Origin of the sequence: Leucobacter manosquensis (assembly GCF_018304845.1) — a bacterium.
GTDB classification, from domain to species: Bacteria; Actinomycetota; Actinomycetes; order Actinomycetales; family Microbacteriaceae; genus Leucobacter; species Leucobacter alluvii.
In genome coordinates this window covers 455,781-512,570 of record NZ_JAFEVO010000001.1, presented here as the reverse complement: position 1 = coordinate 512,570, position 56,790 = coordinate 455,781, and the positions used below count along the sequence as shown (strand labels likewise).

The following is a 56,790-nucleotide window of genomic DNA, read 5'->3' as shown; positions in this document are numbered from 1 at the left end:
ACGACCATCTTCGTCGTCGTCGTCTTCCCGTTGGTTCCGCTGACCGCCACGACCCCGTACGGCAGCCGGCCCAGGACACGGCCCAGAAAGCCGGGGTCGAGCTTCTCGATCACGAGGCCGGGCAGAGCCGACCCGCCGCCGCGGAGCCGGGCGACCTGCCGCACCGCCTTGCCGATACCGGCTGAAACCACATCACGCATGCTCCCAGCCTAGAGGCAGCGACGAATGCAGCCGAACGCGCGCGCCGCACGGGCGGCGCGGCGATCACTCGGCCGCGTGCCGCCCGGGAGGTCGGCCCAGCATCTCGCGCGACAGCAGTTCGGGTCTGACCCGTCCGGTGCGTTCGATGCGCTGTTCGCGACGCCACGCGTCGATCGCGGCATGATTGCCGCTCAACAGCACCTCTGGCACCGATCGGTCGCGCCAGTTCGCGGGTTTGGTGAAGCTCGGGTACTCGAGGAGCCCGTCCTCTTCGTGCGATTCCTCGACCAAGCTCTCGGGATTGCCGACGACGCCGGGAACGAGCCGGCCGATCGCCTCGATCATCGCGATCGCAGCGACCTCTCCCCCGTTCAGTACGTAGTCCCCGATGCTGACGAGCCGCACTCGCCCACGACTCGCATACTCGTCGAAAACGCGCTGGTCGATGCCCTCGTACCGGCCGCACCCGAAGACGAGGTGCGTTTCGTCGGCGAGCTCGCGGGCCATCGTCTGCGTGAAGACATCGCCGGCGGGCGATGGGAAGATCACGAGCGGGTCCGCGTCCGGCTCGGCCTCGCCGAGGATGCCGTCCAGGGCCTCGCCCCAGGGCTCCGGCTTCATCACCATGCCCGCACCGCCGCCAGCGGGGGTGTCATCGACACTCCGGTGCTTGTCGTGCGCGGAATCCCGCAGATCGTGCACGTGCACCTCGATGAGTCCCCGCTGTCTCGCCTTGCCGAGCAGCGAGAGCTCGAGCGCGTCGAAATAGCCGGGGAAGATCGAGACGACGTCGATCCTCATTCCGGACTCTCCTCCGAGCCGCCTGACCGCGAATCACCGGCGTCGCCGCGCTGCGGAGCATCAGTTCCGTCGGATTCCGCCTCGGACTCGTCGAAGAGCCCAGGCGGCGGCGTCACATGCACGACGCCTGCGGCGATGTCGACGCTCGGCACGATCGCGGTCACGAACGGCACGAGGACGGGACCGTCGGCGGTCGTGACCACCAACAGGTCCTGCGCGGGGAGATGCTGCACCTCCGCCACGACACCCAGCTTGACCGCCTCGCCGCCCGGCTCGGCTGCGTCGCGCACGACGTCGAGGCCGACGAGCTGGTGGTGGTACCAGGCGTCATCTTCCTCGCCCTCCGCAACGGCCTGCTCATCGATCCACAGAATCGCGCGGACGATGCTCTCGGCCGTCGTGCGGTCCGGAACCTCGGCGAAGAAGCCGACCGGAGACTCGTTGAACCAGCGCAGGTCGCGCATCGTGATGGTGCGACCGAACCAGGGCGAATCCGTGGGAACCTGCAGGTGGAATTTTGCGCCCGGCACGAAGCGGAGCTCCGGATTATCGGTGAAGAGCTCGACCTTGAGCCCGCCCTTGAGACCATGCGGTTTCGTGAGGCGACCAACGCGGAGGCTCCCCGCCCCGCTCGCGGGACGGGGAGCCTGCGCTCGCCCTTGCGGATCCGCCATCAGGCTTCGGTCTCCGCACTGTCGGCAGCGTCGGTGTCCACGACATCGACGCGCACACGTTCACCGCCGGCGAGCGAGAGCACGAGCGTGCGCAGCGACGAGGCAGTGCGACCGCCTCGACCGATGACACGACCGAGATCACTCGGGTGCACGTGCACCTCGAGAACGTCGCCGCGCCCACCGTCGCGCACGTCGACGCGCACCCGATCAGGGTGATCGACGATTCCGCGCACGAGGTGCGCGAGCGCCTCTCCGAGTGCCTGCTGAGCCAAAGGTGTCAGGCCTCGGTCGACTCGGCTGCAGCGTCTTCGGCCGGGGCTTCCTCGGCAGCGGCAGCGGGCTTCTCAGCCTTCGGGCGCAGTACGGGCTTCTTCGCAGCATCTGCCTCGAAGGGGACCTTCGCCTCGGGAGCGAGGATCTTGGACTCGGTCTCGCCGGTTCCGGTGTACTTGCCCCAGTCGCCCGAAAGCTTCAGGATCGCTGCGACCTGCTCGGTCGGCTGAGCGCCGACGCTCAGCCAGTACTGCGCACGATCCGAGTCGACCTCGATGAACGAGGGGTTCTCGGTCGGGTGGTACTTGCCGATCTCCTCGATGACGCGGCCATCGCGCTTGGTGCGCGAGTCAGCGACGACGATGCGGTAGTAGGGCGCGCGGATCTTGCCGAGGCGCTTGAGACGGATCTTGACAGCCATGATGACTCCTTGAATCGGTGAACGATGCCGCATCTCGTGCCAGACGGCCGGATCGCGGAAGCGTGGGCGCGCAAGATGCGCGAACCCGTTAATAGTGCCACACTCGGCGGCATATTGCAATTTTTGCTGCGAACAGGCTTTCTTACCGCAGACCCTTGCCGAGCATCTGCTGCAGCTTGGCCAGATCCTCCTCATTCGGCTGCGCAGCGCCGCCTCCGCCCAGGCCGAATCCGGAGCCGCCCTCGGACGCGCCGGCCGGCTTCGCGGCGATTCCGGCAGCCTCCTGAGCACGCTTCGCCGGGTTGCCAGAACGTCGCTTGCCCTTGCCCTTCGCGGGCTGCTGCTTCTTGCGGCCGCCGCCCATCCCTGGCACCGGCCCCATTCCGGGAATCTGCGGCACGCCGCCGCGGGCGACGGTCTTCATCATCTTCGCCGCCTGCTCGAAACGCTGCACGAGCTGGTTCACGTCGGTCACGGTCATGCCCGATCCCTTGGCGATGCGCAGCCGCCGGGAGCCGTTCAGCAGCTTCGGGTTCTCGCGCTCGGCCTTCGTCATCGACTGGATGATGGCCTCGGTGTGCACGATCTCCTGCTCGTCGAAGTTGTCGAGCTGAGACTGCATCTTGCCCATGCCGGGCAGCATGCCCATCATCTTCTTGAGCGAACCGGCTTTGCGCAGCTGCTGCATCTGACCGAGGAAGTCGTCGAGGGTGAAGGCGTCCTGCGAGATCTTCTCCGCGACCTTGCGGGCTTCGTCCTCGTTGAACGCGGACTGCGCCTGCTCGATGAGGGTCAGAATGTCGCCGAGGTCGAGAATGCGGCTCGCCATGCGGTCCGGGTGGAACGGCTCGAAGTCGTTCAGCCCCTCACCGGTGGAGGCGAAGAGGATCGGGCGGCCGGTCACACTGCGGATGGAGAGCGCCGCGCCGCCGCGCGCATCGCCGTCGAGTTTCGTGAGCACGACGCCGGTGAAGTCGACGCCCTCCTGGAAGGCCTGAGCCGTCGCGACGGCGTCCTGTCCGATCATCGCGTCGATGACGAAGAGCACCTCGTCGGGATCGGTCGCCTTGCGGATGTCCGACGCCTGCCGCATCAGCTCCGCATCGACGCCGAGTCGGCCTGCGGTATCGATGATGACGAAGTCGTAGTGCTTGGAACGGGCCTCGGCGACGCCGCGCTTCGCCACCTGCACGGGATCGCCGACTCCGTTGCCCGGCTCGGGCGCGAAGATCTCGGCTCCCGCCTGCTCGGCGACGACTCCCAGCTGGGTCACGGCGTTCGGTCGCTGCAAGTCGCAGGCGACGAGCAGCGGCGTGTGACCCTGATCGCGCAGCCATTTCGCGAGCTTCCCGGCGAGCGTGGTCTTACCGGCGCCCTGAAGCCCGGCGAGCATGATGATGGTCGGAGGGTTCTTCGCGAACTGCAGGCGCCGCTGCTCTCCGCCGAGAATCGCCACGAGCTCCTCGTTGACGATCTGGACCACCTGCTGCGCCGGGTTGAGCGCCTGGTTCACCTCATCGCCGAGCGCGCGTTCGCGCACCTTCGACGTGAATTCCTTGACGACGTCGAGCGCGACGTCGGCTTCGAGCAGGGCGCGGCGGATCTCGCGGACCGTGCTGTCGACGTCGGACGCGGAGAGCTTGCCCTTCGAACGAAGATTCTTGAGGGTGTCGGTCAGTCGCGCCGAGAGGTTTCCGAAAGTAGCCATAGCGGGTTCATTCTAGCTCGCATCGGTCGGGAAGTCGGCCCCGGTGAGCCGTTCTCCCGCACTGGGGGCTCACCGAGGTCGAATGTGTCACCGATGCCGATGGCTGGTCCCATCGCTGGGCCCGTCGCTGGACCCATCGCTGGGCCCATCGCTGGACCGGCGGCCCACCTATTCGTAGGTGTAGAAGCCGCGGCCGCTCCCCTTTCCGAGGTACCCCTTGTCGATGTACTCGCGCTTGAGGTACTCCGCGAATTCGCGAGCCCCGGGCTTGTCGCTGTCCTTGTTGAGCATGTACGGAGTCATCATGCCGATGACGTCGAAGATCTGGAACGGCCCCAGTGGCGCGCCCGTGCCGATGCGCCACGTGCGGTCGATGTCCTCCGGCGTCGCGACGCCTCCCATCAAGAGCCCGCTCGCTGCGTCGAGCAACGGGACGAGGAGCGAGTTCAGCACGTAGCCCGGCTGCTCTTTCAGCACGCGGATCGGCACCATCCCGATCTCGTCGGCGAACTGCGCGACGGCCTCGAATGCCGCAGGATCGGTGCCGGCATGGCCCATCACCTCGCCGGTGTTGTTCTTCCACACCTCGTTCGCGAAGTGCAGCGCGAGGAACCGCTCGGGGTGACCGGAGGCGGGCGCGATGTCGCTCGGCAAGAGCGTCGACGAATTCGTCGCGAAGATCGCGGTCTCGGGAGCCAGTTCGCCGACGCGGCGCCACGTGTCGCGCTTGATCTCGAGGTTCTCAGGCACGGCCTCGATCACGAGCTCCGCTTGCGCCAGCGCCTCGCCCAGATCGGTCGTGGCGCGAATGCGCGCGACGGCGGCGTCGAGCTTCTCGGGCGTCGCGTCGGGAAGGTCGCGGATATAGAGCGGCTTGAGGTACTCCCAGCGAGCGGGCAGCTTCTCCAACGCCTCATCGTTGATGTCGTACGCGACCACTTCTTTGCCGAAGTACGCCGCTTGGAAGATGATCTGAGAACCGAGCACTCCGGTGCCGAGTACGGTGAGACGCTGCATGATGACCCTTTCTCGATGGCTCCGGCCTGGTGAGCCAGAGCCTGCCTACACCCCCGGTCTACTCCTCATACGGCAGGTGCGCTGCACATTTCGCGCAGGGCGATCAGGGCGTCCGAGCGGCAGCGGAGGGACTCAGCCGATCAACTGCTGCGCGAACACGTGCGGCGTGAATCCGGTGAGGTCTCCGATGCCCTCGCCCTGACCGATCAGCTTGACCGGGAGGCCCGTCTTCTCCTGCACCGAGAGCACGAACCCGCCCTTCGCCGAGCCGTCGAGCTTCGTGAGCACGAGCCCGGTGACGCCGGCGTGCTGAATGAAAGCTTCCGCCTGCGCCAGACCGTTCTGACCGGTCGTCGCGTCGAGCACGAGGAGGACCTCGGAGACCGGAGCCTGCTTCTCGATGACGCGACGCACCTTGCCGAGCTCGTCCATGAGCCCGCCTTTGGTCTGCAAGCGGCCGGCGGTGTCGATGATGGCGATCTCGTAGTCGGCGTCGATGGCCCGTTGCACCGTCTGGAACGCGACGGAGGCCGGATCCTGCCCCGCCTGCTGCGGTTTCACGATGTCGACGCCGGCGCGATCCGCCCAGGTGGCGAGCTGCTCGACGGCGGCCGCGCGGAACGTGTCGGCCGCACCCACGAGCACGCGCTTGTCGAAGGCGGTCAGGTACTTGGCGAATTTGCCGATCGTCGTCGTCTTACCGACGCCGTTGACGCCGACGACGAGAATCACGGCCGGGCGTTCGGAGAGGCGCAGCGTCGGATCGTAGGCGGCGAGGCGCTCCTCGATCGCGTCGCGCAGCATGCGCCGCATCTCTGCCACCTCCGTGACGCGATGACGCTCCACGTCGGCGCGGAGCGCATCGAGGATGGAGTCGGTGACATCTGGACCGAAGTCCGCGGTGATCAAGGCCGTCTCGAGGTCGTCCCAGGTCTCGTCCGTGATGAGCTCGGGCCCGCTGAAGATGTTGCGGAATGCTTTCGAGAAAGACCAGGATCGCTCTGCCATGTCCCCAGACTACCGCCGACCGCAGACGCGCATTCGAGCCCCCGATGCTGGATGAATTTTTGTCCGGGACCCACAATGCGTACGTGCGGGCGATGTGTCGGTATATATTTGGGCGACACTGTTGTCAGGGCGCACTCGTCGTCTCGACCGTTCAACGACCAATGGAGGTCCGGTGAACCCCACTCTGCACCGCAGACGAATGCCCATCAGGGGAATCCTGATGCTGGTGCTCAGTACCGTTCTCGTCCTGTTCGGCGCCGCACTTTCGGCAGTTCCGGCTCATGCGGCCGACACCTGCGAGCCCGACCCCGCCACCGGCTGCGTGCAGGGCGTCATAAAGCTGAGCAGCGGCGAGCCGGCGGCCGGTATCGAAGTCACGCTCAGCGGAGCGGGGGCCGAATCGACGGCGACGACGGATGACGCCGGGCGGTGGGTGTTCAGCGCGACGGAGGCCGGCACCTACACCGTGGCGATCGACGAGACCACGCTGCCGGAGGGCCAGTTCTTCAAGTCGGCGGGCGAACGCGAGGTCGAAGTCTCCCTGCACAACACCGCGAGCGCGCTGTTCCCCCTGACGGACGACCCGGAAACCGCGAACACCACACCTGAGACCGGGGGCGATGATGCAGACGCGAAGCCCGCCTCCGCGGCCTCCTCGGCCGACGCGTTCTCGTGGCCGCGCTTCTGGCAGCAGTTCGTCTCTGGCATCCGCATGGGCCTGCTCATCGCCCTCGCGTCGCTCGGGCTCTCGCTCGTATTCGGCACGACGGGTCTCAGCAACTTCGCCCAGGGAGAGATGGTCACGATGGGCGGCTTGCTGGCCGCAGCGTTCATGGGCCTGACGGGGAACCTGTGGCTCGCCGGGCTGTTCGCGGTGATCGCCTGCGCGGGCTTCGGCTGGGTGCAAGACAAAGTGCTCTGGAAACCGCTGCGCAAGCGCCGTCTCAGCCTCATGCAGCTGATGATCGTCTCGATCGGACTCTCGATCACACTGCAGTACACCTTCCAGTTCTTCTTCGGCTCCGGCGTCGTGCGCATCGACAAGAGCACGGCGGAGACCATCACGATCGCCGGCGTCACGCTGACGACGCAGTCGTACGTCGCCATGGGCGTGTCTCTCCTCGCGATCATCGCGGTCGGGCTCGGTCTCATGTACACCCGGTTCGGTCGCGCGACGCGCGCGATCTCCGATAATCCGGCGCTCGCACGAGCCTCGGGCATCGACGTGGATCGCGTCATCAACATCGTGTGGGTGGTCGGGGGCGGCCTCGCCGGACTCGCAGGCGTGTTCTTCGGGCTCGTCTTCAACGGCCTCAACTGGTTCACGGGCGGCACGATGCTGCTCATGTTCTTCGCCGCCGTCACGCTCGGCGGGCTGGGCACCGCGTTCGGGGCGTTCGTCGGGTCGATGATCATCGGGATGATCGTCGAGCTCACGAACATCTGGCTTCCCGGCGACCTCAAGTACGCGAGCGCACTGCTCCTCCTCATCCTGATCCTGCTGGTCAGACCGCAGGGCATTTTCGGACGCAAAGAGCGGATCGGCTAGGACATCATGGAATTCTGGACTGGACTCCTGCAGAGCATCCTGCAGACCGCGCTCTCCCCCACCACCGCGGCGTTCGTACTCGCCGCCATCGGCCTCAATGTGCACTTCGGCTTCACCGGCCTCATGAACATGGGGCAGGCCGGCTTCATGCTCGTCGGCGCGTACGGCTTCGGCGTCTCCGTGGTGCTCGGAGCAGGCTTCTGGACGGCGATGCTCATCGCGATCCTCGCCGCTGTGCTGTTCGCACTCATCCTCGGCATCCCGACGCTCAAACTGCGCGGCGACTATCTCGCGATCGTCACCATCAGTGCGGCGGAGATCATCCGCATGGTCGTGAAACTGGCGGCGCTGCAGGACATCACCGGTGGGCCGACGGGAATCCCCGGCCAGAAGTACCGGCACGTCTTCACCGAGCTCTCGCCGCTTCCTGAGGGGAAGACGACGATCCTCGGACTCACCTACGCGAACACCGGGGTCGACGACTGGTGGACGAGGCTGGTGGCGTGGGGCCTCGTCGCACTCTTCATCCTCATCACCTGGGCGCTCGTGCGAAGCCCTTGGGGCCGTGTGCTCAAGGGCATCCGCGAAGACGAGGACGCGGTGCGCAGTCTCGGCAAGAGCTCCTTCGCCTACAAGTTGCAGGCCCTCATCCTCGGCGGCGTGATGGGCGCCTTCGGCGGAATCGTCATGGCCCTCCCCGCCGCGATGCAGCCCGATTCCATGGGGCGACCCACGACGTTCAACCTCTGGATGATCATGCTCCTCGGCGGCGCCGCGACCATCTTCGGCCCGCTGCTCGGCAGCATCCTGTTCTTCGTGATCAGGCTCGTGCTCACGAGCCTCGCCGGTGAGTTCGTGCCTGCGTCGGTGCTGAGCGCGCAGCAGACCGAACAGCTCGCCTGGATTCTGATCGGCATCTCGCTCATCCTGCTGGTGGTCTTCAGACCGCAAGGCATACTCGGCAATAAGAAGGAGCTGTCGTTCAATGTCTGACGCGCAGAACTACCCCAGCGACCGGGCCGCGCTGCGAGCGGAGCTCGCAACCCTCGATCAGGTACCGGGCGTTGCGAAGCCCGATCCGATTCTCTCGGTCGACAGCATCGTGCGCCGATTCGGCGGACTGCAGGCGGTGAAGGTCGATCATCTCGAGGTGCAGCGCGGCGCGATCACGGCGCTGATCGGCCCGAACGGCGCAGGCAAGACCACGTTCTTCAACCTCATCACCGGTTTCGACCGGCCGTCGAACGGCAAACGTCTCATCGGCGGCGGCGACGCGACCTGGACGTTCAACGGCAAGGCACTCAATCGCACCGGCGCTTCGCAAGTGGCGCGATCCGGAATGGTCCGCACCTTCCAGCTCACCAAGGCGCTGTCGCGCATGACCGTGCTCGAGAACATGCTCATCGGCGCGAACGACCAGCCGGGCGAGAACTTGTTCGTCGGGCTCATCAAACCGCTCTGGGCGAAGCGCGAGCGCGAGAACATCGCGCGCGCCGACGAACTCCTCGCCCGGTTCAAGCTGGACACGAAACGCGATGACATGGCCGGCGATCTCTCCGGAGGCCAGAAGAAGCTGCTCGAGATGGCGCGCGCGTTGATGTCGAACCCCGCGATGATCATGCTCGACGAACCGATGGCGGGAGTGAATCCCGCGCTCACTCAGAGCCTGCTCGATCACATCCAGGCGCTGCGCGACGAAGGCACCACCGTGCTCTTCGTCGAGCACGACATGCATATGGTGCGTCACATCTCCGACTGGGTCGTCGTCATGGCGCAGGGCACCATCATCGCCGAGGGCGAGCCGGAACAGGTGATGGCGAGCGAGGCCGTTGTCGACGCCTACCTCGGGGCGCACCACGATCGGGATCTCGGCGACGACGACGTGCTGACCACCGGAGTGATCCGAGCCATCGCCACCGAGGTCGAAGAGGAGACCCGATGAACACTGCTGCCCCTCTGGTGATCAAGGCCGACAATCTCACCGCCGGGTACCTCCCCGGCATCAACATTCTGAACGGGTGCACGCTCGAGGCGTACTCCGGCGAACTCATCGGCATCATCGGCCCCAACGGCGCCGGCAAGTCGACCCTGCTCAAGGCGCTCTTCGGGCTCGTGAACATTCGCGAGGGCGCAGTGACGCTCGACGGCGACGACATCACGCACACGTCCACGAATCATCTCGTGCGCAAAGGCATCGGGTTCGTCCCTCAGACCAACAACGTCTTCCCCTCGTTGAGCATCGAGGAGAACCTGCAGATGGGGCTCTTCCTCAAGCCGAAAGCGTTCGCGGCCCGCGCGGAAGAGATGTGGGAGCTCTTCCCGATGCTCGCGGATCGCCGCCGGCAGCGCGCCGGATCGTTGTCGGGCGGCGAGCGGCAATCGGTAGCCATGGCCCGAGCGCTCATGATGAACCCGAAGGTGCTGCTCCTCGACGAGCCGAGCGCGGGGCTCTCCCCCGTGCGGCAGGACGAGACGTTCATCCGCACCCGGCAGATCAACAAGACCGGCGTCACCATCATCATGGTGGAGCAGAACGCGCGCCGCTGTCTGCAGATCTGCGATCGCGCCTACGTGCTCGATCAGGGGCGCAACTCGTACGAGGGCCCCGGCCGCGAGCTCGCGAACGATCCGAAGGTGATCGAGCTGTACCTCGGCACGCTCGCCGCCGATGTCGAGAAGAAGTCGGCCCCCGGCGAGCGGTGAGGACATGAACGAGCCCCTGGCGCCCGCACGGCGCCAGGGGCTCTTCGCTTCCGCTGCGGTTACTCCGTCTGGCCCTCGACCGCCTTCTGGAACACCGGGTTGTTCGTTCCGTCGTACTTGTAGATGCCGATGAAGGCCGACGAAGGATCGTTGTTGTCGTTCAGCGGCCCCGTACCCGCCTTACCGACGTACTGGATGTCGGAACCGTCTGCGATCAGCTTCGCGCATTCCTCGAAGGTGGAGCACTCTTCGCCGCCCTCGCTGCCCGAAACGGCGTGCAGGTTCTCCTGGATCGACGCGGAATCGGTCGAGCCCGCCTTCTCCGCCGCCAGCGCGACCAGGGTGACCAGGTCGTACGCCTCCGGCGCGTAGGTGAAGCTCTCGAGCTCGCCGTCGTACTCGGCAGCGTAGATGTCCTTCAGCTGCGCCTGGAAGTCGTCGTTCGCCTGAGCGCCGGGAATCGACGCCTGGGCGTTCTCGAGCGTTCCTGCCTCGAAATCACTCTCGTACCCGTTCGCGTTGCCGTCGACGAGGTAGAACGTCGAGAGGTCGAGCCCCTGGTTCACGGCCTCCGGGACGATCTGCTTGAACTGGTCGTACGTCACGACGACGACGGCCTCGGCGCCCGAATCCTTCGCGGCGGTGATCTCGGAGGCGAACGAGGTCTGCTCGACCGGGAACTCGTTGCCGTCGCCCTTGCCGCCGTAGACGACCTCAGCTCCTGCCGCCTCGACCGTCTCCTGTATGACATCGCGCAGACCGAGGCCGTACGGGTCGTTGAAGGTGAGGAAGGCGACGCTGGTGACGCCGTCGGAGACGATCTGATTCCCGAGCGCATCGCCCTGCACCGTGTCGGGCGGTGCGGTGCGGAAGTAGTTGGGGCTGATCCCGCTGAGATCGGCCGAGGTGTTCGACGGCGAGCCCATCAGGATGCCGGCCTCCGCGACGCGATCGACGACGTGCTGGCTGCGCCCCGACCCCATCGCGCCGAGCACGAATGACGCACCGCTCGAGATGACGTCGTCAGCGCCCTTCTCGACGACCGTCAGGTCACTCGCGTCGCCCTCGTTCGCCTCGGCGACGATCTCGACGTCTTGGCCGAGCACGCCCCCGGCGCCGTTGATGTCGGAGAGCGCCTGGGCGATTCCGGCCTGGACCGGCGGCATGAGGAATCCGAGCGAACCGGTCTGGGGCAGCAGAGTGGCGATCTGCAGCGCCTCACTGCTGCCGCCACCGCCCTCACCGCTCGATTCGGTCGGCTCGGATTCGCCGCTCGACGAGCAGCCGGAGAGCACGAGCGCTGCGCTCGCGACCAGCGCGAGTACGCCAACGGATGTCTTGGAGTGAACCTTCATTGGTGCACCTTTCTGAAGCAGAAAATGACGCCCCGACGCTGGAGCGTTGATCCGAGCATAGTCTGCTGGGCGGCCCCCTTAGAACACGCGGTTCGAGGCGTCACCAAGTCGTAACAACGCGGGCCCACGCGTGCACGTTGACATGGGTCTCGGGTTCGGAGCGGGCCCAGCGCTCGGCGCCGTCACCGGGGCGTACGACGTCGCTCAACCAGTACGTCGCTCCCGGGCCCCAGCCGGCGATCACGCTCCCGCGTCCGTTCCCGCAGTCGATGGCGCGGCCGGCGCTGCTGAGGTAGCCGTCCACCCCCAGGTGCACCGCGTCCCATCGTTCGCCGACTCGCGCCCAGTCCGGCATCACCCACGCTCCGATGCGCCCGGTGGTCTCTCCCCAGACGTAGCGCATCTGCGCCGAGACAGCGAGCGGGTAGGCTGCGCAGAGCGCTGCCCAGTCCTCAGTGCCCGTGATCCGGAAGACGCGAGACGCCGGGTGCGGCTCGATCGGGACGACGGCCGCCGCCTCCCAGCCATGCGAGTCCTCTTTCAGATACAGGCCCGCAGGGCCGAACCCGGGAATGGAAGCCGTCGTATCGAGCGCGCCCGCGGGCGGGAACGACCACCACTCCCCGCTCGAACCTTCCGGGTCATCCTGCAGCTCGGCAACGCTCCGCGCCTCCACCGCTCGCCGCTCGGCTCGCCATGCGGTCAGCATGAGGCCGGCGTAGTACGAGCTGAGATCCTCGAGCGGCAGCTCGGTCGGCTCTGCGGCAGGCGCTGCGGATGTGGGCTCCAGCGGATCCCACACGACTGCGAACTGCGGGGTGTCGAGCACATCGCGCGACCACCACTCGCTGTGCGGGGAATCGGTCACGAGTGCGGCGAACCTGCGCAAGCCCGCCCTCGCATCCGGCATCGCCGCGAGCACGTCGTCTCCATTCGGAGCCTGCCAGTACATCGCCGCGTCCACGGCCTCCGTCACGGCCTCGAGCAGCATCGCCGCGGTGAGCTCGGGGAGCGGAACTCGCGCGATCGCGTCGAGCGCGTCGGAGACGACACCATCGCGCGACGGTTCGGGTGGCGGGGCTGACGCGTCTTCACCCGGTGACGTCGGCGCATACAGCATGACTCGAGGCGCGTCGGAGGGCGGGCTCAGCAGCACGCCCGCCCAGAACACTCCATTTCGCCAGCGCACCGCATCCGCGTGGCACTCGGGCAATGCGGAGATCGTGGCGCGCGCGAGTTCGAGGCACAGACGCCGCCCCCGAGGACCTGCGAGCAACTCGTCCGGTGTCATCGCTCCATCATGCCGTGAGCCGCACGGCTCAGGCCACCTCTTGCCCCACGCGCTGACCGACGACTGCGGAGATTCCGTCTTGCCGCATCGACACACCGTACAGAGCGTCGGCGATCTCCATCGTGCGCTTCTGATGGGTGATGATGATCAGCTGCGAGTTCTCCCGCAGGCGCTCGAAGACCTGCAGGAGGCGGCCGAGATTCGCATCGTCGAGGGCGGCTTCGACCTCGTCGACGATGTAGAACGGGCTCGGACGCGCCTGGAAGATCGCCATCAACCACGCCACCGCTGCGAGTGAGCGCTCGCCGCCGGAGAGGAGCGACATGCGCTCCACTTTCTTCCCGGCCGGCCGCACGGCGATGTCGATGCCGGTCTGCAACAGGTCGTCGGGATCGCTCAGCGTGATCTCTCCGGAGCCTCCCGGGAAGAGAATGGGAAAGACCTCGGCGAACGCGGCTCGGGTGTCCTCGAAGGCCGCCGCGAAGATGCCCTGCATCTTGTGGTCGAGTTCCTCGATGATCGCCATGAGATCGGCGCGCGTCCTGGAGAGGTCTTGGAGCTGCTCGCTGAGGAAGCTGTGCCGCTGCTCGAGCGCTGCGAACTCCTCGAGTGCGAGCGGATTGATGCGCCCGAGCTCGGCGAGCCGGCGCTCGGCCTGTGCGAGGCGGCGCTCCTGCTCGGCCCGCACGAACGGCCGCGTCGGCACGGGCGGGCTGGAAGCGGGTTCGCGTTCGGCCTGCGCATCGTTCGTCGCGGACCTCTCAGAGCTTGCGGAGCTTGCGAAGTCGGCCTCGGCACGGGCGTCCAACCCCAGTTCGGCGGCGAGCTGCGCTTCGAGATCGTTGGCGTACTGCGGGTGCTCAACGGCTGCGTCGGTGCGAGAAGGCTCCGCGGCGTCGACCGGGTGCGGCTCCGGAATCGGCACCTCCGGTCCGTACTCCGCGATCAGCACGTCCTCGACGAGACCGAGTTCGTTGCCCGATCGCTCGAGGAGCGATGAGAGCTGCAGCTTGCGCTCGTAGCTCTTCAGCTCGGCGCCGTGCACTCGCTCGGCGAGCGTTTGCAGTTTCTGGCGCAGGCCGGACTCCTCCGCCCGCAGCAGTGTGAGTTCCTGGCTGTGCCGCGCTCGTTCCCGCTCCGCGTGCTGCTGAGCGAGGCGCGCCTCTGCAAGCGAGCGGTCGCACGCGTCGAGGATCGCGGGAAGCAGCCCACCGACACGCTCTGCCTGGGCTACCTGCCGTGCGCGCAGCACCGACCGCCGTGCAGCTTCTTCCGCCGCTCGGCGCTCGGCTTCGAGTTGCTCGCCGAGCGTCTTGCGATGCACCGCGGCGGCTCTCGCGCGCTCGCGCGCGGTCTCGAGCGCCAGTCGCGCCTCGAGCTCGAGAGCGCGGGCCTGCTCGACCTCCTGCAACACCCCCTCGCGCTGACTCGCATCGAGCATCGGCCGCGGCTGAGACGCTGCCTCCTCCAACACGTGCGCCGCGCGCTCGGCTTCCGCCGCGGCGCCTCCGGCGGCTTCGGCAACGGCAGCGAGTGCTTGCCGCGCGCGCTCGGCTTCGGCCGCCGCAGATTCCGAACGCGCTGACAGCCGATTGCGCTCCTTCGAGATCTCAGCAAGACGCGCATCCGCCGCACGGAGCTCGGCGAACGCCCGCTGGGCGTCCGACTTCGCCTGCACCGACGCCGCGCGCAACTCGTCGAGTTCTGCCTCGTGTTCCGCGACGGCCGCCGCGACCGACGACCGGTTCAGGGCGGCCTGCTCGAGTTCAGCAGTCAGCTCGATACGAGAGGGCGCGAGGGTCGATCCACCGCTGAGGGTGTTCGCCGTGACGACGTCGCCCGCGGCCGTGACGACGGTGAAGCCGCCGTTCGGCCAGTGTCCGCCCAGCTCGGATGCTGCGGCGACTGCGGTCTCCAGGTTCGACGCGATGAAGCTTCGCTCGAGCAGCGCCCGCACGCCGGGCGGTGCATCGAGCAGCGCGTCGGATGCGCGCGTCGCGCCCGCGACCTCGGGCGCCGAGGCGTTCGCCTCAGGGGCGCGATCGCGCTTCTCGGCATCGGCGATCACGGCTCGCAGTCGTCCGAGATCCTGCTCGCGCGCCCGCTCCACGGCGCGGCCAGCGGCATCCAAGTGCTCCGCGAGCAGCGCATCGGCGAATGTGCCGAGCGCCGCGGCGATCGCCGATTCGAACCCCTCCGCCACGCGGACGTGATCGGCGACGCGACCGGTGATGCCGTCGGGGGCCTCTGCGAGGAGGGCCGCCGAGGCATCGCGCTGATCGAGCGAGCGGGTCAGCGCACTCACCCGAGCGTCGAGGCCCGCGAGTTCCTGCTCGAGACGATGCAGCTGATCCCGCACTTCGTCCCGTCGCAGCTCGGCGGCGGCCTGTCGTTCCTGCGCCGCGCGGTACGCCTCGTCCTGCTCTTCGCCCGAACCGTCGTTCTCCGCGTCGCTGCCGAGTTCCTCGCGCTCCTCGAACCCGGCGAGCTCGCGGCGGGCCTGCTCGGCGCGGGATTCGGCCTGGGCGACGGCGTGCTCGCGCCGTTCGACCTCCTGCGCCACCGTCGCGCGCTTCTGCTCCGCTGCCGCTGCACGGCCCCTCAGCTGAGACAGCTGCAGGTCGTGCCGTGAGACGAGCTCGCTCTGGGCTGCGATGTGCTCGTCGATTGCGTCGAGGGCCTGCTGCGCCGTGCGCGTCGCCGCCCCTGCGCGCTGCCACGCGGCCTCGGCCTCCGGGATGAGTGCTTCGAGTCGCTCGACCTCCTCGCCGGCTTCGTCGACCGATGCGCGAGTCACCCGATGCGTCTGCTCAGGCGCCTCGGCCTGTGTCGCGAGGAACGTGAGTCGCTGCTGGGTCTGCGCGTAGAGACCGCGAAGCTTCGACTGCACCGATTCGAGACCGATGGTGACGCGCCGTGCGGCATCGAGCTCGTCGCTCTGCTGGCTCTGCTCCAATCGCTGGATGCGCAGCTGCTTCTGCTCCACCTGCTCTTGCAGCACAATGCGCTCCGAGTGCTGCTCTGCCTCATCGCGGGTGAGCGCCTCGAGCTCCGTACGCAGGCGGTGCACGTCGTCGGCGAGCAGACGCGCCTTCGCGTCCCGCACCTCGGCTGCGATCCCCTGGGCCGCGCGCGCCACCTCCGCCTGTCTGCCGAGTGGTTTCAGCTGTCGCCGGATCTCCCCGGCGAGATCGTTGAGGCGGGTGAGATTCGTCTCCATCGCCTCGAGCTTGCGCAGCGTGCGCTCCTTGCGGCGCCGATGCTTCAGTATCCCGGCGGCTTCTTCGATGACCCCCCGCCGATCCTCCGCGGTCGCACGCAGCACGGCGTCGAGCTGGCCCTGCCCGACGATCACGTGCATCTCGCGGCCCAGACCGGAGTCGCTCAACAGTTCCTGCACGTCGAGCAATCGGCACGCGTCGCCGTTGATCGCGTACTCGCTCGACCCGTTGCGGAAGAGCGTGCGGCTGATCGTCACCTCGGTGTACTCGATGGGCAGCGCCCCGTCGGAGTTGTCGATGGTGAGCTTCACCTCGGCGCGTCCCAGCGGCCCGCGCGTCGAAGTCCCCGCGAAGATGACGTCTTCCATCTTCCCGCCCCGGAGCGTCTTCGCGCCTTGCTCCCCCATGACCCAGGCGAGCGCATCCACGACGTTCGACTTGCCCGAGCCGTTCGGCCCGACGATCGCGGTGACGCCGGGCTCGAACTGGAATGTGGTCGGCTGTGCGAAAGACTTGAAGCCTTTGAGCGTGAGGCTCTTCAGATGCACACCGTCTCCCTTCCGTTCACCCGCGCGGACGCTGGTGCCTACTGTATGGCACAGCTCGATCCTGACGAGCGTGGCACTCCTCCGACGGACGGATTCGCACCCGCGCGCTAGACGACGAAGCCGACCGGGATGATCGAGCCGTCGGAATCGCGAAAGCCGAACCCGAAGGCGCGGTCGGCTGCGATGTGCACGAACCAGGCAGCGCCGGCGAGCGCGATGTAGATGAAGCCACCGTCGATGCCGCCGGTGATGAAGAAGGTCACCGACCCGATCACGAGCAGCACGATCGGCAGCGTCATCGTGTGCAGCGTGTTGTACAGACGCACGCGCGTTGGCTTCAGCCTGCCGCGCTCGGCGAACGCGCCGATGAGCGCGACATCGGGTCCGAGCCCGAACGCCAGGGCTACGATCACGGCGGCGGGCCCGAGCGCGACGCACACGAGCACGATGACGGCGAACCAGACCGCGGCGCCCATTCCCCAACTCAGACGCATCAGATTCATGGCTCCCAGTCTACGAGCTCGCTCCCGCACGCCCGTTGCCCAGTACGCTGACCGTATGACCGAGCCCGATCGCCTCGCCGAGGTCCGCAGCCAGATCGATGCCATCGACCGCCGTATCGTCGCGCTCCTCGCCGAGCGTCAGCAGTGGGTGCTGCGCGCAGGATCGCTGAAGACCGACGAGGCCGCCGTGCGGGCGCCCGCACGGGTCGAGCAGGTGATCGCGAAGGTGCGCTCGCTCGCCTCGGAAGCCGGAGCATCGCCCGAGGTGGTCGAGTCCGCGTATCGTGCGCTCATCTCCGCATACGTCTCGCTGGAGCTCGACGCGCATCGCGGGGCGGCCAGTCGGTCGGAGAACCCCGAGCTGCTGCTGCAGCGCGCCCTGTCATCGGCCGATCAGGGCGACGCGCTGGTGGCGACCAGTGAGCTCAGCCAGCTGCTCGAGATCACGTCCGCCCTACCGCTCCGTCTGCGCGCCGCATCCGCTCTCGGCGAGCTGCTCATCGCGTCGGCCCGAGCCGCGGAGGCGGAGATCGTGCTCGCAGCCGCCGTCACCGCGGCCGATGGCGCGGAGGAACTGGACGACGTCGACCAGGCGGAGCTCGAACGCGTGATCGAACTCCTGAACCGCGTTCGCTGAGCGACGCGTTAGTGTGACCCCTGCGGGTTCGTGGACTCGTCTGGGTGCTCCAGCGGTTCGGACTGCACGGCGGATCCACCCTTCGGGCACTTCACGTAGGTCGGCTTTCCCGGCCCCCCGCGATCGAATTGGTGGTCGCTCATCGGGTGCCGACAGATCGGGCATTTCGGGTTCGCGGGCGGCACGTATGCCGGCTCATTGGGATCACCGAGCTGAGCGGTGCCCTCGAACTGATAGAAGAAGCGTCGCCAGGCGGCCCAGAAGCCCGGCTGACCATCCCAGGGAGTCGCATGCCACAGCCGCCGTTTTCGTTCACGCACGTGTGCAGCCTACCAGATTAGTTAGGGCACGAAGTAATCAGTCCGCACGTGCTGCAACGCAGGGCAGCCGGGCGCTCATCCCCTCCCTGCCCTACGCTGAACGGGTGCGGCTGCCGCATTCCCGAGCCCACTGGAGAGCAGGACGCCATGACCACACCGGCCCAACACCCCTACGCCGTGTTCAGCGGCGCCCTGGGAGACAATGCATCCGGTCAGTATGTGCCCGCGCGCGCGGAGGTGAGCGGTGGCGCCGTGACATTGTGGGTGGCGTCTCCCAGCGGTTGGACCCGGTATTTCAGCGTGCCGGCGCACGAGACCGTGGTGAAGTCGGCTGCGCAGCGCATCACCCTCGTGGTCGGCGGACAGAGCTACCCACTACTCGCGGACCCGAGTTCGGTGGACCGCGCCATCGAATTCGGAGCCGCCGGGGCGGTGGCGGGGATCATCGACGCCCCGAAGGTCGCGTTGAGCGCCGACGTCGGTCGGAGCATGAACATGGCTGGCGCAGCTCGCGCCTTCCACATCGGCGGCGGGCCTGCGTTCATCGCCGCGGCCCGTCAGTCGGGCGCGAAGTCGTCGCGTCTCGGCTACGGCCCCATCCTCGCGATCGGGTGCGGCGCGGGACTCGCCGTCGTCATCGCAGTGACCGCCATCACGGTTCTCGTACTCGGCGGGTAACGCCCGCGAAGAACCAGCCCGGCGCCGGCCGCGCCAACTGGCAGACTGGGGCCGAGCCCTCGGCCGGATGAGACTCTCAGGAGGAACGAATGACCGACGCGTCGAGGGACACGGATCGGGCCGCGGCCAACGCATCAGGCGTGCCGCCGCGAGTGTTGGCGGACATCGCGGCCCGCCGCTGGGATCTCCATTCAGACATCGCTGCGAACCCCAATGCGTACCCTGAACTGATCCAGTGGATGCGCACGGTGAACCCTGCGAGCGCAGCACCGCCAGCACCCGCGCGTCGCAGCAGCGCTGGTTGGTGGTTCGCCGGTTGCGGCTGTCTCGCGGTCGCCGCGCTCGCCATCGGCGGCGTGGTGACGTTCCTCGGACTCGGCGCGGCACTGGCGCCCTCTGGTGCTCAGAGCGATCGTGCACCTGTTCCGTCCGCCGCCCCGAACAGCCAGCCCGCCCCTGCCACACCGACGGACCCGGCGGTCGCAGAGCAGATCGCGCGCTTCACGTCAGACCGATCGAAGATCACCGAGCTCGCGGCTCAGCTCGAAGGCAACCCTGTCGCCCCGCTCGTCGCTGACCTCCGTACGTTCCGCCTGGATGCGACTCGCGCGGATGATCCGACGATCGGCATCTTCGAAGCACGACCGATCGCCGAGCGAGCCGCCGCCCTCCGCGCAGCACTCGAGCAGAGCATCGCGAGTGCCGAGTCACGACGAGCGAACGCTTCGGGCTCGCTCACCGAGAGCATTGTCGATGCCGCAGGGAATGGCTTCATCGACGTCCAATGGGATGCGGCGACGGCATGCGAGGTCTCATCCACGCCCGGCAAGGAGAACATCGGCTGCGTCCGATCAGCCGATCCCTTGACGGTCCACTTACTGCCGGAGACCGAGGTGGGCAGCGCCTGGATGAACGAGATGCTCGTGACACACGAACTCTCGCATGTCTACCAGCGAGCCGACGATGCCGGAGCCGACGACTACTCCGGAGCGTACAACGACCTTCTCGCGCAGGGCCTGTTCCAAGGCAGCGTTGAAGCCATGTCCGATTGCTTCGCGCTCACCTATTACGACCGGTGGTCACTGTCCAACGGCTCGGAAAGCCAAGGAACAGGCTACGTCTGCGATGCATCAGAGCGCCAGGCCATCCGCGACTGGGCCGCTGGCTTGAACGTCGCGATGCTCTGAGGGGTCACCCGCCCGGCCGCGTGCGTCACGCACAACAGACGGACGGCGCCGCTGGCACTTGGGGCAGAAGTGACTCGACCGCCCGCCGAATGGCACGCGCCTGATCGGCGTACCGCAGCGGTCGCACGGCCGCCCAGCCTGCCCGTAGGCGTGCAGCGAGTGCGCGAAGTAGCCGGCCTGCCCGTTCACGTTCACGTACTGCTCGTCGAAACTCGTACCGCCTTCGCTGAGCGCCTGCGCGAATACCGCCCGCAGTACCGCGAGCAGCTCGACGGCCTTCCGCGGGCCGATCGCGATTCCCGGGGTGTCCGGGTGCAGTCGAGCACGCCATAACGCTTCGTCGGCGTAAATGTTGCCCACACCGCTGATCAGCGTCTGGTCGAGCAGCAGCTTCTTCACTCCTGAGCTGCGATTGCGCAGCACAGCGATGAAACGCCCGTCGTCGAACGCCGGATCGAGGGGGTCACGAGCGATGTGCGCTGCCTGCGCGGGCACGAGCCCTGGACCATCGCTCGCCTCGCGCAGCGCGTCGAGCGCAAGCGAGCCGAACAACCGCTGGTCGGCGAAGTCGACGCGGAGCTCGCCGTGCTCCGGGTGCTCGATCCACATGCGGATCCGCACGTGCCGATCGTCGGCAGCGTCGTGCGCGCGCAGCAGCACCTGACCGCTCATGCCGAGGTGCGCCAGGAGCGCGAGCGGCTCACCATCGGCGCTCACACCGGATGTGGGAATCCACATGAACTTGCCCCGGCGTTCCGGTGCTTCGAGGCTGATCCCGGCGATGCGACGCTCGAAATCCGCGCTGCGGGCGGCGCTGGCAGCAGCACTGAGCGTGACGCCGTGGCCGCCGAGGCCGTCGTCTCCGGCCATGGGCACATGCCGCTTGAGTGCGCGAGGATCCCGCACCTCGGCGGCGACGACGCGCGCGCCGGTCACCGCCGGGGCCAGCCCAGCGCGTACGACTTCGACCTCGGGGAGCTCAGGCACGGCGCTGAGCGACCGGAAGACGCAGTCGGGTGACCGCATCTCGCGCGGCGGCGAGTTCTGCGGCCTTCTTACTCGTTCCCTCCCCCGTACCGGTCACACCGTCGAGGGTCACGCGCGACGCATATCGGCGTTCGTGATCCGGCCCCGTTCCGGTCGTCTCATAGGCGGGGTGCGGCACACCGCGGCGAGACGCCTCCTGCTGCAACGACGTCTTCGGGTCGAGCGCCTCGAGCGCATCGAGGAAGCGCTCCGCGTCGTCGAGCAGCGGCGCGACGAGATCGAGCACGAACGCGGTCGCCGTCACCGGATCCGTCGACAGGTACACCGCGCCGATGATCGCCTCGACCGCGTCGGCCAGCAGCGAATCCTTGTCGCGACCGCCCGTGAGCTCCTCGCCTTTGCCGAGGCGCAGCATGTCTCCGAGTCCGTGCTGACGGGCGACCGCCGCAAGTGCCACCGTCGACACCAGCGCGGCACGGCGCTTCGCGAGCTCGCCCTCACTCAGATCGGGAAAGGCCGTGAAGAGCTCGACTGTGACCGCTTGACCGAGCACGGAGTCGCCGAGAAACTCGAGTCGCTCGTTGTGCGGCGCACCGCCGTGCTCGTACGCCCACGAACGGTGCGTGAGCGCGAGCTGCACGAGTTCGGGATCAGCCTGAACTCCGAATGCATGGAGAAAGCCGCCGGGGTCCCCTTTCGAGGAGCCCGACGGCTTTGCAACGCTCTGAGTCAACTCAGGCGTCGGCGACCTTGCGACCCTTGTACTCGAGGAACAGGGCGTTGCCCTGCGAGTCCTCGACCACGCGGGCGCGGTGCGGCAGGCTGTACACGGTGCGACCGTTCTCTTCGGTCTTCACCAGGGTGGGTGCCGTAGCCTTCCACGCCGAACGACGGTGACGGGTGTTCGATCGCGACATCTTCCGCTTGGGAACAGCCATGATGCTCTCTTTCCTACTTGCTTGCGGACTCGGGAGTCTCACCCGAGCCGTGGTCTACTTCAGCCTCGACTGCATTGGTCGCTGCTCCTTCCGGAGCAAAGCCCGCCAGCGCTGCCCAGCGAGGATCGATCTCCACACTGTTATTCGCTGCAGCCTCGGTATCGCGCAACTCACCGGACTCGGGATCGAGACCCGGGCAGTCCGGACGACACACAGGCTGGAACGGAAGTGCAAGCACTACCGCGTCTCGGAGCGGAGGTTCAAGATCCACGTGATCACCGTGAACCTCATACTCGTCGGCCTCCGTAGGAGTATACGCGAAAAGTTCCTGGAACTCGACTTGAAACGGCGTGGTGAAATCTTTCAGGCATCGGCCGCACTGCGCATGCATCGTCGTGTCGACCTCGGCAGACACGAGAATCCCCTCGTGCACGGACTCGAGACGCACATCGAGGTCGAGTTCGACCCCCTCCGGAATCTCCGCCAGGCTTTCGCCCAGCTTCTCCGGTACCGTCACCGTGCGCGAGCGCTCTCGCATCTCCCCCGGACGGTTGATGATGTCGCGAACGTTCTCCTCGTAGACTCGGCTCTTACTCACCGATACATTCTACCGCGGCCTACGCCTTCGAACGTTCTCCTCCGCGGCGGGCGAAACACTGCCGTGCGCGCGTCACGCCGGACGGCGCTTGTCGAGGAAGCGCGCGACAGCGGGCGGAACATACGGGCTCACATCTCCGCCCATGCCAGAGACCTGGCGCACCAACGTGCTCGAGACGTGCGCGTGAGCGGGGTCGGGCAGCATGAACACCGTCTCGACTTCAGCGAGGCTCCGGTTCATGATCGCCATCGGCGTCTCATAGGAGACATCGATCTGAGAGCGGATGCCCTTCACCAGCACGGAAGCGCCGACTTCGGTGCAGTAGTCCACGAGCAGGCCGACCGACCACGACGCCACCGTGATGTTCTGGGGCGCCCCGGCTTCGTCGAGGGACTTCTGAATCAACGTCATCCGCTCAGAGATCGGCAGCATCGCGTGCTTGTTGGGATTGTGCACGACCAGTACGTGCAATTCGTCGAAGATGCCGGCGGCCCTGAGAATGACGTCGAGGTGCCCCATCGTCACCGGGTCGAAGGAGCCGGGAACCACAGCGATTTTCGTCATGCCATCAGCCTAGGGTTTACCGCCGCAGGATTCCTTGGGAATGCACCGATACGGAGGGCCGGCCGTCGATCAGTTCTCGGCACGCCCGCGACGCCAGTACCCCATGAAAGCCACGGATTGGCGGTCTATGCCGCGCTCGGCGACGAGGTGGCGCCGGATCAGTTTGATGGCGCCCGCCTCTCCGGCGAGCCACGCGTAGCCATCGGAGCGCCGCTCATCGATCGGGATCCGCGCTCCGGTGGCGGCGTCCATGCCCGGCACCTCCCAGAGGATCTCGCGATCCACATCGATCTCCTGCAGTTCGCGCCCGCGTGTTCCGCCGCCGTCGACGCGCTTCCCCAGCGCATCTGCTGGCAAACCGGGAAACACCGTGTCGAGCGCGCGCACCGCTGCCACGAGAGCGGCTCCGCGATCCGCATCATCGCGCTCGAGCACCACGAGCTCCAGTCGCCCCGCTGCCCGCATCGCACCGGCTTGGAGCAGCGACGCGTCGGAAGCATGGGCGACCTCGAGAATCACTCGGGCGCAGGCATCGTCGTCGAGCGATTCGAGGATGCCTGCGATTGCTGGGAGCGCAGTATCGTCGCCCACGATCAGGAAACGGCGCGCGTCGCGCGGAGGAATCCACCCGACCGCCGCACTCGGCGCCCCATGCTCGGCGTCGGGGCCGAGGATCACGAGCGCATCTCCGACGGCCGCCGCTTCCGCCCAGGCCGAGGCGGGCCCCGGGTTCTCCCCGTGGCGCGCGAAATCAATGGTCAGCCTCGCACCCGATTCGTCGTGCGAGAACGCTCTCGGGGTGTACGTGCGCATCGGCGGCCGCTCGTCGTCGTCGAGGGCGCACCAGGACTGGTACCACCCGTCGCCGTCTTCGAGCGGCGCAATTGCACCTCGCCGGTTCGGCAGCAGCAGCTTGACGCGCTGATCCGTGCCCACGTATCCGAAGCGTTCGAGACCCTCCCCGGTCAGCACCACGCGCACGAACCCGGGCGAAGGCCGCGTCGCCGAGGCTACGACGACATGGAAGAGGCGGTATGGGGACGTGCTCACGAGGGTCTCCCTGTGTGATCGGCGAGGGGCATCGGCGAGGCACGATGCTCCGAGTGGAATTCGGCGGCTGAGCGCGTTCAGAGCCCGTGCTGCTTGGCGAAGATCACTGCGTGCACGCGATCGCGCAACTGCAGTTTGGCGAGGACTCGGCCGACGTGGGTCTTCACCGTGGACTCCGAGAGGTACAGCTCGGCGCTGATCTCCGCGTTGTTCTTGCCCTCCGCGATGAGACGCAAGACGTCGAGCTCTCGATCCGTGAGCGCTTCGAGGGCCGTGTCGCGCGCCGGAAGGTCTGCGGTTTCTCCCGCACCGAGCCCGGCACCTCCGCCCGTGCGCAGTTGATCGAGCAGCCGACGGGTGACGCTCGGCGCCATCGCCGCGTCCCCCGCAGCGACCCTGCGGATCGCGTCGATCAGTTCCGTCGGGCGCGCGTCCTTCAATAGGAAACCGCTCGCCCCCGCCTGGATCGCACCGGTCGCGTACTCGTCGAGGTCGAACGTGGTGAGCACGACGACGCGGACATCGGGGAACCGGCGCACGATCTCAGCGGTCGCATCGATGCCGTTCATTCCCGGCATCCGCACATCCATGAGCACGAGGTCGCAGCCGTTCGTTCCGAGTGCCTCGAGCTGTTCGAGCGCAGCCGCTCCGTCTGCCGCCTCAGCGATCACGTCGATGCCCGGCTCCCCCAGCAGCACCAGCTTGAAGCCGGTGCGGATCAGTTCTTGATCGTCGACCAGCATGACTCGGATGTCCTCTGCGCTCATCGGCGCTCCTCTCGTGGCGGTGCGGGTGACGGGCCGGCCTGCATCGGCGGCGGGGGCCCTGCGGATCCGTCGGCTCCGCTGGCGGCGGCGCTCACCGGAAGGACGGCCCACAACCGCCATCCTCCGCCTTCGCTGCTCGCCACCGGGCCCGATTCGATCTTGCCACCGAATACTCTGGCTCGTTCGGCGAGCCCCGCGAGGCCGCGCCCCGACCCGAGGCCGGCCACCGGTTGCGGCTCACCGGGCGCCGGGCCGAAGTCGCGCACCAGCACGGTGGTGCGATCGGTGTCGCGCTGCACCTGCACGCGGACGCGCGCACCGGTTCCCGCATACCGCAGCACGTTGGTGAGCCCCTCCTGCACCACTCGGTAGACCGCGAGATCCTGCCCACGGTCGCCGGCCGCCTCGCCGGTGACCTGCAGCGTCACCGCGAGCCCGGCATCCACGAACCCGTCGACGAGCTGCGGAAGGTCTTCGACGCCGGGCTGCGGGAGGAGGTCGGCCTGCTCACCAGTGGAATGCAGCGCACCGAGCAGTCGTCGCATCTCGGCGAGCGCGGTGCGCCCGGTCTCGGCGCTGCGCCGCATCGCGTCGGCTGCGGCCTCGGGCGCGCGCTCCGATGCGCGCGCCGCGCCTTCCGAGAGGGCGATCATCACGGACACGGAGTGGGCGACGATGTCGTGCATCTCGCGAGCGATGCGCGAACGCTCTTCCGCGACGGCGAGTTGCGCGAGCTGGTCGCGTTCGCGCACCAGTTGGTGCGCCCGATCGATGACCGCGGCGATGTATCTGCGGCGGTTGCCGAGGTTGATTCCGAGCATGAGGATCGCCAGGAGCCACATCGCGCTCACGACCGACAGCGTGACCAGCTCGCCGATGCTCTGCACTGCGCCGGTGTCGGCCGCGATGAGGTTCGCCGGGCTCGTGGTCTCGAACTCGGTGGTACCGCGCCAGAACGACAGTGCGGACTGCAGCAGTGCCCCGCCGACGGCGATGCCGTAGGCGACCCACCCGGCGGCGACGCTGCGATAGACCGGCACCGCGTAGAGCAGGAACATGAGAGCCACGCCGTTTGCGAGGCTCTGCATCCCCTGTTCTCCGAACGTGACGACCACGATGACGATGAGGCCGAGCAGCGGGAACCGGCGTCGGTACAGCAGCGTCGCGGCGATGAGGAGGATGCGGGCCGCGGCGATGAGCACCCACGGCCAGGTGAGGTGCTCGGGTACGCCCGCCCACGTGCTGGAGCCCGTCGCCTCGTCCCAGGTCGCTGAAGCGGCGATGTCCAGGCTGATCCCCAGAGCGCTGCCGATGAAATACCAGACGACGATCGTGATGTCGACTGCGCGGGGGTGCGCGGCGAAGGCCCGCCGGATCACTCCGGGCGGGCGAGGGAGGCGCACCTCGGCGTCCGGCGTCATACCGTTCACTGTACTGGCCCGCCTCCCGCATCGCTCTCGGTCAGTGAGCGTCCCGACGCTTGAAGACGCCGACGGCAGGAAGCACGACGGCAGCGACCCAGACGATCATCGCGAGCGTGGCGACCCAGAATGTCGGGCCGCTGGCGACGTCGACGATGCCGCGCGACATCACGGTGCCCAGCTGCGCCGGGAGGTACTCGCTGACGGTGGTGACCCACGCCCAGCCGGTCATGGTCAGCACCTGGAACACGATCGGCAGAACGAACGTCACCCCTGCCACAACCGCGATGCCGCCGGCGGTCGAGCGCAGCAGCACCGAGACGCCGAAGGCGAACAGTGAGATCAGCACAAGGTAGGCGACCGTTCCGAGCACCCCGGAGACCACCATGGAACTGCCGAGCTGCGCCGCGCTCGCCGGGTAGCAGATCAGTGCGACGGCGAGGCCGCCTGCGACGAGCACCAGCGCCGTGAGCGCCGAGACCCCGGCGAGCACGATCGCTTTCCCGAGAAACACAGGGGTGCGCTTCGGCACCGCGGTGAGCGTCGAGAGAATCATGCCGCTCGAGTACTCGCTCGAGATCGCGAACACCCCGAGCACTCCGAAGATCAGCGCGAGAAACGGTGCTGCGAAGGTCGAGACGACAAGGAGATAGAACTGCAGGTCGCTGGCGCCGGCACCGAATGCGGCGCCTTCCGAGCCACCGGCGGCCGACCGCATCTCGTTGCTGAAGAGAAGAGCGATCGCGGCGCTCAACCCGATGCCGACCACCACCGTGATGATCAGCGTGAGCTTGATGCTTCGGAGCGATGTCAGTTTGATGCGCTCAGAGCGAAGCACCCCGGCGAAGGTGACGCCTGCCGATCTCGCGCCGCCTGGCGTGCGCGGTCGTGCTGGCGGTTGCGATGGCGCCGAACCGGCGTCGATCACGATGGTGGAAGTCATGGGTGTCTCGTTTCTGTGTCGAGGTGTCATCGAAGTGTGGAGTGAGCGCCGGGGGCGGGCTCGGCCGGCATCCTCATGAGGCGGTGTACTCGACCTCGCCGCGCGTGAGTTCCAGGTAGGCCTCCTCGAGGCTCGCCGTCTGCGGGCTCAGTTCGTGGAGCTCGATCTGGTACGCCGCGGCTACCGATCCGATGTCGGCGGCGGTGAAGCCGCGAGCGCTGAAGCCCTCGTCGCCGAGTGGTTCGAGCACGGCCCCCTCCCGGTGCGAGTTCATGAGCAACGATGCAAGCTTCGTGGCCTGCGGGCTGCGCACGGTCACGCTCCCGCTCCGAACTCCCCCGATGAACTCGGCGATCGGCGCGTCAGCGACGACGCGCCCCCGACCGAGCACGATCACGTGGTCGGCGGTTTGCGCCATCTCGCTCATGAGGTGACTCGAGAGCAGCACCGTGCGCCCTTCTGATGCGAGATGACGCAGCAGTTGCCGCACCCAGAGCACCCCGTCCGGATCGAGACCGTTGACCGGCTCGTCGAGTATCAGGATCTGCGGATCGCCGAGCAGCGCCGCTGCGATGCCCAGGCGCTGGCCCATGCCGAGCGAGAAGCCGCCGACACGCCGGTTGGCGACCGCTGAGAGACCCGTCTGCTCGAGCACTTCCGAGACGCGGGTGTCCGGGATTCCGTGCGTTGCTGCAAGAGCGCGGAGATGGCTTCGCGCGCTCCGTCCCGGGTGCACGCCCTTCGCGTCGAGCAGTGCCCCGACCTCGGCGAGTGGGGCTGCCGTGTCGGCGTATTTCGCGCCGTTCACCGTGACGGTGCCCGACGTCGGCCGGTCGAGTCCGACCATCAACCGCATGCTCGTCGACTTGCCGGCGCCGTTCGGCCCGAGAAAGCCGGTGACCTGCCCCGGTGCGATGCTGAAGCTGACGTCGTCGACCGCCGTTGTGCTGCCGTACTGCTTCGTGAGTCCGCGCGCTTCGATCATGATGTCTCCGTTTCTGCTGCTGCCGAACTTCCGGCGTTGCTTCAACGGTAGGTTCGACGCCTCGCGCGCACATCCATCGCAGGTGCCGCCCGTCGTGGTACCCGAGTACCGGGCGCCCGCAGCGTCGCGCAGGCGGTCGGCGCGGGGCGCGCCTTGCTCGCTACGACTTCGCGAGGTTGTCGAGCAGGCCCGCTTCCTGATCTTTGGCGATCAGTTCGGCCAGGCCGGGTGCCCCCGTGAGTTCGGGATCGCGGGCGAGCAGTTCGCCGGCCACCTCCCGCGCGTGCGCGATGAGCGGGCCGTGCTCTGCAACCCGGAGCAGTCGGAGCGTCGATCGCCCGCCGGACTGGGCCGTCCCAAGGATGTCGCCCTCGCGCCGCAGTTCGAGATCGATCTCTGCGAGCGCGAATCCGTCTGAGGTTGCAGCGACCGCATCGATGCGCTCCCGCGCTACCGTGCCGGCCTCAGCGGTGGTCATCAGGAGGCAGAGGCCGGCGTGCTCGCCTCGACCCACGCGGCCGCGCAACTGGTGCAATTGGGAGATACCGAACCGGTCGGCGTCTCGGACGATCATGATCGACGCGTTCGGCACGTTCACGCCGACCTCGATCACCGTGGTCGCCACGAGCACCCCGATGGCGCCCGACGCGAAGCCCCGCATCACTCGGTCCTTCTCGTCGGGCGCCATACCTCCGTGCAGGCCGGCGATCACGACCCCCGCGAACGCGGGGTGCCGGCGCAGTTCTTCGACGGTCTCCTCGACGTTCGCGAGACGACGGGTGTCAGCCGTCTCCGGAGCGCGTCCGTCGCCTCCGGCCGCGTCACCGCGGTCCGGCTCCTCCGCACCTGCCTCGACCTCACCGGGGGCGATGGCGGGGCAGACGACATAGATCTGGCGTCCTGCAGCCAGGTCCTCGCCCGAACGCGCCCAGACGCGCGCGGCACGATTGGGCATCTCGATCTCTGGCACCGCGAACGTGGAGATCCCCTGGCGCCCGGGCGGCAGCTCCCGGATCGTCGTGACCTCCAGATCCCCGAATGCGGTGAGCGCGACCGTTCGCGGAATCGGCGTGGCCGTCATCGCCAGGACGTGCGGCTGGGCGCCCTTCTGGCGCAGCGCTTCGCGCTGCTCGACACCGAACCGATGCTGTTCGTCGACGACGATCAGCCCGAGATCGAGGAACGTCACCCCTTCGCTGATCAGTGCATGGGTGCCGACGGCGATCCGCGAGGCCCCCGACACCAGCGCGAGGAGTACACGCTTCCGCTCCGCCGCCGGCATCCGTCCCGTGAGCAGCACGGGCCTCAGCTCTTCGGTGAGTGCGGGGCCGAGGGCCTCGACGATCGAGCGGAAGTGCTGCGCCGCGAGCACCTCGGTCGGCGCGAGCAGCGCGCTCTGCCCGTCCCCCTCCGCGACCTGGAGCATGGCTCGAAGCGCGACGAGCGTCTTCCCCGATCCGACCTCTCCCTGCAGCAGCCGATGCATCGGATGCGGCTCGGCGAGCTCGGCTGAGATCGTCGCCCCCGCACGCCGCTGATCGCCGGTCAGCTCGAACGGCAGCGCTGCGTCGAATCTCGCCAGAGGGCCGCCATCGGTGCCCGCCAGTCGCGGCGTGCTTGACTCCAGTCCGGCGCGTCGCCTCCGATCGAGCAGCGCGAGCTGCAGCTCGAACGCCTCGCGAAAGCGGAAGCTGTCTCGCGCGGCCCGCCAGTCGGCGTCGTGCTGGGGGCGGTGGATGTGCTCGAACGCCCGGCCGAGTCGCTCGATGCCTTCAGATTCCCTGACCTGGTCGGGAAGCGGATCCGGTACGTCTCCGAGGGCGTCGAGTGCCAGTTCGACTGCGCGCTGCAGGGTCCACGTCGGCAGCTGCGACGTGGCCGGATAGATCGGCACGGGCGTCTCCGACCATGCCTTCGCGGCCGCCTCGTCGAGCTGGTCGCCGCCGGGAGCATCCTCGCGATTCTCGAAGAGCTCGTACTCGGGATGCTGCAGCTGCAGCTGGTTGCGATACTCACTCACCTTGCCTGCGAACAGTCCGCGTTTGCCCGGCAAGAGCTCACGCCCTCGCCACTGCTGGTTGAAGAAGGTGAGGGTCAGGGTGCCCGTGCCGTCGGTGATGCGCACCTCGAGCAATTTGCCGTTGCGGCGCTGCATCTGGCGCTCGCGCACGTCGAGCACCTGCGCCACCACTGCGATCGGCTCCCCCACAGGCAGGTCGTTCAACGGAGTCAGCTCACCCCGGCGAGAGTACCGCCGCGGAAAGTGATAGAGCAGGTCGCCGACGGTGCGCATGCCGAATGCCCGCTCGAGCGGCTTCGCAGTTCGGTCGCCCACGACTCCGACGAGAGGCGTGTCGAGGGTCGCGCGAGTCATGCACCCAGCGTATCGCCGACCGCCGACGCGCTACGCTCGAACCTGTGACGAGAATCATCTCCGGAGCAGCCGGTTCCCTGCGTCTCGAGGTTCCGAAGTCGGGCACGCGCCCGACGAGCGACCGTGTGCGCGAGGCGATCTTCTCCACGCTGACGTCGTGGGACCTCATCGAGGGGGTGCGGGTGCTCGATCTCTACGCCGGATCCGGCGCGCTCGGGCTCGAAGCGGCAAGCCGCGGCGCCGCGACCGTCACACTCGTCGAGAAGCACCCGCAGGCCGCTGAGATCGCGAAGCGCAACACGCGCACGGTACTCGGCGCATTCTCGCCGGCGTCCACTGCAGCGCCTCGAATTGATGTCGTGCGCCAGTCGGTGCAGACGTTTCTGGCTTCCGAGGGCGAGCGATCCGTGACCCCGACGTGGGACGTGGTGATGATCGATCCGCCCTACGACCATTCGGAGACGGAGATCTCCGACGTGCTCAGCGCGCTCGCGCCGCTGCTCGCCGAGGGAGCCGCGGTGCTCGTCGAACGCAGCACGCGCACGCCGGAACCGACCTGGCCCTCAGGCATTCAGCCCATTCGCGAGAAGCGCTACGGCGAGACCGCACTGTGGTGGGCGGAGCCCGCGCTGTAGCGAACTCACCGGTCGGGGCATCGCCTCCCGCAGGCGATCCCGCTCCGCTCGGGCGCGGGCTCCGCACGGGCACCGTGCAACGAGGCATTCGCTGCGCGACGCCGGACGTCGCCACCAGCGTCTGAATCAGCGGGGAATCACGGGCCGGGAAACAGGAACGGGCCCGGGATCTCGCGATCCCGGGCCCGTTCACCGGACTTCGCCGACGCTCAGGAGCGCGGCAGGAGGGTGTACTTCGACGAGAGGAACTCGTGGATGCCCTCGAACCCGCCCTCACGGCCGATGCCCGACTGCTTCACGCCGCCGAAGGGCGCCGCAGCGTTCGAGACGAGGCCGGTGTTCAGGCCCATCATGCCGGTTTCGAGCTTCTCGATCATGCGGTGACCGCGACCGATGTTCTCGGTGAACACGTAGCTCACGAGACCGTACTCGGTGTTGTTGGCGATCTCGACCGCCTCCTCCTCCGTGGAGAAGCGGATGATGCCGAGCACCGGCCCGAAGATCTCCTCGCGCATGATCGCAGCCTGCGGGCTGATGTGGTCGATCACCGTGGGCTGGAAGAAGTGTCCCGGCCCATCGACGGCTTCGCCGCCGGTGACGATCTTCGCCCCGGTCTCCACGGCGTCCGCGACGAGACGCGCCGTGTTCGTCACGGCCTTCTCCTCGACGAGCGCGCCGATGTCGTTGCCCTCGTCTGCACCGCGCCCGATGGTCATCGCGGCGACCTTCTCGCCGACGCGACGCGCGAACTCGTCGGCGACGGACTCGTGCACGATGATGCGGTTCGCGGCGGTGCAGGCCTGGCCGATGTTGCGGAACTTCGCGAGCATCGCCCCTTCGACGGCCTTATCGAGATCCGCATCCTCGAAGACGATGAACGGGGCGTTGCCGCCGAGCTCCATCGAGGTGCGCAGCACGTTCTGCGCCGCTGCCTGGAGCAGCTTCACACCGACCGGCGTCGAACCGGTGAAGGAGAGCTTGCGCAGACGCGGATCGGAGAGCAGGGCGCTCGACTGAGCGCTCGACTTCGAGGTGGCGACCACGTTCACGACGCCCGCCGGAAGGCCGGCCTCTTCGAGGAGCTGTGCGAAGAAGATCGTGGTCAGCGGGGTGAGCGCCGCCGGCTTGATGACGACCGTGCAGCCCGCGGCAAGCGCGGGAGCGATCTTGCGGGTGGCCATCGCGAGCGGGAAGTTCCAGGGCGTGATGAAGTAGCAGGGGCCGACCGGCATCTGCGAGACGATCATCGTGCCGGTGCCCTCGGGGTTCTGGCGGTAGTCGCCCGGAACCCGCACGGCCTCTTCCGAGAACCAGCGGAGGAACTCGCCGCCGTAGACGACCTCGCCGCGAGCTTCGGCGATGGGCTTACCCATCTCCATGCTCATGAGAAGCGCGAACTCCTCCTTGCGCTCCATCAGCAGGTCGAATGCGCGACGCAGAATGTTCGAGCGTTCGCGACTCGAGGTCGCCGCCCACTCGGCCTGAGCATCGACGGCGGCGTCGAGCGCGCGAACCGCGTCCTCGACCGTCGCGTCGGCGATCGACTTGATGACGGCGCCGGTGGCCGGGTCGTGCACATCGAGCGTCGCACCGGAGGTCGACGGCTCCCAGGTGCCGCCGATGCCGAGGCCGGAGGCGACACGGTCGAGCAGATCCTGCTCGTTGGGCTTCAAAGCCATATTCGGTGTCCTTTCAGAGAATTCTGGATCGGAGTGTGCGCGCGTCAGTTCGCTGCGAGAGCATCGGCGACGACCTGCAGGCCTTCGCGCAGCAGCTCGTCGGAGATCGAGAGCGGCGGGAGGAAGCGGATGACGTTTCCGAAGGTGCCGCAGGTGAGCACGACCACTGCCTGCTCGCCTGCCGCCTTGGCGATCGCGCCGGTGAGCGCGGCTGCGGGCTTCTGCGAACCCGACTCGACGAGCTCGATGGCCTTCATCGCACCGCGTCCGCGGATGTCGCCGATGCGGTCATCGGACTTCTGCAGTTCGCCGAAGAAGTCGTCGATGATCGCGCCGATCTCGCGGGCGCGCTCGGTGAGGTTCTCGCGCTCGTAGGTGTCGATCGTCGCGAGTGCCGCGGCGCAGGCGATCGGGCTGCCGGCGTAGGTGCCGCCGAGGCCGCCCGCGTGCGCCGAATCCATGATCTCGGCGCGGCCGGTCACAGCCGACAGCGGCAGGCCGCCGGCGATGCCCTTCGCCGTGGTGACGAGATCGGGCACGACGCCTTCGTGGTTCGCGGCGAAGAGGTCGCCGGTGCGGGCGAAGCCGGTCTGCACCTCGTCGAGGATGAAGACGACGTTGTTCGCGGTCGCCCACTCCTGCAGCGCGGGAAGGAATCCCTCGGCCGGAGCGATGAAGCCGCCCTCGCCCTGGATGGGCTCGATGATGATCGCGGCGAGGTTGCCGGCACCGACCTGCTTCTCGATCTGGCTCAGCGCGACCGACGCGGCGTCGGCGCCCGAGAGGCCGTCACGGAACGGGTACGACGTCGGCACGCGGTACACCTCTGGAGCGAACGGACCGAAGCCGTCCTTGTACGGGATGTTCTTCGCGGTCATGCCCATGGTCAGGTTGGTGCGACCGTGGTACGCGTGATCGAAGACGACGACAGCGTTCTTCTTCGTGTAGTGGCGCGCGATCTTGATCGCGTTCTCGACGGCTTCTGCGCCCGAGTTGAAGAGTGCTGAGCGCTTCTCATGGTCGCCAGGGGTCACTTCGTTGAGCTTCTCGGCCACTGCGACGTACCCCTCGTAGGGGGTCACGGTGAAGCAGGTGTGCGTGAACTGCTGGACCTGGTTGGTCACGGCTTCGACGACGGCGGGCGCCGAGTTGCCGACGCCGGTCACGGCGATTCCGGAGCCGAGGTCGATCAGGGAGTTGCCGTCGACGTCAACCATGACGCCGCCGCCCGCTGCGACGATGGAAACTGGCAGTGCTACGCCGACGCCGGAGGCGACTGCCGCGTTCTTGCGTGCGAGGAGCTCCTGCGACTTGGGGCCGGGGATGCTGGTGACGAGCTTGCGCTCCTGCGGAAGCGAGGGACCGCCGGTGACTGCTGTCATGACTGATTCTCCTTATGAGTCTCGAGAGAACCCGCGTCCACGGGTTCAGGGTGATTCGGGAACAGCCTACGGCCTGCACCTCGTTTCCCAATCTGCCAGAATGGAGTTCAAGCCCCGTAAGTTTCGCCACTCCGGCAGGGGCGGATGCGGAGCAGCCATGGAAATCACGCCCCAATCGACTTCCGGTGCGCGCACCGCGCCCACCCTCCCGGTGTCTGTGCAAGCGGTGCAGGGGCCGACCATCGAGTTGGGCGAGCTGCTGCACCAGTACCAGCTGGAGCTCGCGCTCATCGCGGGAGCGAGCCGCGCAGCCTCGAGTCGTCCCGTGCAGTGGGTGCACGTCAGTGAGCTCGAGGACCCCGCGCCATTCCTGACGCCGCGAACCGTGCTGCTCACGACCGGCGCACGCTTCGGCTCGATGCGCACCGATGCCGACGCGGGCGACTACGTCCAGCGCCTCATCGACGCCGGCGTGACGGCACTCGGCGTCGCCGTCGGGCTGCACTGGGACCGGGTGCCGGCACTCGTGGTCTCAGCCTGCGACCGACTCGACCTGCCACTCTTCAGGGTGCCGTACGACACTGCGTTCATCGAGATCGTGCAGACGGCCGCCCGCCTCCTCGAGGCGAAGACCCGCGATCGCGACATCTGGTCACTCGAGTCGCAGCGAGCCGTCGCAAACGCGTCCCTGCATCGCGACGGCCTCGGCGCAGCCGTGCGAGAAGCCGCGTCACGACTCGGGCACTGGGTCTGCGTCACCGATCGCTTCGGGCGGGTCGTCGAATTCGCGCCCGAGCGCGCGCGGCCCGATCTCCCGGTCGAATGGGTGCGCCGGGAAGCCCGCCGACTCATCGAGCGCGGGGTGAGCGCCGGGCGCATCGAAACGGAATCCGGCACGGGAATGCAGCTCCAAACGCTGGGCCGCCAGGGGCATGTGCTCGGCGTGCTGGCCATCGAAGAACGCGGAGTGCCAGACATCGCCGAACGTGCCTTGCACGGGCTCGTCGCCGCCCTCGCCACCGTCCAGCTGGAGCACCGCAGCGGGATCCGCTCGGCGCAGGCGGTGCTCCGCGATGCCATCGTCGAACTGCTGCTCGCCGAGCAGCTTCCCCTGGCCGAACGCCTCTCGACCGATGCGCTGACACGGTTTCCCCGAGGACCCGTCGTCGTGGTGCGATATGCGATGCCGGATCGCCTCGACCCGACCTTCGCGGAAGATCTGCAGTCGCTCGACGCCGGGAGCCCCGGCCTCTTCACGGCGACGACGCACGCGGCTCCGCTCATCGTGGCAGAGTCGCGCCATCTTCCCGCGATCCGGCGCCTCTTCACCGCACACGGGCTCGGAGCCGGCATCTCCGACCGCGTCGCCCTCGAGAATCTGCGCGAGGGGTTGATGCAGGCGGAACTCGCGCTCGAACGCTCTGCCACGACCGCCGTACGTGCACCGGTCGAGTATTCGCCCGCCACCCACGAGGGCGTGATCCACCTGCTCGACGGGCTCCCAGAGGCGAAGCAGCGAGCGGAACTGCTGCTCGCTCCCGTGCGGCATCACGACCTGCGGCACGACGATCGCATCGAGGAGGCCTTGACCGGCTGGCTCGCCCACCATGGGCAGACGAGCGCCGCGTCCACCGAACTCGGGGTGCACCGCCATACGCTCCGCTCTCGCGTGCAGACGGCAGCCCAGCTCCTGCAGGTCGACCTGGACTCCCCCGATACGCGCGCCGAGTTGTGGGCGGCGCTCCGTCTGACAGCACGAACTCCTGACTAGGAGCGCTCCGAGTCGCCGGACGGGCTATCGGCGAACACGCAGGCGAGCTGCGGCTGCGACACCGATCGCGCCGAGGAGGAGCAGGCCGCCTCCGAACATCGCGCCTGCCGAAGGGTCAGCGGCTCCCGTACGTGCGAGCTGGGTGTGCGCGACACCCGCACCGGCAGGGGTACCCGACGCCGCGGGCCGGCCTTCGGGAGCGGGACTGGGCTGCACGGGCGGCGCGGGTTCGCCGGGAGCGCCGGGCGGCACGGGCGCCGGATCGACCGGGGCTCCAGGGTCGGGCACGGGGATGCCCGGCCCGGCGACATCGATCGTGATGATCGCCGTCGAGAACTGTCCATCGGGGTTCTCCACCCGGTACGTCGCCTCAGCAGCGCCGACGAATGCACTCGCTGGCGTGAACGTCACGGCACGCGACGGTTCCACGACCCAGTCGCCTTGGGCATCGTCCGGTTCGATGATCGTCACCTCTGCCTCAGCGTCGATCTCCGAGTCGTTGTCGAGCACGGCGACGGTGACCGGCGTGCCCGAGACCGTTTCGGCGCGGTCATCGCGGGCGACGGGCGGCTCGCCGACCGGATCCGCCTGCACGTCGACGCTGATCGTCGACGTCGAGCTGTATCCGCCGATCCCTGAGGCCGTGTACGCGACGGAAGCGATCCCGACGAAGCCGTCCGCCGGCGTGAACGTGATCGCTCCGGTGTCGTCGAGTTCCCAGGCGCCCGCAGCAGGGTCGCTCTCGCCGAGCGAGAAGGAGATCGTATCGAGCAGCTCTGCGGGAGCGAGGGTGTCGTTCGCCTTCCAGTCCGTGATCGTGACCGGCTGCCCGGAGGTCGTGGTGTAGCCAGAGTCGTCGACCGTGATGGGGACGGCGTAGATCTGCCAGCTCCACCCGAATGTTCCTTCGAGGCCCCGCGCTTCATTGCCGACCGTGTACGGCATGCCGACAATCTGAGTCGTGGCCGGAACTCCTTCACCCGCGGCGAGCACGCGGTCTTTCGCGTGCCCCTCCGCGTCCGCCCACGAGGCGTCGAAGTAGGCGTTGATATATGGAGCGATGTCACCGCCGACCACGGCTTCGACGGGGCGCACAGCGAGCGAGTACTTCGTGTCATTGTCGAACCCCATGCGAACACCCGCATAACTATCGGGAGTCATCCCTGCGAAATGGGCCTGCGAATAGTCGAGGTCGCCTGACGACGGCAGGGTCTCGGAGAGCGGAGCCGTTCCTGCGTCGACGGTGCCGATGTGATTCCAGTAGAACTCCTGCTGAATCACCGGCGTCCAGATCGGAATCGGCGCCGCGGCCATGGCCGGCGCCCCAATCCCGGCGATGAACGCCGTCGTTATAGTGACGCCAAGCAGCCCGGATGACACTCGCCGTCGAAACGTTTGGGGCTGAGCGTTCATCGATTCGTCTCGCTTCCGTCGGGGCCCGTGAGTGGGCGCACTGACACCTGTTGTATTTCAGCGTCCGTGGCGAGCGCACGAGTTCGCTCGGGCTTCGGGCTCGCTCCGGTGGGCTGGACGAAGTAGAGCAGCACGAGCCCAACAAGAACCGTGCCGACCCCCGCAATACCGAGCGGGCTTCGCAGTCCCTGCACGACGACCCCGAGCCCCGGTACCGTGAGTTGGAGCAGACCGGCTTCGTTCACCACATAGGGTTGCGGGTCTTTCGCGGCATTGGCGTCGCCCTGCAGCTCCAGTGTGACTGGTCCCTGCTCCGTCATTTCAGTCTCGACGACTCGATGGGTGACGGGGCCGCGACCGTCGGGGCGCGGCACCGTCACCACGTCACCGATCTCCAGGTCGGCAGCGGGAACCGTGCGCGTGAGAATCAGCGAGCCAGTGGGAATCCCTGGCTCCATCGACCCGGAGATCACGACGAGCGGACGGAGACCGAATGCGAGCGTCGCGATTACCAGCAGAATCGATCCTGCCCCTGCGACCGCGCCGATACTGAACAGAATCGAACGAACGATCCGAAAGACTCTCATGCCACCCCTGGCCTCTGCTGCGTCGCTCATCGCCGTGTCACGCTCCCGAAATGGCGGTCAACGCAATCGACAGATCCAACGCACCGCTTTCACGATCTCGGAGTTCGGGGAGGTCGAGCACATGCACGTAGACACGGAGCGTCGCGGCGCTCCCGTCGGGCCCAGACCAGGTCTCTCCGTCGAGCAGCGGCGGCGCATCACGAGCGGCGAGTACCAAATCCGCTGTCGCCGCATCATTCAGCGGCACGCCGTCGGCGGGGGAATCCGGGTTTCCGAGCACGGTCTCGACGCCGCCGTCCTCGCGAGTGACCGTGGCCGAAATTCGCGTCGCCTCACTGAGGTCGCCCTCTCCGGACACCGTAGAGGCGAGTGTCAGTGGCACTCGAGAGCTGTTGTTGCCGACGCGCAGCGTGGCCATCGCGGTGGCTCCCGGGACATAGGGTTCGTCCCCCGTGAGTGCAGCGTCGATACCATCGGTGCCGAACCCCGTCACGGTCTCGTCACCGTGGATGAGCAGCGCATCGAACTGAGTCTCGGCGGTGATTCCGAGCTCAGCTCGGTCGGAGAAGGCGGCTACCGTCGAGCCGACCACCGCACCACTGGCCGTCAGCGCCCCGATGATCATGAGCATCAGTGCCCAAGTGCTGCTCGACACCCGGTGCGTGGGCCGCGCACGATCCCGGTGCAAGGTCATCCGAGTTGCGCTCATGAGTCATTTCGTTTCTTGAGTGGGCGTCGCGCTGCACACGAGAGCAGCACGCCGGCGAGTCCGATCGCGATCCCCCACGCAGCGATCGCTGCTGGGCTTGACGCGCCGGTCATCGGAAGCCTCGGCTGCTCGGGCGCGCCGGGTTGACCGGGCTGGGCGGGCGGCAGAGCCGCCGGAGGTTCTGGGGCGAATGCTGCGTACTCCCAGTTCACTACCCCTGTCGCGGTGCGATACTCATCTCCGGCCTCGGCAGGCAGGTGCACCGATGCGGATACTGACACGACCTCGTCGTCGGCAACGTCCCCGACCTCGAAGACCTCACCGACGAGGCTCTCGGCGTTCCCGGTGTACAAGACATCGTCGTCAGTTCTCAGCTCGAGAGTCGCAGGATTCGGCCCCTCGAAGATGGTGCCAGTCACTTCCGTGACCCGGAGCGTCGGCGTGATCCTTGCGCTGGCGACGTTTCGCGCAGACATGTCCCATGCGACGCCGTGACCGGGCCCTGCCACACGAACTTCCACGCTCGTGGGCCCCACTGGCTCGAGCACCCCGGCGGCGAGCACCGGAGAGGCGACGGCACAGCTCAGCGCAAGAGCGATGACCGCGCTGAGAGCGATGCGACACGGTCTCATTGCAGCGTCATCTCCAGTTCGAAGGTCGTGCCGGCGGTCGTCTCCCCGATGATCGTGACGTCCACCGGCACCTGCTGGCCGTAGGCAGCCTGAGGTGCATCGGGTGCGAGCCACACCTTGATCAGGATCTGCGACGCGGGAGCGCCGGCCTCGCGCGTACCGATGTGGATGCCATTTGCGTCGTTGACCTGCTGCATGCTTCGGGGAATGCCGTCTGGATCCTGATTCACGCCATCGACCTCGATTCCGAATCGCAGATTTGGCGCGATCCAGGCTGCCTCGCCCTCGGGGGCGCTCAGCATCGCGCGCAGATCTGCAGGAGCTGATCCTTCGAGCAACGCGGCCTGGACCGTGAAGCTCGCCGTAGGACGAGTCGGGTATGCACGCTGATCGTCATAGAGCGTCGCAATCCCGCGAGAGTCGGGGGTGACTTCCGCGACGATATTGGGCTGCGCTGGATCCCCGTAGTGATCAGCGGGATCTGTCCCCTGAGCGACTGCGACTGAACCAGCGAGCGACCCGTTCGCCTGGAGCGTTTGTGTGAATGCGGCCGCCGTCGTGCCGATCAGGAACACCGAGCCGATGCCGAGCAAGACAGCCGCCAGCCGTATCGGGCGCTTCATTGCGAAACTCCCCTCATCGCCACCTGTACTCGCGCTGTTTCACGCTGCAACTCGTTGCCGGCATCTTCAGGCATCGTGACCGTCATCGTGAGGGTCTTCGCGTCTTCCGACTCGAAGTACCCGAGGTTCACCGGTGTCATGGCGTCGAGCTCGTCTCCGGGAACCCGGTCAAGCAGCACTTCACCGCGCACTTCGACCGTGTAGAGAAGCTGATCGAAGAGCGCCGATTCAGCAGGATCCCGGTTTAGAATCTCCATGCTGATCATGCCTGGCAGTTCAGGACTCGCGTTGCGCACGCCCAGCGTGAAGACGCGCGAAGCTCCTGGCCCGAATCCTTGTTCGAGGTCCATGGGTACATCGAATCCGTTCGAACGGGCGAACACCCAGTCCGATGCAGAGGGCTCCCACCCTGCGCCTTCGCGTCCCGTCACTTGGACGGCGAACGCGTCAGCTCCCGCTGCCCTGATCACGGCTCGACCGCCCACCCTTCCGGTTTCGGCCGCACCGGTGACCAGCGTGGTAGCCGCAACGAGGAGCAACCCGATGGCGACGATCGCACATGCGATGATCGCTCCGGCGATGTCACGACGGACACGTCGTTGCGAGCGAATCTGAGGCACGGATCACCTGCTTTCGAGTCATTCGAGTTGCGTGGTTGTCGAAGATCAGTTCACGGAAGTGCCGTCGAAGCGCGCTTGCAGATTGACCATGCCTCCGTTTGCGGCATTCGTCTCTTCTTGAGTCGCCCCTTCGATCAGCTCGACCCTGACGACGGTCACGACGCCGGCTTCCGCAGCGAGAGCGTCCAGTGCCGTGTTGGCGGCCGAGATCGTCGCGTCTTCGATGACCCACGACGCCGGCGTCGTGGAGGCGTCCGCCACTTGCGCAATGCTGACCCTCACGAGAGCCGCGTACGCATTGTTCCGAGTCTCCTGCGCGCCATCGGCGTCGACGGGCGTGGTGTCTTCGATCGAGACTTCCAACGTCGAGCCGAACGTCGGGGAAGCGTTGAGAACGGGAATGCTCACGTCGACCGGAGCCCCGCCCGGGATGAGCGAATCAGCGCCTGCAATGGGCACGACATCCACGGCATCGGGATTTGCCTCGATCCAGCTTGCGACATCTCCAACCGTGTCTTCCTGCCCGGCGGAAACCTGGATGTTGTAGACGTTATCGGGGCCGCCGAAGCCGCCATCACCGCCGAGATTCAGCAAGCCAAAATCAGTGAATGCGGCGACTGTTGCGAGGGCTCCGACACCGATCAGTGCGCCGCCCGCGATGATCAGGCGCTTTCTTCCGCGCCGCCGTTCGGTGGGAGCTTCGGTGGGGGCGTCAGAGGGTGCGTCTGAAGACTGCAGCGTTTCGTTCATGAGTGTCGCCTTTCGCGTGATGAGTGACTGGAGAATTTCATGGTGGGACTATTTGAGGACGGGTGTCGTGGCAGTGGACGTCGCGGTGATGGGAGCTCCGAATGGCGTCGAAACGGTTGCGGCCCGCTGGTCGTGGATCTTGTACGTGGCTCCTGCCGTGCCGCAGGTCACCCACCCGGTGGCTACGATTGTGCCTCCGCCCCACCCCCAGACGGCTCCGTCGGCAGAGGTGGCCCACGCAGCACACTGCGTCGAGCTGAGCCTGGCGATGGGGACCTCCCCCGGTATGCCACCGACAAGGCGAGGGAGCGTGACGATATCTGCGGCGACATTGCTGGTGCAGGGGTTTGAGCCCGATGTCCGTTCGCCGACGGCTTGGCACAAGTTGTTGCGACCCCAGCCATACACGAGTCCGTCTCGGGTCAGCGCTTGCATCGATCCCACTCCCGAAACGGTGGTGTCGACATTCGAGAGTGCAAGCGCCGGCCGGTTTCTGAAGTTCGGGTCGGCCTGGTTCGTGCTGCTCGGACGGCCGAGGAAGTAGAACCCGTACGTGGTGTCCGTCGAGACCAGCCAGGTGTACAGGTCGCCGTTCTGCAGGAGGAGACGCGGCGCACGCGTGGAGAATCCGAGTTGGCGAACCGGGCACTCGCTCGCATCCACCCCGTTCTCCTTGCGCATCGGCTGGGCGCATGGACCCGTCGTGACTTCCGCTTGATGTTCAACGATCGCTTGATACCTCGCGGTGCGCTCCGCTTCTGTGGGCAACGCCGATGGGTCGTATGTCAGCCCGTCGGCGGTCTGATACCACTCCGGGTATCGTTCGAACAGCACCTGGTTGGCGCCCTGATTGAGAATCGGGCATCCCTGATTCGTTTGAGTAGTGGACACCCCATTGGAGTTGTCCCAGCCCCAGGTGTAGATCAGGCCGTTCGTTGCGACTCCGCCCGCAGAAACATAGCCGCCCCAGATGGTGTGCCAGACGACATCACCCGTGCTGTTGGAGACGCAGGCACCAAGGCCCGGCGTAGCTGTCGTCGTATTTGCTCGCGAAGGAAGCGGCTTATTGCCGGTCGTCGGGGTCGGCATGTTCTCGCCACCATAACCCCACGCCCACAGCGTGCCGCTGACATCCAACGCATATACCTGGTTCTCGATCTGCTGGAGATCGATGATCTCGGGCAGCGCCTCACCGGTGTCAGTTGTCGTGACTTGACCTGGCGTCCAAGACTCGGAAGCGGAGATTGGGCCGCGCCCGATGAGCGTGTGCCCTCCCCAGGCTTGACCCCACGTCCAAACGCGCCCCTGGTCGTCGAGCGCAGAGAACAAGGTCTGCTGCCCCCAGTTGAAATCGTTTCCAGATGAGCCCGCATCGACAATCCGCACCCCTTCTGGGAAGACAACCTGGTTTGGGGGAGTCAAGTTCAGTGCGGCGCTTGCAGTTCCCGCGCCATTTCCGCTTCGCCGATCCCCCGAGACGTACAGTTCGCCGAAACGATTCAGATACAGCGCCGAACCGGGCGACATGTCTTGACGTACCGGATACGCCGAGATCATGACCTCGGTTGCGAGTTCTGCTCTCGCATAACTGGATGACTGAAACCCGGCGACCGTGGTCGATGCGGTGAACGCCAGCACGCCAAGTGCCGCCGCGCTCGCGATCGCGGCCCGAACGATCCCCCGCCTGCTGCCCACTCGTTTCGCCTCCTGCCCGTGCACCGACGCTGGTGCTGCGGCGCCTCGCATGGAGTGCAGTCCCGCTCAACGATCGCGGATGGCGCCAGCTGCCGTATCACCATAAGTACGTCGGAAACCGATAGTCAATGATGTTCTCGCGAGCGCCGAGAACAACGCCTTTCCCCAGTCAGGGCAACGATTCAGTAGAGGACCGCACTGCTTTAAGTAGCGATTCTTACCGTTCTGAGTAGTGCCTATTCACGAACGTACGCAGAAGCACTACGCGATTCACTTCCGGGCGAGATGCGTCAGTAGTAGTACGGTCCGCCTCACTGCGTGTCCAGACTCCGACTACCGCAGAAACTGAAGTTCGATACTCAACGTCGTGGTCGGAGCGAAATGTGCTCTCGTATGCACAAATCGCTGTCATCGGGGTATTCATCGTCTACCTGTTGCTCGGTCACGTTGCCGGAGACGAAGGTTCCCGGGAGAAGCACCGCGAGGGCACGGCCATAGCACGCCTCATGGTGTACGTGCTGATCGGCGTCGCCGCTTTCCGGTGTTTCCGTCGCGAGCTCGCTTCGGGTTGGAGGGCGACTCGCATTGCCCATGGGGGTTCGTGGGATGGGGAACTTTCGGATTCGTCACGGCCTACCTATGAGGAATCATCACTACGACCATCTTCTTCCACCTGGGAGTGCCACCCGACGGAGAGAACGCGCAGTCGACAGCCCAGTTACCGGTGCTCGCGAAGAGTTCCGTGCTACTGGCGAGTCTACTTTTCGTCGCATCGGGAATCGTCGAACCCGTGCTCGAAGAGGTCATCTTTCGCGGAGTGCTCATCGGAAAGCTTGCCCGTCGAACACCGACATGGGTGGCGCTCATCGTGTCCAGCGCCCTGTTCGGCGCATTGCATCTACGAAGTATCGCCGAGTGGCCGCTCCTTCTGAATTACGGCCTTGTTGGACTACTGCTCGGAGCCCTGTACCTGCTCTCGCAACGAAACATCTTGGTTCCTATTTCGGTGCACGTTGCATGGAACACAATGGGGTTCGTATCGAGTTAGTTTCTCGATTGACTCGCGGGATCGCTGAGCTTCGCCACATGTCATGCAGTACCTGGATACTGCACGATGTAGGGGTCCCAGCCGCGCGAGACGAGCGCTGTGCCATCGAGCGACAGGATCCCGGCGCCCTGTCCGGTGTCCATGTGTGCCGCGACTGGCTCTGCTCCGACCGAGGATCCTGATTTGGGCGCCTCCACCACAGTCCCGATGGGCCGGAACCCGGCGGGCAGCGCGACGTCGGCAGGGAAGGTCGCGAGCAGACCGTGATCCTCGCCGCCGTGCAGCATCGCTTCGACCGGCACCACGACTCCGCTCTGCTCGCCGAAGCCGCGTTCGAGCAGCGCCGAGGAGAAGCCGATCTGCACGTCGCTCGCGCGAGCCAGGCGCTCACTGTCGATCGAGAGAGCGTCGGAGACGTCCATCATGGCCGTTGCCCCGCCCTGTGCAGCTGCGATGCCGAGCGGTATGGGAGGCGCCGGCGCGAGTTGCGCGGCGAGGACCTCCGGATGCGCGGCCCAGAGCCCGGGCACGGCATCCGCACTCGCGGTGCCATCGGACGCGAGGCCCTCCGCGAAGAGCAGCGAGAGACCGAGCCCTGCGAGCCCCAACTCCCCCGCATACGCCACGACGTCGCCCGCGCGGGCGCCGGAACGCAGCACCGGCGCCCGCCCTTCGAGGTCGCCGAGCGCCGTGACCGCGGCAGTCACCACAGGCGCTCTCCCCAGGTCGCCGCCCACCACGCCGCACCCCGGCGCCAGCGCACGACACGCAGCGTCGAGACCCTCCGCGATTCGCTCGAGGAGATGCACGGGAGTATCGAGCGGTACTGCGAGCGCGACGGTCAGTGCGGTCGGACGCGCGCCCATGGCGGCAACATCGGAGAGGTTCGTCGCCGCCAACTTCCAGCCGAGTTCGAAGCCGTCATGCCAGGCGAGGCGGAAATCGGGGCCCTCGATCATGGTGTCGGTCGTCACGACGATGTCGCCCTCGTGCCGCAGCACCGCGCAGTCGTCGCCCGGGCCCAGCTCGACGGCGCTCGCCTCTGAGAGCTGCGCGAGGACGCGCGCGAGCACGCCGGACTCCCCCAGTTCTCCGACCGTGGGCGCGAACGTCTCTCGTGGTTCCACGTTCCTACGCTACCGTCGCTCCCGCGTCCACACCTCGCCCCCGCGCCCGGCACTCGACCAGGCCCCGGCGAGTAGGCTGGAACGGTGAAGTTTCGGGCCCTCAAGATCGTCGCACTCTCAGCAGCACTCGCGAGTACCGCGACACTCCTGTCGGCATGCGCTCCCATCGTGCCGATGGACGCTGCGGAGGACGCGAATAATCCGGCGTGCGCCAATGTGATCGTGCGGCTGCCCGACATCGTCGCCGGGGAGGAACGGCGCTACACGAACGCTCAGGCGACCGGCGCTTGGGGTGACGGCGCCGTGCAGCTCGTGTGCGGTGTCGAGCCGAGCGGACCGACCACGGACACGTGCGTGAACGTCAACGGCGTCGATTGGGTGATCGACGACTCAGCCGCTCCCATCTATCGCTTCGAGCCGTACGGTCGAACGCCCGGCCTCGCGGTCTTCGTCGACTCCGAGCAGGTGAGCGGCACCGAAACGACGGTTGACCTCAATGCGGTCGTACAGCAGCTCCCTCAAGAGCGCGAGTGCACCACGCTCTCCGACACGTTCGACGTCCCCGGAGCGAAGCAGTGACGACGCGCCCGTAACGTCGAGGCAGCTCAGTACGCCGGGCGGCGCTCGATCGCGAGCTCGATGAGCTCCGTGATGAGCTCGGTATAGCTCAGTCCCGATGCTTCCCAGAGGCGAGGGTACATCGAGATCGGCGTGAAACCGGGAAGCGTGTTGATCTCGTTGAGCACCGGGCCGTTCTCCGTCAAGAAGAAGTCGACCCGCGCAAGCCCGGCGCACTGGGCGATCTCGAACGCGAGGACAGCGTCGCGTTGCAGCGCCGCGAACTCCGCTTCGCTCACCTCGGCGGGCAGGTCCAGGCGCACGCCTGAACCGTCTAGGTACTTCGACGCGAAGTCGTAGAAGCCGCCGCCGGAGATCACGATCTCGCCGATCACGGTGCTCGTTCGCGGGCGCGCGTCGCGGCGGCCCTCGAGCACTGCGATCTCGACCTCGCGGCCGACGACGCCGGATTCGACGAGCACGGTGCGATCCTCGGCGAACGCGACTTCCAGCGCCGCCGGCAGCTCCGCCGGCGCGACGACCTTGCTGACGCCAACGCTCGATCCCGCCCGGGCGGGCTTCACGAAGAGCGGGTACGTCAGATCTGCGTCGAGCCGGGAGACCAGTGCGGGGTCGGCGTCGAGCTGAGAACGCGTCACCGTGTTCCACGGCGCCACGGCGATGCCCGCATCTGCCAGAACGGTCTTGACCGCGTGCTTGTCCATGCACAGGGCCGAGCCCAGCACGCCGCTCCCCACGTAGGGCAGATCCACGAGATCGAGCATGCCCTGCACGGTGCCGTCTTCGCCGTAGGGGCCGTGCAGCATCGGCAGCACTGCGTCAGCACTCCCGAGCTCTCGGACTCGCCCCGAACGGTCGATCACGCTGATGACACGGGTGGCGGTCGACGCCGGCCACAGCACGCGGGTGCCGTTGTCGGCGACTTCGGGAAGCGCTGCTGCGTCGAGCCGGTACCCGTCGAGATCCGCTTCTTCCATCAGCACGGTGGCGCCCTGCTGAGTGATTCCCACGGGAATCACGTCGAACTTCGCGCGGTCGATCGCGCGGAGCACACCCGCTGCGGTCACACAACTGATGCCGTGCTCACTCGACCGGCCTCCGAACAGCAGCACCACCGTGCGCTTCGCCGGAGCATCTTCTCGGAGTGCGTTGGCAGTCACCCGCGTGTTCCCTTCATACGGTCGAACAGTCGTTTCAGTCGACCGATCTGGGGCGATCCCAAGCTGAGTTCCGCTTGCGGCACGTCGTCTTCGGTGGCGAGGTGCGGGCCGAGGTACTCGGGCTGCATCTTGCCGCTGAGCACCATCTGCACCTGCTCGACGATCGGCATGACGATTCCGCGTTCCCGAGCGAGTTCGAGCACGGGCGGTACCGACGTGATGCCTTCGGCGACCTGCTGCATCTGCTCGCGGGTCTCCTCCTGCGTGTACCCCTGACCGATGAGGCGGCCTGCGGTGTTGTTGCGGGAGAGCGGCGACTGGCAGGTGGCGATGAGATCGCCGAGGCCCGCGAGACCGGAGAGGGTCGCAGGATCGGCGCCTGAGGCTACCGAGAACTCCGTCATCTCGGCGAGCCCGCGAGTGATGATCGCAGCCTTCGTGTTCTCGCCGTAACCGACGCCGTCCACGATGCCGATGGCGAGCGCGATGAGGTTCTTCAGCACGCCGCCGAGTTCCGTTCCGATGACATCAGTATTCACGTACGTTCGGAAGTACGGCGCGTTCGCAGCCATCGCCACTTCTTGAGCGACGCCGAGGTCCACGCACGAAGCCACGGCTCCAGTCGGCTGTTCTTTCGCGATCTCGAGGGCGATGTTGGGGCCCGATACCACCGCGATGCGCTCGGGTCCGAGATCGAGCGTGTCGGCGATCACCTCCGACATCCGCATGGTCGTCGTCTTCTCGACGCCTTTCACCAGGCTCACGAGCACGGACCGTCGATCGAGATACGGTTCGAGGTCGATGAGATTCTGACGCAGCGTCTGGCTCGGGACGGCGAGGAAGACGAGTCGCGCCCCCTGCAGCGCCGTGGCCAGATCGTCCGTCGCCGTGAGCGTCTTCGGCAGATTCACGCCAGGCAGATACTGACTGTTGCGGCGCGCGACCTGGATCTCATTTGCGATCTCGGGGCGACGCGCCCACATCGTGACGTCGCACCCCGCGTCGGCGAGCACCTTGGCGAAGGTGGTTCCCCAGCTCCCCGCGCCGATGACCGCGACCCTTCGGCCCCGATTGCGATCACTGTGGACCGATCCCGCTGCTGCGGATCGAGTAGTCAAAAGCGCCCCGTTTCGCTCTGCTGGTGCTTGCTCGGATCCCAGCGTTCAGCCGGCGGCTGTTCGCCTCGGAGCCCGGCGAGGAGCGCCGTGATGGCGTCCATCAGCTCCCGCGTCGCCTCGTTGATGGTTCGCTGATCGACCGGTTTGCCCGCGTAGCGACTGAGATCGAGCGGTTCGCCGATGGCGACCTCGATCGTCTTGCGCGGAAACGGGTGCAGTCGCTTCGCATAGCGCGGCATCAGCCGATGCGTGCCCCAGTGGGCCACCGGGATCAGTGGAATACCCGCTTCGAGTGCGAGTCTCACGGCTCCGCTCTTGCCCCGCATCGGCCACAGGTCGGGATCACGGGTGAGCGTGCCCTCCGGGTACACGATCACGCCGTCCTGCCGTTCGATGATCTGCGAGGCCGCACTCATCGGGTTGCCGTCGCGGCTCGCGGAGCGGGCGACACCGTCGCGCTGCACCGGCACCTGACCGGATGCCCGCATGAGCCACCCGAGGACGGGCACCTTGAAGAGGCTGGCCTTCGCCATGAAGCGCGGCAAGCGGCCGAGATGCCATACAGCGGCGCCCACCGCGATCGGGTCGACTTCGCTGTAGTGATTCGGGGCGAGGATGAAGGGCCCGCGCTCCGGAAGCTTCGACTGCGGCGTGAAACGGTACCGCACCATGAGCGACCAGAACGGCAGGATCATGAGGGCCAGCACCCAGAACGCCGAGGGCCGACGCTTCTCAGGCGACAGTCGGCTCCGGAACTTCACGGTGTCAGTCATAGGTCCATTATCTCGAATGCGGCGGTTGCCCAGTGGCATACGCCCCGGGCAACCGCCGCATTCGCAGGAGAGTTTCTGCGCTCAGCTCTCGTAGACGAAATCAGCGCCGAGCAGATGCAGCTTCTCGATGAAGTTCTCGTACCCGCGCGAGATGATGCCGAGGTTCGTGACCTTCGACTGGCCCTCCGCGGTCAGCGCAGCGATGAGGTGACTGAAGCCGCCGCGCAGGTCGGGCACCTCGATATCGGCTCCGTGGAGTGGTGTTGGTCCGGTGATGACGGCGGCCTGCTCGAACTCCCGTCGCTTCACGCGACGAGTCGCGTCGTGCAGGCCCTCCTTGTACACCACGATGTCGGCACCCATCTTGACGAGGGCGTCGGTGAATCCGAACCGGTTCTCGTACACCGTCTCGTGGATGGTCGACTGGCCCTCGGCCTGCGTGAGCGCCACGACGAGCGGCTGCTGCCAGTCCGTCATGAATCCCGGGTGCACATCGGTCTCGATGGTGACCGGCTTGAGCGCACCACCCGGGTGCCAGAAGCGGATGCCGTCGTCGTGCACGTCGAAGTCGCCGCCGACCTTGCGGAAGACGTTGAGGAAGGTCATCATCTCTTCCTGCTCGACGCCGCCGACGAAGACGTCGCCCTTCGTCGCCAGAGCTGCTGCAGCCCAGCTGGCGGCCTCGTTCCGGTCGAAGATGGCCCGGTGATCGTACCCGCGGAGCTCCGGTACCCCCTCGATGAAGATCACCCGGTTGGGCTCCATCGAGATGATCGCGCCCATCTTCTGCAGGATGCAGATGAGATCGACGATCTCCGGCTCGATCGCCGCATTGCGCAGCTCCGTCTGCCCCTCGGCGAGGACGGCCGTCAGCAGCACCTGCTCCGTCGCTCCGACGGAGGGGTACGGCAGCTCGATGTTGGCTCCCTTGAGACCGTCGGGCGCGGTGAGGCTGATGCCGCTCGGCAGCTTCTCGATGACGGCGCCGAAGTTGCGCAGCGCATCGAGGTGGAAGTCGATCGGGCGATCGCCGATCCGGCATCCGCCGAGATCGGGGATGAACGCCTCGCCGAGGCGGTGCAGCAGCGGTCCGCAGAAGAGGATCGGAATGCGCGACGAGCCGGCGTGCGCATCGATGTCGGCCTGGTGGGCCACCTCGACGTTCGACGGGTCAAGGCGCCACTCGCCGCCCTGCTCGCCGCGCGTGATGAGCACACCGTGGAGGGCGAGCAGCCCGGCCACGACGCGCACGTCGGAGATGTTGGGGACGTTGCGCAGCACGCTCGGCGTCTTGCCGAGTAGTGCGGCGACCATCGCCTTCGTCGCGAGGTTCTTCGCGCCGCGCACCTCGATGCGGCCCTTCAGCGGGCGGCCGCCGTTGATGATGATCTCGTCAGAGGTCAGGCCCACACGGGCGCCCGCCTTCTGCGCGTCGAGCTTGCGCCCGGCGGCTTCCGATTCTTCCGTCGACACGGCGGCCGCCTCCTCGGGCGCCTCCGCTTCCGTCTCCAACTGGGCCTCGTTCACTGTGTGCTTGGTCATTCGGCCTCCACGGGGGTCGTTGTCGGCATCCAGTTCGGGCGATTCGCCTCGAACCTGGTGATGGCGTCCGCGTCGCGGAGCGTCAAGGAGATATCGTCGTGCCCTTCCATCAGGCGCCAACGCGTGTATTCGTCCACTTCGAAGGGAATCGTGAGCGCGCCCGCGGTGATCGTGCAGTCCTCGAGACTCACCGTGACGCTCATTCCGGGATCGGCGTCGATCGCGGCCCAAATCTGCTTCACTTCGTCCTCGGTCACCTGAGCCGCGAGCAGCCCCTGCTTCCCCGAGTTGCCGCGGAAGATATCCGCGAAGCGGGGCGAGATGACGACCCTGAAACCGTAGTCGCGAAGCGCCCACACCGCGTGCTCGCGCGACGAACCCGTGCCGAAGTCGGCGCCGGCGACGAGGATCTCAGCGCCTTGGAAGGCGGGCTGGTTCAAGACGAAGTTCTCGTCCTGCCGCCAGTGGGAGAACAGCGCGTCTTCGAAGCCGGTCTTCGTGACCCGCTTCAAGAACACTGCGGGGATGATCTGGTCGGTATCGACGTTCGATCGCTGGAGCGGCGCGGCGATGCCAGTGAAAGTCGTGAACTTCTGCATGGTTCAGGCTCCCGCCTTCTCGGAGACGGGCATGATCGGAATACGGCGACGCACGGGGAGGTCGGACCCCTCCGGAGCGTCGTGGGAGATGCCCTTCGCGAGGTCGTCCTGCAAGTCCCACGGGCTCGACAGCGTGCCTCGGATCGCGGTCGCCGCTGCCACGAGCGGCGAAACCAGATGCGTGCGCCCGCCCTTGCCCTGACGCCCCTCGAAGTTTCGATTCGACGTCGACGCGCATCGTTCGCCCGGCGCCAGCTGGTCCGGGTTCATGCCCAGGCACATCGAGCAGCCGGCGAATCGCCACTCGCCGCCGAACGCCTCGACGATGCGGTCGATCCCCTCTGCTTCGGCCTCGGCGCGCACGCGGGCCGACCCGGGGACCACCATGAGCCGCACGCCCTCGGCCTTCTGCTTGCCCTTGATGATCTCGGCGAAGGTGCGCAGATCGTCGAGACGGCTATTCGTGCACGATCCCATGAAGACGGCGTCGACGGGGATCTCCTTCATCGGCGTCCCCGCCTCGAGATCCATGTATTCGAGCGCGCGCTCGGCGGCGGCGCGCTCGTTGGGATCAGTGATCGCATCGGGATCGGGCACCGATTCGCTGAGCAGTACGCCCTGCCCGGGGTTCGTGCCCCACGTCACAAACGGTTCGAGCGACTCGGCGTCGATGAACACTTCCTTGTCGAACACGGCGCCCTCATCGGTCGGGAGCGTATTCCAGTACGCGACCGCGTCGTCCCAATCGGCGCCGCGCGGGGCGTGGGGGCGGCCCTTGACGTACTCGAACGTCGTCTCGTCAGGGGCCACCATGCCCGCACGTGCGCCGGCTTCGATCGACATGTTGCACATCGTCATGCGACCGTCCATCGAGAGACCGCGGATCGCGGACCCGCGGTACTCGAGCACGTAGCCCTGGCCGCCGCCGGTGCCGATCTTCGCGATGACGGCGAGAATGATGTCCTTCGCGGTGACACCCGGACGCAGCTCGCCCTCGACGTTGATCGCCATGGTCTTGAACGGCTTCAGCGGCAGGGTCTGCGTCGCCATGACGTGCTCGACCTCGCTGGTGCCGATGCCGAACGCCAGAGCGCCGAACGCCCCATGGGTCGAGGTGTGGCTGTCACCGCACACCACGGTGATTCCCGGCATCGACAAGCCCAGCTGCGGTCCGACGACGTGCACGATGCCCTGTTCGCGGTCGCCGAGGGGGTGCGCCCGCACACCGAACTCGGCGACGTTCTGACGCAGCGTCTCGATCTGGAGACGGCTCGTCGGGTCCTCGATCTGCCGCGTGATGTTGACGGTCGGGGTGTTGTGATCCTCCGTCGCGATCATCAGGTCGACGCGGCGAAGCGGTCTCCCTGCGACGCGCAGACCGTCGAACGCCTGCGGACTCGTCACCTCGTGGATGAGGTGGAGATCGATGTAGATGAGATCGGGCTGGCCGTTCTCCCCTTTGACGACGACGTGGTCGTCCCAGAGTTTCTCAGCCAGGGTGCGTGGCCGTACGGCCGACTCCGACGCAAACTGCTCGCTCATGTGTGCTTCTCTTCCCGGTTCTGTGCACTCAGCACTGTGCTGTTCAACACCGCGCGGCACGAAAGTATTTCGCGAGCTTCGACGCGGTGGATCGACCATGCGAGAACTCCGCGACGGGCGGCCGATGGACTAGACCCCGTCGCGGCTGTGAAGAAGCAGAGCCCGCGAACGCATGGCGAGAGTCTATCACCGCGCGATGCAGAGTGCCCGATGCGGCCGAGAAGGTGGCGGCGCCGATGACGAGCCGCCACCGCTTTCCTAGTGGCGGTTGGCGCGATCGTGGCCCTGCGACGGCTTCTCCATGGGCTCGGCAGCGCCGAGGTGCAGGTGCTCGCCGCGCGCACGAGCCTCGCGATTCGCCTTGATCACGCTCGCCACTGTGGCCACCAGCATCGCCGCGACGATGAAGCCGAGCGACATCCACGTATTGATCTCGGGCACCGGCACGTGCTCGCCGCCGTTGATGAACGGCAGCTCGTTCTCGTGCAGCGCGTGCAGGATCAGCTTCACGCCGATGAACGCCAGGATCGCCGCGATGCCGTACTTGAGGTACTCCAGCCGCTCGAGCAGACCGCCGAGCAAGAAGTACAGCTGCCGGAGGCCCATGAGGGCGAACACATTCGCTGTGAACACGATGAAGGGGCTCTGCGTGATGCCGAAGATTGCGGGAATCGAGTCGAGGGCGAAGAGGAGGTCGGTCACGCCCAACGAGATGAGCACCAGCAGGAAGGGGGTGAACATGCGCTTGCCGTCAACCGTGGTGCGCAGCTTGCCGCCGTCGTAGTGGTCGCTGAAGGGCAGCACCTTCTTGACCTGTCGGATGACCCAGCTCTCGCCCTGCTCGTCGTGCCCGCCCGGCTTCACCTGCTGCCAAGCCGTCCAGATCAGCCACGCGCCGAAGATGAAGAAGATCGCGATGAAGCGTTCGATGATCGCGGCGCCGACCAGGATGAACGCGCCGCGGAAGATCAGTGCGAGCACGATGCCGATCATCAGCGCGCGCTGCTGGTAGGCGTTCGGCACCTTGAAGCTGGCGAGGATCAGCACGAACACGAAGAGGTTGTCGATCGAGAGGCTGTACTCGGTAAGCCAGCCCGCCAAGAACTCCGTGCCGTGCTGCACATCGCCCAGCAGGAAGATAGCGCCGGCGAAGATCAGTGCGAGCAGCACGTAGAAGCCGACCCACAGGCTCGCCTCGCGCATGGAGGGGACGTGGGGACGACGAACGATCAGGGCGAGGTCGATGACGAGGATCACGACGAGCGCGATCATCGAACCGATCTCGAACCAGAGCGGGAGAACTGAAGTCACCGTTGTGTACTTCCTTACGGCTGGGGCGCGGGGCGCACGGCTGGGCCGAAAGTCTCTTCCCGGCGCCCGACTTCCGTCGCATGCGCCGCGCCCGCACCGGCGCCGCTGCGGAGCGACGCGTCTTGACGACACGGGCGAAGTGGAATACTCCCTTTCGCTCCCGCCATCCTAGCCGCGTTGCGGCTCGGTGCCGATCCCCCGGCCCCCGAATCCACATCCGTGCTGCGCTAGCATATGGTGCACTTCATCAGCATGCGGTGCACTCCACCAGCACGAGAGGGCCACCCACGTGAGCAAGCGACCCAGCATCACCGAACGCAGCGCGCAGGCCGGTCCGGGGCCTGCTTCGCGCACACTCGCCGCCTTCATCTTCGCGAGCCGCTGGCTCCAGGCGCCGCTGTACCTCGGCCTCATCGTCGCGCAGGCCGTCTACGTCGTGCTCTTCTTCGTCGAGCTCTGGCACCTCGTCGAGAACGTCATCGCCACGGGGCACATCACCGAGACCGACGTGATGCTGAGTGTGCTCGCACTCATCGACATCGTCATGATCGCGAACCTGCTGATTATGGTGATCATCGGAGGCTACGAGACCTTCGTCTCGAAGATCCGCGTCCAAGGGCACCACGACGAGCCCGAATGGCTGTCGCACGTCAACACGAACCTGCTCAAGGTCAAGCTCGCCGTGTCGATCATCTCGATCTCCTCGATTCATCTGCTCAAGACATTCATCGAGGTCGGACGGATGGACAACGGCGTCGTGCTCAACGCGGACGGCAGCGTGCTCTACTCGTCGGATGGCGTGATGTGGGAGGTCGCGATCCATCTCGCGTTCATCGTCTCTGCCATCGCGCTCGCGTGGATCGACCGCATGAGCCAGCACCACCCCACCGGCGAGACGGGCGGCCTGAGCGTCGGCAAGATCGAAGCCGGCCTGCGCGGCGACGAACCCGGTTTCATGGTCGACCCCGCGTCCGCGTCGGACGGGCCGGCAGTGCACCCCGCCGCGCAGAGCGCTGACGGCTACGTCACCGTACGCATACCAGCCGGCGCGCGGCTTCCCGAGGGCGCCGAGGTCGTGCCGAACGACCGCTAAAGTGGGTGTCGGTCGGCTTCGCCGGCCCACGCGCGAGTGGCGGAATTGGCAGACGCGCTGGATTTAGGTTCCAGTGTCTTCGGACGTGGGGGTTCAAGTCCCCCCTCGCGCACGTACGAGGTTCCTTCGTGGCGCGGCCGCGCACGCAGCAGCGGGGTCACTGTTCGTGCGTGTCGGACATGCGACACCCACGAACAGTGACCCCGCTCGCAGATTTGGGGAGCTGCGCGGCTATTCGGCCCGGCGGCGGCGCGTGTGCAGCACCGTGACCGCGCCTCCGACGAGCATCATCGCGAGCGCCGCTGTCGTCGCGGCAATCACGGGAGCGCCGCCCGTCTCAGCGAGCTTCGCCGCCGCGGGTGGCGCCTGAGCGGCTACGGGAGTCGCTCCGGCCCCGGAGTTGCCGCCGGCTGCGGTGCCACCGGCCTCGCCCGGTCCACCGGCACCACTGCCACCCGCGCCGGCCCCGGCATCGCCATCAGCCCGTGCGTCGGCTTCGATCTGCACCTCGGTGGCGCCGACCTCGACGCCGTTCCAGAGCAGGGCGATACGGTGCGATCCTGTGCCGGCTGCCCTCGGAAGCGTCACGGTCGCGGCGAATGCGCCCGTCTCATCCGTGGATACTTCGGCGAGCTGCACCGGCTCCGACCGCATTTCGAGCGAGTACCCCGTGGTCGACGGCGCGAATCCGCTTCCGCTGACCGTGATCTCGCCGCCCGGGCGCAGATCCCCGCTCACAGCGAGGGCCCCGTGCACAGTTCCGGGATCCACAGGCGGCTCTTCACCACCGGGCTCCTCTCCTGAGGGCGGCAGCTGCGACTTGTATGCCATCGCGTAGGCGAGCTTGCCGGGCTTCTCGGCATCGTAGGGCTGCGAGAGCTTGTTCCACTCCCCCTTCGCCTCCGCCTTGCCATCGTTCCACGCTGACAGCACTCCGAGATCGGCTGCCGTGAACCCACCGGCGATGGGTGCCGCCGGGTCGAGCGCGACCTGCGCTTCGGAGAGCGAGCGGACGGTCGCGAGGTAGCTGTCGCGATCATTCGTGTTCCATCCTGAGAGATCGACGGGCTGCGCATCGCGCACCCACGCGCCCCAGTAGAACTCCTGGAACGGGATCGTTCCGGATGCGAAGCCGATGTCGCGTGCGAAGTACAGGAGGCTGCGGTTGGGGTCGTCGGCGAAGTTGCCGAGACCGACCGAGGCGGGCAGGTCTGCGGGAGTGATCGGCGCCCCGTCGACCTGCTCGAGCCACGTCCACTGATTCGCGATCATCGTCTGCCAGAACTGCGCGGGCGCCTGGTCGCTCAGGTTCGCCGTGACGCGAAGCCGCACGTGCAGGTTGAGGCCGCCATCAGCGGTTTCCGCGAACGAGGTCAGCGTGTGGTGCCCGTCGGTGAGGTACAGGGCGCCCTCGGGCCCGATGACGACGGTCTTCATCTCGGCGATGCTCTGCTCGGTCTCGCCGCCGAGCGGCAGCGCGCAGGTGAAGGACGCTGGGTCGTGCAGTGTCGCGTCGGCATCGGCAGCGACAGCGTCCAATTGCCCGTTGGCCTCGCACCAGTCGCCGAAACGCTTGTTGACGGCGTCCTTCCCGAGTTCCGAGTAGCGACCGAGCTTGTAGTAGACCTCGTCGTACCCGACAGAGGGCTGGGTCGGATGCACGTCGCCGATGCGCACGTC

At 67.0% G+C, this 56,790-nt stretch carries 55 protein-coding genes and 1 tRNA gene (2 of these 56 running past the window's edge); 13 read left to right on the top strand and 43 right to left on the bottom strand.

Going from position 1 to position 56,790, the window contains the following annotated elements; translation table 11 throughout:
- The 8 genes from JSQ98_RS02360 to ftsY all read right to left on the bottom strand — a co-directional run.
- Positions 1–200, bottom strand: partial view of a Mur ligase family protein gene (locus JSQ98_RS02360; RefSeq protein ID WP_211648199.1) — the 5' end (the start) only. It extends 1,135 nt beyond the left edge of the window; 200 of the gene's 1,335 nt are visible here — the first part of the coding sequence; its start codon is at positions 198–200; its stop codon lies beyond the left edge, outside the window.
- A 64-nt stretch (positions 201–264) separates the two neighbouring features.
- Positions 265–1,002 carry a tRNA (guanosine(37)-N1)-methyltransferase TrmD gene (gene trmD, locus JSQ98_RS02355; protein WP_211648198.1) on the bottom strand — a complete coding sequence of 246 codons (738 nt, stop codon included), beginning with the start codon at positions 1,000–1,002 and terminating at the stop codon, positions 265–267.
- The gene (gene rimM, locus JSQ98_RS02350; RefSeq protein ID WP_211648197.1) at positions 999–1,676 is read right to left on the bottom strand and encodes a ribosome maturation factor RimM; all 678 of its coding nucleotides are present in this window, start codon (positions 1,674–1,676) and stop codon (positions 999–1,001) included. The genes trmD and rimM overlap by 4 nt, the downstream gene beginning before the upstream one ends.
- Complete coding sequence (locus JSQ98_RS02345; protein WP_090148465.1) at positions 1,676–1,948, bottom strand: RNA-binding protein; 273 nt, start codon at positions 1,946–1,948, stop codon at positions 1,676–1,678. The genes rimM and JSQ98_RS02345 overlap by 1 nt, the downstream gene beginning before the upstream one ends.
- A gap of 5 nt (positions 1,949–1,953) precedes the next feature.
- On the bottom strand, positions 1,954–2,370 hold the full coding sequence (gene rpsP, locus JSQ98_RS02340; protein WP_090148462.1) for a 30S ribosomal protein S16: 417 nt from the start codon (positions 2,368–2,370) through the stop codon (positions 1,954–1,956).
- 142 nt (positions 2,371–2,512) lie between these two features.
- On the bottom strand, positions 2,513–4,078 hold the full coding sequence (gene ffh / locus JSQ98_RS02335) for a signal recognition particle protein (protein WP_090148460.1): 1,566 nt from the start codon (positions 4,076–4,078) through the stop codon (positions 2,513–2,515).
- A gap of 168 nt (positions 4,079–4,246) precedes the next feature.
- A complete protein-coding gene (locus tag JSQ98_RS02330; RefSeq protein WP_090148457.1) occupies positions 4,247–5,095 on the bottom strand; it encodes a 3-hydroxyacyl-CoA dehydrogenase in 849 nt (282 codons plus the stop codon).
- A gap of 132 nt (positions 5,096–5,227) precedes the next feature.
- A complete protein-coding gene (gene ftsY / locus JSQ98_RS02325; protein WP_090148455.1) occupies positions 5,228–6,103 on the bottom strand; it encodes a signal recognition particle-docking protein FtsY in 876 nt (291 codons plus the stop codon).
- A gap of 220 nt (positions 6,104–6,323) precedes the next feature.
- On the opposite strand from ftsY, the gene JSQ98_RS02320 reads away from it, so the two are divergent.
- The 4 genes from JSQ98_RS02320 to JSQ98_RS02305 are packed head-to-tail and all read left to right on the top strand — an operon-like array spanning position 6,324 to position 10,355.
- Positions 6,324–7,652 (top strand): branched-chain amino acid ABC transporter permease, encoded by a 1,329-nt coding sequence (locus JSQ98_RS02320; protein ID WP_211650372.1) that lies wholly within the window; start codon positions 6,324–6,326, stop codon positions 7,650–7,652.
- Between the two features lie 6 nt (positions 7,653–7,658).
- Complete coding sequence (locus JSQ98_RS02315) at positions 7,659–8,645, top strand: branched-chain amino acid ABC transporter permease (protein ID WP_090148449.1); 987 nt, start codon at positions 7,659–7,661, stop codon at positions 8,643–8,645.
- Positions 8,638–9,594, top strand: coding sequence for an ABC transporter ATP-binding protein (locus JSQ98_RS02310; protein WP_090148447.1), 957 nt, complete (start codon positions 8,638–8,640; stop codon positions 9,592–9,594). Before JSQ98_RS02315 ends, JSQ98_RS02310 begins: the two co-directional genes overlap by 8 nt.
- The gene (locus JSQ98_RS02305; RefSeq protein WP_090148444.1) at positions 9,591–10,355 is read left to right on the top strand and encodes an ABC transporter ATP-binding protein; all 765 of its coding nucleotides are present in this window, start codon (positions 9,591–9,593) and stop codon (positions 10,353–10,355) included. Before JSQ98_RS02310 ends, JSQ98_RS02305 begins: the two co-directional genes overlap by 4 nt.
- A 59-nt stretch (positions 10,356–10,414) precedes the next feature.
- Here JSQ98_RS02305 and JSQ98_RS02300 read toward each other — a convergent pair whose 3' ends face one another.
- The 4 genes from JSQ98_RS02300 to JSQ98_RS02285 all read right to left on the bottom strand — a co-directional run bounded on the left by JSQ98_RS02300 (position 10,415) and on the right by JSQ98_RS02285 (position 17,273).
- Complete coding sequence (locus tag JSQ98_RS02300) at positions 10,415–11,710, bottom strand: ABC transporter substrate-binding protein (protein ID WP_211648196.1); 1,296 nt, start codon at positions 11,708–11,710, stop codon at positions 10,415–10,417.
- A 100-nt stretch (positions 11,711–11,810) separates the two neighbouring features.
- Positions 11,811–13,001 carry a hypothetical protein gene (locus JSQ98_RS02295; RefSeq protein WP_211648195.1) on the bottom strand — a complete coding sequence of 397 codons (1,191 nt, stop codon included), beginning with the start codon at positions 12,999–13,001 and terminating at the stop codon, positions 11,811–11,813.
- 28 nt (positions 13,002–13,029) lie between these two features.
- On the bottom strand, positions 13,030–16,770 hold the full coding sequence (smc, locus tag JSQ98_RS02290; protein WP_211648194.1) for a chromosome segregation protein SMC: 3,741 nt from the start codon (positions 16,768–16,770) through the stop codon (positions 13,030–13,032).
- 107 nt (positions 16,771–16,877) lie between these two features.
- On the bottom strand, positions 16,878–17,273 hold the full coding sequence (locus JSQ98_RS02285; RefSeq protein ID WP_249290697.1) for a DUF4260 family protein: 396 nt from the start codon (positions 17,271–17,273) through the stop codon (positions 16,878–16,880).
- 55 nt (positions 17,274–17,328) lie between these two features.
- Here JSQ98_RS02285 and JSQ98_RS02280 point away from each other — a divergent pair, with 55 nt between their 5' ends.
- Positions 17,329–17,910 carry a chorismate mutase gene (locus JSQ98_RS02280; protein WP_211648193.1) on the top strand — a complete coding sequence of 194 codons (582 nt, stop codon included), beginning with the start codon at positions 17,329–17,331 and terminating at the stop codon, positions 17,908–17,910.
- An 8-nt stretch (positions 17,911–17,918) separates the two neighbouring features.
- Here JSQ98_RS02280 and JSQ98_RS02275 read toward each other — a convergent pair whose 3' ends face one another.
- Complete coding sequence (locus tag JSQ98_RS02275; protein ID WP_336661623.1) at positions 17,919–18,230, bottom strand: hypothetical protein; 312 nt, start codon at positions 18,228–18,230, stop codon at positions 17,919–17,921.
- A gap of 147 nt (positions 18,231–18,377) precedes the next feature.
- Between JSQ98_RS02275 and JSQ98_RS02270 the strand changes: the two genes are divergently transcribed.
- The gene (locus JSQ98_RS02270) at positions 18,378–18,908 is read left to right on the top strand and encodes a hypothetical protein (RefSeq protein ID WP_211648192.1); all 531 of its coding nucleotides are present in this window, start codon (positions 18,378–18,380) and stop codon (positions 18,906–18,908) included.
- An 89-nt stretch (positions 18,909–18,997) separates the two neighbouring features.
- Entirely contained in the window at positions 18,998–20,095 is a 1,098-nt protein-coding gene (locus tag JSQ98_RS02265) for a VirB8/TrbF family protein (protein ID WP_211648191.1), read from the top strand.
- Here JSQ98_RS02265 and mutM read toward each other — a convergent pair.
- The 11 genes from mutM to JSQ98_RS02210 form a co-directional block, all read right to left on the bottom strand.
- On the bottom strand, positions 20,039–21,082 hold the full coding sequence (mutM, locus tag JSQ98_RS02260) for a bifunctional DNA-formamidopyrimidine glycosylase/DNA-(apurinic or apyrimidinic site) lyase (protein WP_211648190.1): 1,044 nt from the start codon (positions 21,080–21,082) through the stop codon (positions 20,039–20,041). The genes JSQ98_RS02265 and mutM overlap by 57 nt on opposite strands.
- Positions 21,075–21,815 (bottom strand): ribonuclease III, encoded by a 741-nt coding sequence (gene rnc / locus JSQ98_RS02255; RefSeq protein WP_211648189.1) that lies wholly within the window; start codon positions 21,813–21,815, stop codon positions 21,075–21,077. Before rnc ends, mutM begins: the two co-directional genes overlap by 8 nt.
- Before the next feature lies 1 nt (position 21,816).
- Positions 21,817–22,020, bottom strand: coding sequence for a 50S ribosomal protein L32 (gene rpmF / locus JSQ98_RS02250; protein ID WP_090148415.1), 204 nt, complete (start codon positions 22,018–22,020; stop codon positions 21,817–21,819).
- Between the two features lie 13 nt (positions 22,021–22,033).
- A complete protein-coding gene (locus JSQ98_RS02245; protein WP_234037208.1) occupies positions 22,034–22,558 on the bottom strand; it encodes a YceD family protein in 525 nt (174 codons plus the stop codon).
- A 132-nt stretch (positions 22,559–22,690) separates the two neighbouring features.
- A complete protein-coding gene (gene coaD / locus JSQ98_RS02240) occupies positions 22,691–23,182 on the bottom strand; it encodes a pantetheine-phosphate adenylyltransferase (protein ID WP_090148411.1) in 492 nt (163 codons plus the stop codon).
- 69 nt (positions 23,183–23,251) lie between these two features.
- The gene (locus JSQ98_RS02235) at positions 23,252–24,232 is read right to left on the bottom strand and encodes a siderophore-interacting protein (protein ID WP_211648188.1); all 981 of its coding nucleotides are present in this window, start codon (positions 24,230–24,232) and stop codon (positions 23,252–23,254) included.
- A 77-nt stretch (positions 24,233–24,309) separates the two neighbouring features.
- Positions 24,310–24,999, bottom strand: a complete 690-nt coding sequence (locus JSQ98_RS02230; RefSeq protein WP_200329194.1) for a response regulator — start codon at positions 24,997–24,999, stop codon at positions 24,310–24,312.
- Positions 24,996–26,420 carry a sensor histidine kinase gene (locus tag JSQ98_RS02225; protein WP_249290696.1) on the bottom strand — a complete coding sequence of 475 codons (1,425 nt, stop codon included), beginning with the start codon at positions 26,418–26,420 and terminating at the stop codon, positions 24,996–24,998. Before JSQ98_RS02225 ends, JSQ98_RS02230 begins: the two co-directional genes overlap by 4 nt.
- A 40-nt stretch (positions 26,421–26,460) precedes the next feature.
- Positions 26,461–27,363 carry an ABC transporter permease gene (locus tag JSQ98_RS02220; protein WP_090148403.1) on the bottom strand — a complete coding sequence of 301 codons (903 nt, stop codon included), beginning with the start codon at positions 27,361–27,363 and terminating at the stop codon, positions 26,461–26,463.
- Positions 27,364–27,436: 73 nt separating this feature from the next.
- On the bottom strand, positions 27,437–28,348 hold the full coding sequence (locus tag JSQ98_RS02215; protein ID WP_090148401.1) for an ABC transporter ATP-binding protein: 912 nt from the start codon (positions 28,346–28,348) through the stop codon (positions 27,437–27,439).
- 160 nt (positions 28,349–28,508) lie between these two features.
- Complete coding sequence (locus JSQ98_RS02210) at positions 28,509–30,722, bottom strand: ATP-dependent DNA helicase RecG (protein ID WP_211648187.1); 2,214 nt, start codon at positions 30,720–30,722, stop codon at positions 28,509–28,511.
- A gap of 44 nt (positions 30,723–30,766) precedes the next feature.
- Here JSQ98_RS02210 and rsmD point away from each other — a divergent pair, with 44 nt between their 5' ends.
- A complete protein-coding gene (rsmD, locus tag JSQ98_RS02205) occupies positions 30,767–31,357 on the top strand; it encodes a 16S rRNA (guanine(966)-N(2))-methyltransferase RsmD (RefSeq protein WP_211648185.1) in 591 nt (196 codons plus the stop codon).
- Between the two features lie 209 nt (positions 31,358–31,566).
- Here the strand turns inward: rsmD and JSQ98_RS02200 are convergent, their stop codons facing one another.
- Both JSQ98_RS02200 and gabT read right to left on the bottom strand, forming a co-directional pair.
- Positions 31,567–33,036: an NAD-dependent succinate-semialdehyde dehydrogenase gene (locus JSQ98_RS02200; RefSeq protein WP_090148395.1), complete on the bottom strand. Its 1,470-nt coding sequence runs from the start codon at positions 33,034–33,036 to the stop codon at positions 31,567–31,569.
- A gap of 44 nt (positions 33,037–33,080) precedes the next feature.
- Positions 33,081–34,418 (bottom strand): 4-aminobutyrate--2-oxoglutarate transaminase, encoded by a 1,338-nt coding sequence (gene gabT, locus JSQ98_RS02195; RefSeq protein ID WP_090148393.1) that lies wholly within the window; start codon positions 34,416–34,418, stop codon positions 33,081–33,083.
- Between the two features lie 157 nt (positions 34,419–34,575).
- On the opposite strand from gabT, the gene JSQ98_RS02190 reads away from it, so the two are divergent.
- Entirely contained in the window at positions 34,576–36,189 is a 1,614-nt protein-coding gene (locus JSQ98_RS02190) for a PucR family transcriptional regulator (protein ID WP_249290695.1), read from the top strand.
- Positions 36,190–36,213: 24 nt separating this feature from the next.
- Here the strand turns inward: JSQ98_RS02190 and JSQ98_RS02185 are convergent, their stop codons facing one another.
- The 8 genes from JSQ98_RS02185 to JSQ98_RS02150 form a co-directional block, all read right to left on the bottom strand.
- A complete protein-coding gene (locus JSQ98_RS02185; RefSeq protein WP_211648184.1) occupies positions 36,214–37,503 on the bottom strand; it encodes an Ig-like domain-containing protein in 1,290 nt (429 codons plus the stop codon).
- A gap of 95 nt (positions 37,504–37,598) precedes the next feature.
- Positions 37,599–38,219: a signal peptidase I gene (locus JSQ98_RS02180; RefSeq protein WP_211648183.1), complete on the bottom strand. Its 621-nt coding sequence runs from the start codon at positions 38,217–38,219 to the stop codon at positions 37,599–37,601.
- 7 nt (positions 38,220–38,226) lie between these two features.
- A complete protein-coding gene (locus tag JSQ98_RS02175) occupies positions 38,227–38,898 on the bottom strand; it encodes a hypothetical protein (protein WP_211648182.1) in 672 nt (223 codons plus the stop codon).
- Positions 38,895–39,374: a hypothetical protein gene (locus JSQ98_RS02170; RefSeq protein ID WP_211648181.1), complete on the bottom strand. Its 480-nt coding sequence runs from the start codon at positions 39,372–39,374 to the stop codon at positions 38,895–38,897. Before JSQ98_RS02170 ends, JSQ98_RS02175 begins: the two co-directional genes overlap by 4 nt.
- Before the next feature lie 152 nt (positions 39,375–39,526).
- Positions 39,527–40,153, bottom strand: a complete 627-nt coding sequence (locus tag JSQ98_RS02165; RefSeq protein WP_211648180.1) for a hypothetical protein — start codon at positions 40,151–40,153, stop codon at positions 39,527–39,529.
- Complete coding sequence (locus JSQ98_RS02160; RefSeq protein ID WP_211648179.1) at positions 40,150–40,773, bottom strand: hypothetical protein; 624 nt, start codon at positions 40,771–40,773, stop codon at positions 40,150–40,152. The genes JSQ98_RS02165 and JSQ98_RS02160 overlap by 4 nt, the downstream gene beginning before the upstream one ends.
- Positions 40,774–40,818: 45 nt before the next feature.
- Positions 40,819–41,523, bottom strand: a complete 705-nt coding sequence (locus JSQ98_RS02155) for a hypothetical protein (RefSeq protein ID WP_211648178.1) — start codon at positions 41,521–41,523, stop codon at positions 40,819–40,821.
- 48 nt (positions 41,524–41,571) lie between these two features.
- A complete protein-coding gene (locus JSQ98_RS02150; protein ID WP_211648176.1) occupies positions 41,572–43,161 on the bottom strand; it encodes an RCC1 domain-containing protein in 1,590 nt (529 codons plus the stop codon).
- 736 nt (positions 43,162–43,897) lie between these two features.
- Here JSQ98_RS02150 and JSQ98_RS15480 point away from each other — a divergent pair.
- Positions 43,898–44,266 (top strand): CPBP family intramembrane glutamic endopeptidase, encoded by a 369-nt coding sequence (locus JSQ98_RS15480; protein WP_430413588.1) that lies wholly within the window; start codon positions 43,898–43,900, stop codon positions 44,264–44,266.
- A 41-nt stretch (positions 44,267–44,307) separates the two neighbouring features.
- Here the strand turns inward: JSQ98_RS15480 and thiL are convergent, their stop codons facing one another.
- On the bottom strand, positions 44,308–45,393 hold the full coding sequence (gene thiL, locus JSQ98_RS02140; RefSeq protein ID WP_346728704.1) for a thiamine-phosphate kinase: 1,086 nt from the start codon (positions 45,391–45,393) through the stop codon (positions 44,308–44,310).
- Between the two features lie 84 nt (positions 45,394–45,477).
- Here thiL and JSQ98_RS02135 point away from each other — a divergent pair, with 84 nt between their 5' ends.
- A complete protein-coding gene (locus JSQ98_RS02135) occupies positions 45,478–45,972 on the top strand; it encodes a DUF3515 family protein (protein ID WP_200329208.1) in 495 nt (164 codons plus the stop codon).
- Between the two features lie 26 nt (positions 45,973–45,998).
- Here JSQ98_RS02135 and JSQ98_RS02130 read toward each other — a convergent pair whose 3' ends face one another.
- From JSQ98_RS02130 to JSQ98_RS02100, 7 genes are all read right to left on the bottom strand, one after another.
- Positions 45,999–47,132, bottom strand: coding sequence for a D-alanine--D-alanine ligase family protein (locus tag JSQ98_RS02130; protein ID WP_211648174.1), 1,134 nt, complete (start codon positions 47,130–47,132; stop codon positions 45,999–46,001).
- Positions 47,129–48,250, bottom strand: coding sequence for an NAD(P)H-dependent glycerol-3-phosphate dehydrogenase (locus tag JSQ98_RS02125; RefSeq protein WP_211648173.1), 1,122 nt, complete (start codon positions 48,248–48,250; stop codon positions 47,129–47,131). Before JSQ98_RS02125 ends, JSQ98_RS02130 begins: the two co-directional genes overlap by 4 nt.
- Positions 48,247–49,023 carry a lysophospholipid acyltransferase family protein gene (locus JSQ98_RS02120; protein ID WP_211648172.1) on the bottom strand — a complete coding sequence of 259 codons (777 nt, stop codon included), beginning with the start codon at positions 49,021–49,023 and terminating at the stop codon, positions 48,247–48,249. The genes JSQ98_RS02125 and JSQ98_RS02120 overlap by 4 nt, the downstream gene beginning before the upstream one ends.
- 81 nt (positions 49,024–49,104) lie before the next feature.
- The gene (gene murA, locus JSQ98_RS02115) at positions 49,105–50,433 is read right to left on the bottom strand and encodes a UDP-N-acetylglucosamine 1-carboxyvinyltransferase (protein ID WP_090149698.1); all 1,329 of its coding nucleotides are present in this window, start codon (positions 50,431–50,433) and stop codon (positions 49,105–49,107) included.
- Positions 50,434–50,561: 128 nt separating this feature from the next.
- On the bottom strand, positions 50,562–51,164 hold the full coding sequence (gene leuD, locus JSQ98_RS02110) for a 3-isopropylmalate dehydratase small subunit (protein ID WP_090148378.1): 603 nt from the start codon (positions 51,162–51,164) through the stop codon (positions 50,562–50,564).
- A 3-nt stretch (positions 51,165–51,167) separates the two neighbouring features.
- A complete protein-coding gene (leuC, locus tag JSQ98_RS02105) occupies positions 51,168–52,706 on the bottom strand; it encodes a 3-isopropylmalate dehydratase large subunit (protein ID WP_211648171.1) in 1,539 nt (512 codons plus the stop codon).
- 258 nt (positions 52,707–52,964) lie between these two features.
- Entirely contained in the window at positions 52,965–54,017 is a 1,053-nt protein-coding gene (locus JSQ98_RS02100; protein ID WP_211648170.1) for a TerC family protein, read from the bottom strand.
- A gap of 289 nt (positions 54,018–54,306) precedes the next feature.
- On the opposite strand from JSQ98_RS02100, the gene JSQ98_RS02095 reads away from it, so the two are divergent.
- Together JSQ98_RS02095 and JSQ98_RS02090 are read left to right on the top strand one after the other, a co-directional pair.
- The gene (locus JSQ98_RS02095; protein WP_346728703.1) at positions 54,307–55,110 is read left to right on the top strand and encodes a TIGR00645 family protein; all 804 of its coding nucleotides are present in this window, start codon (positions 54,307–54,309) and stop codon (positions 55,108–55,110) included.
- 30 nt (positions 55,111–55,140) lie between these two features.
- Positions 55,141–55,222: transfer RNA gene (locus tag JSQ98_RS02090), tRNA-Leu, on the top strand.
- A 119-nt stretch (positions 55,223–55,341) separates the two neighbouring features.
- Here the strand turns inward: JSQ98_RS02090 and JSQ98_RS02085 are convergent.
- On the bottom strand, positions 55,342–56,790 hold the 3' portion of the coding sequence (locus JSQ98_RS02085; RefSeq protein ID WP_211648168.1) for a ParB/Srx family N-terminal domain-containing protein. The gene runs 261 nt beyond the window's last position; 1,449 of the gene's 1,710 nt are visible here — the last part of the coding sequence; its start codon lies off the right edge, out of view; the stop codon is at positions 55,342–55,344.

Coding starts and splice junctions, on each gene's coding strand:
- JSQ98_RS02215 (WP_090148401.1), bottom strand. CDS start 28,348: ATGATCGAAGCGCGCGGACTCACGAAGCAGTACGGCAGCACAACGGCG.
- rpmF (WP_090148415.1), bottom strand. CDS start 22,020: ATGGCTGTTCCCAAGCGGAAGATGTCGCGATCGAACACCCGTCACCGT.
- gabT (WP_090148393.1), bottom strand. CDS start 34,418: ATGACAGCAGTCACCGGCGGTCCCTCGCTTCCGCAGGAGCGCAAGCTC.
- trmD (WP_211648198.1), bottom strand. CDS start 1,002: ATGAGGATCGACGTCGTCTCGATCTTCCCCGGCTATTTCGACGCGCTC.
- ffh (WP_090148460.1), bottom strand. CDS start 4,078: ATGGCTACTTTCGGAAACCTCTCGGCGCGACTGACCGACACCCTCAAG.
- JSQ98_RS02305 (WP_090148444.1), top strand. CDS start 9,591: ATGAACACTGCTGCCCCTCTGGTGATCAAGGCCGACAATCTCACCGCC.
- JSQ98_RS02245 (WP_234037208.1), bottom strand. CDS start 22,558: ATGCGAGAGCGCTCGCGCACGGTGACGGTACCGGAGAAGCTGGGCGAA.
- JSQ98_RS02295 (WP_211648195.1), bottom strand. CDS start 13,001: ATGACACCGGACGAGTTGCTCGCAGGTCCTCGGGGGCGGCGTCTGTGC.
- rimM (WP_211648197.1), bottom strand. CDS start 1,676: ATGGCGGATCCGCAAGGGCGAGCGCAGGCTCCCCGTCCCGCGAGCGGG.
- JSQ98_RS02280 (WP_211648193.1), top strand. CDS start 17,329: ATGACCGAGCCCGATCGCCTCGCCGAGGTCCGCAGCCAGATCGATGCC.
- JSQ98_RS02200 (WP_090148395.1), bottom strand. CDS start 33,036: ATGGCTTTGAAGCCCAACGAGCAGGATCTGCTCGACCGTGTCGCCTCC.
- JSQ98_RS02230 (WP_200329194.1), bottom strand. CDS start 24,999: ATGAGCGCAGAGGACATCCGAGTCATGCTGGTCGACGATCAAGAACTG.
- JSQ98_RS02175 (WP_211648182.1), bottom strand. CDS start 38,898: ATGAGCGCAACTCGGATGACCTTGCACCGGGATCGTGCGCGGCCCACG.
- JSQ98_RS02300 (WP_211648196.1), bottom strand. CDS start 11,710: ATGAAGGTTCACTCCAAGACATCCGTTGGCGTACTCGCGCTGGTCGCG.
- JSQ98_RS02190 (WP_249290695.1), top strand. CDS start 34,576: ATGGAAATCACGCCCCAATCGACTTCCGGTGCGCGCACCGCGCCCACC.
- JSQ98_RS02120 (WP_211648172.1), bottom strand. CDS start 49,023: ATGACTGACACCGTGAAGTTCCGGAGCCGACTGTCGCCTGAGAAGCGT.
- ftsY (WP_090148455.1), bottom strand. CDS start 6,103: ATGGCAGAGCGATCCTGGTCTTTCTCGAAAGCATTCCGCAACATCTTC.
- JSQ98_RS02180 (WP_211648183.1), bottom strand. CDS start 38,219: ATGAGCGACGCAGCAGAGGCCAGGGGTGGCATGAGAGTCTTTCGGATC.
- JSQ98_RS02285 (WP_249290697.1), bottom strand. CDS start 17,273: ATGAATCTGATGCGTCTGAGTTGGGGAATGGGCGCCGCGGTCTGGTTC.
- JSQ98_RS02220 (WP_090148403.1), bottom strand. CDS start 27,363: ATGACTTCCACCATCGTGATCGACGCCGGTTCGGCGCCATCGCAACCG.
- JSQ98_RS02270 (WP_211648192.1), top strand. CDS start 18,378: ATGACCACACCGGCCCAACACCCCTACGCCGTGTTCAGCGGCGCCCTG.
- JSQ98_RS02210 (WP_211648187.1), bottom strand. CDS start 30,722: ATGACTCGCGCGACCCTCGACACGCCTCTCGTCGGAGTCGTGGGCGAC.
- coaD (WP_090148411.1), bottom strand. CDS start 23,182: ATGACGAAAATCGCTGTGGTTCCCGGCTCCTTCGACCCGGTGACGATG.
- rpsP (WP_090148462.1), bottom strand. CDS start 2,370: ATGGCTGTCAAGATCCGTCTCAAGCGCCTCGGCAAGATCCGCGCGCCC.
- leuC (WP_211648171.1), bottom strand. CDS start 52,706: ATGAGCGAGCAGTTTGCGTCGGAGTCGGCCGTACGGCCACGCACCCTG.
- JSQ98_RS02315 (WP_090148449.1), top strand. CDS start 7,659: ATGGAATTCTGGACTGGACTCCTGCAGAGCATCCTGCAGACCGCGCTC.
- JSQ98_RS02330 (WP_090148457.1), bottom strand. CDS start 5,095: ATGCAGCGTCTCACCGTACTCGGCACCGGAGTGCTCGGTTCTCAGATC.
- JSQ98_RS02155 (WP_211648178.1), bottom strand. CDS start 41,523: ATGAACGAAACGCTGCAGTCTTCAGACGCACCCTCTGACGCCCCCACC.
- JSQ98_RS02310 (WP_090148447.1), top strand. CDS start 8,638: ATGTCTGACGCGCAGAACTACCCCAGCGACCGGGCCGCGCTGCGAGCG.
- JSQ98_RS02320 (WP_211650372.1), top strand. CDS start 6,324: ATGCTGGTGCTCAGTACCGTTCTCGTCCTGTTCGGCGCCGCACTTTCG.
- JSQ98_RS02185 (WP_211648184.1), bottom strand. CDS start 37,503: ATGGCCGCGGCGCCGATTCCGATCTGGACGCCGGTGATTCAGCAGGAG.
- JSQ98_RS02265 (WP_211648191.1), top strand. CDS start 18,998: ATGACCGACGCGTCGAGGGACACGGATCGGGCCGCGGCCAACGCATCA.
- JSQ98_RS02165 (WP_211648180.1), bottom strand. CDS start 40,153: ATGAAGCGCCCGATACGGCTGGCGGCTGTCTTGCTCGGCATCGGCTCG.
- JSQ98_RS02170 (WP_211648181.1), bottom strand. CDS start 39,374: ATGTCTGCGCGAAACGTCGCCAGCGCAAGGATCACGCCGACGCTCCGG.
- JSQ98_RS02225 (WP_249290696.1), bottom strand. CDS start 26,420: ATGACGCCGGACGCCGAGGTGCGCCTCCCTCGCCCGCCCGGAGTGATC.
- leuD (WP_090148378.1), bottom strand. CDS start 51,164: ATGCAGAAGTTCACGACTTTCACTGGCATCGCCGCGCCGCTCCAGCGA.